Raw genomic sequence first — 56,134 nt, forward strand, 5'->3', positions numbered from 1 at the left:
ACCCTCGTCGACGCCGCTGAACGCTTCGGACCGACGGGGAAAGGGGGCGCGAACACGCCTTTTTCCGCACCCTGTTAAAGCGCCTTTACGGTTGATCTTTTTCGTCCCCTGCCGCCCGGCGGCAGCCCCCCGGCTATAACCAAGGCCGAATCCATTCCCAAACCGCTTGACCGGTTTGCTCGGGCCAGCGTTCCAAGGCGAATTTCAGCGCAAAGCTCCAGATGGTGAAAATCATCAGCGCCGTCAGCATCTGCCGGCAATGGCGGAGCGTGCGCGCCCGCGAGCGGAACTGAACTAGCGACCCGGCCGACGCCTTGTTCAGCCCGTCGATTTCTTTCAATACGGAATCATATGGTTCGCGAAGACGGCGCGCAGCCATGAAAAACGCAATTGTCGTCGCCATACAGGCGACGATCAACCCGCTGCGCACACTGACAGCCGGCGGCGCCAAGCTTTTCAGCAAGAGAATCAAATCCTTATGCGCACCGAAAATGGCTTCCGGCAGATTCAGAAAGCCCAATCCGGCCAAGACAATCAGAAGAAAAAATCCAAATCCATACCAAGACGGGGCATGCGCCCATTCGGCCGTCTCGACCCGCATATCCTCGTCTCGTTCCCAAATTGCCGGCCGTAACATCAGCGCAACCGGCCCCCACAACCACCAACTCGCCTTAATGTTCCAGCGATAGACCAAAGCGGATAAGTAGATGATTGCGGCAAGGAGGAATTTAAAGGACCACTCGCCCTTGCATGGCCAATCCCGGAAATGAACCAACGAAAAAGTCATTAAGACATCGCCGGCGCGGGGCAGCAATTCCGGTAAATGGATAGGGTCCATGACCACGACGGTCGTCCGCCAATTGTCGGGAAGAGCCGCAAGGCCAGCGTGCAGATGGGTCAAGCTAGAGCGCAGGCGAATGACGACAGCACGCCCAAAGACCCCCAGAATAATGCTGGGCGCGAGAAGCAATAGCGTTGAAAAATTCTTTTTTGCGTTCAGCAAGAAAGCCATTAGTATCAGCAACGGTACAGCCACTATCAATCCGAGACTCATCAGAACAGAGCCGGTCAGTCCGCCGAAGACAACAGATCCAACGCTGAGGGCTGCAACCCCGCCCAAAAGCACGGTCTCGAAATTAGGAGAAATTGCGAAGCTTATCGAGATTCCTATAATCAGCACAGTCCAGCCTAGCACCGCGATATAGGCCGATCCGAATTCCCAAGCGGTTTGATAGGGAAGGATTGCATCAAACCCCAGGACGATTGCCGCGCCGAGCAAAGCAGCAGCCAAGGCGCCCCCCAGCAAGGGACCACGTTTGCCGAGAGAAAGAACGCTCTTCTCTTGCTCAAACCGCTCCCAATAATCCCACAGCATCTCCACCCCCATCTCCACCGAAGTCTCCGAGCGCAACAGCAGGATTGGAGCGGCCATCAGGCCGATCAAACTGGTCCAGGGCCAGGGGTTGTGCTGCGCCAACCAGCCGAAGAGCAGAGTGGCGAAGGGAATTTCGGCCAAGGCGAACAGTGAAATGCACCCCTCGGCATTTTCCGAACGGCTCCACCATACCCATTTGCGGCGGGGAGCATGTTGGATCGGCGAGGCGGCGATTTCGGTCATGCGGACGGGTGCTTTCGGGGAAATACTCCCGCCATGGTAGCGCGGTGAAGTCCAATGGGAAAGCGTGACCAACCTAAGAATCGGCCATTTCCCTTGCACGGCGGCGGCGCCCGCGCTACAGACCGGGTTCCGTATCCCACAGAAGGCAGCCATGGCCCGTAAACGCAAAGGCATCGCCATCAATGGGTGGCTGGCCATCGACAAGCCATTGGCCATGGGGTCGACCCAGGTGGTGGCGACGGTGCGCCGCACCTTGAATGCGGCGAAGGTCGGTCATGGCGGCACCCTTGATCCCTTGGCCAGCGGCATTTTACCCATCGCCCTGGGTGAAGCGACCAAGACCGTGCAATGGGTGATGGATGGGGCCAAGACCTATCGCTGCATCATCTGTTTCGGCGAGGCTCGCTCCACCGATGACCGCGAAGGCGCGGTGATCGCCACCTCGGATGTGCGGCCCAGCGCCGCGCAGATCATTGCCATGCTGCCGCGCTTTACCGGCGAAATCGAACAGGTTCCGCCGATTTTTTCCGCCATCAAGGTGGCGGGAGAGCGCGCCTATGATCTGGCCCGTGCCGGCGAACAGGTGGAATTGAAATCCCGCATCGTTCGCATCGACCGCCTGACCTTGCTGGGGATGGCCGATGCCGATCATGCCGAATTAGAGGTTCGTTGCGGCAAGGGAACCTATATCCGCTCCCTCGCCCGCGACCTGTCGGCGGCTTTGGGCACGGTGGGCCATATCGCTCAATTGCGGCGCACCGCCTGTGGGCCGTTCAACCAGGAAAACGCGATTCCCCTGGACAAATTTCTCGAGCTCGGGCACCTTTCCGCCCTTCGGGCTCATCTGCTGCCGATCGAGACCGCGCTGGACGACATCCCGGCGCTGGCCCTGACGACGGCGGAGGCTCGGCGCCTCCACAGTGGTCAAATCCTGTCGATAAGTCGATTGGCTGACCGCGACGCGCTGCCCGCCAGTGTCAGTGACCTTACGGTCCGGGCCATGGACGGAAACAGGCTGGTGGCGTTGGCGCGCTGTGACGGCGATGAAGTGCGGTCGTTGCGCGTTATCAATCTCCACCCATCATCATTAGGAGAAGACGATGTCGATTACGCCTGAGCGTACCCAGGAACTGATCAAGGAATTCGGCACCAAGCCGGGCGATTCCGGCTCGCCGGAAGTCCAGGTTGCCATTCTGTCCGAGCGCATTCGCAATCTGACCGAGCACATGAAGGCCCATAAGAAGGACTTCCACTCGCGTCGTGGTTTGTTGATCATGGTCGGCCAGCGCCGTCGCATGCTCGACTATGTCAAGAGCGTGAATGTCGGCCGTTACGAGCAGCTGATCGCCCGTCTGGGCCTGCGCAAGTAATCTGGTCTGTTTCGATCGGCGCCGGAGCCCTGGTCAGTCGCTGTTGACGGCCAGGGTTCCCGTCGATTTTTTTATATTTGGGTCAAAGTTCTTCACTGAGGCTTCAGTGTCCTTTGATCCGACATAAATTTGCGTGGTGATGCCAAAGGGCATTGGGGGCACTTAACGGTGCCCTTCGGTCTCACCACGCGAGGGTGTCACGTCGGCCAAGGGGGTCGATACGGACGCCGCATCCAGGGCAATCCGGCCCGATGCGCATGGAATAAGGAATGACCGTATGAGCATGTTCAAAGTCACCCGCAAGGAAATCATGTGGGGTGGACGCAAGCTGGTTTTGGAAACCGGCAAGGTTGCCCGTCAGGCTGACGGCGCCGTCATGGCCACTTATGGCGACACCACCGTGCTGTGCACCGTGGTCGGCGCCAAGGCCCCCAAGCCCGGCATCGATTTTTTCCCGCTGACCGTGAACTATCAGGAAAAGGCGTTCGCCGCCGGTAAGATTCCGGGTGGTTTCTTCAAGCGCGAAGGCCGTCCGTCGGAAAAGGAAACCCTGGTTTCCCGCCTGATCGACCGCCCGATCCGCCCGCTGTTCGTCGGCGGCTATCGCAACGAGACCCAGGTGGTCTGCACCGTGTTGTCGCACGATCTGGAAAATGATCCCGATATCGTCGCCATGGTTGGCGCCTCGGCCGCTTTGACCATTTCCGGTCTGCCGTTCATGGGGCCGATCGCCGCCGCCCGCGTCGCCTTCATCAATGGCGAATACGTGCTGAACCCGACCACCGCCCAGGTCAAGGAATCGGCGCTCGATCTGGTTGTCGCCGGCACCGTCGAAGGCGTGCTGATGGTGGAATCGGAAGCCAAGGAACTGTCCGAGGACGTCATGCTGGGCGCCGTCATGTACGGCCATCGCGAGTTCCAGGCGGTCATCAACGCCATTATCGAAATGGCCGAATCCTGCGCCAAGGACCCCTGGGACGTGCCGGCCCCGCCGGCCGAGGTCGCATTGGTCGAGGGCAAGTTCGCCGAAGCCGGCATTCCGGCCGAACTGGGCGAAGCCTATAAGATCGTCAAGAAGCAGGACCGCTACGCCGCCGTTGCCGCCGTCAAGGTCAAGGCTTTGGCCTTGCTGAGCGAAGCGGCCGAAATCGCCGTCGCCGGCCCGATCTTCAAGCACATGGAAGCCGACGTCGTGCGCGGCAACATCTTGAAGACCGGCATCCGCATCGACGGCCGCGACACCAAGACCGTGCGCGCCATCGAAAGCCAGGTCGGCGTGCTGCCGCGCGCCCATGGTTCGGCGGTGTTCACCCGTGGTGAAACCCAGGCCCTGGTGGTCGCCACCCTGGGCACCGGCCAAGATGAGCAGATCATCGACGCGCTGGATGGCGAATACCGCGAAAACTTCATGCTGCACTACAACTTCCCCCCCTATTCGGTGGGTGAAGCGGGGCGCATGGGCTCGCCCGGCCGTCGCGAAATCGGTCATGGCAAGCTGGCCTGGCGCGCCATTCGTCCGTGCCTGCCGACCAAGGAAGCTTTCCCCTACACCATTCGCGTGGTGTCGGAGATCACCGAATCCAACGGTTCGTCCTCCATGGCCACCGTTTGCGGCTCGTCGCTCGCCATGATGGACGCCGGTGTGCCGTTGCCGCGCCCCGTCGCCGGCATCGCCATGGGCCTGATCAAGGAAGATACCGGCTTTGCCGTGCTGTCCGATATCCTGGGTGACGAAGATCACCTGGGCGACATGGACTTCAAGGTGGCCGGCACCGCCGATGGCGTCACCGCCCTGCAAATGGACATCAAGATCACCTCGATCACCGAAGAGATCATGAAGATTGCCCTGGGGCAGGCCAAGGACGGTCGTATCCACATCCTGGGCGAAATGTCCAAGGGTCTGGAAGGCGCTCGTTCGGAAGTCTCGGGCAATGCCCCGCGCATTGTCACCTTCAATATCCCCAAGGAAAAGATCCGCGAAGTCATCGGCACCGGCGGTAAGGTCATTCGCGAAATCTGCGAAAACACCGGCGCCAAGATCGACATCGACGACGACGGCACCATCAAGGTGGCTTCGGTCGATTCCGAGGCTGGCCAGCGCGCTATCGACTGGATCCGCGGCATCGTCGCCGAACCGGAACTGGGCGTGGTTTACACCGGCAAGGTGGTCAAGGTCGTCGATTTCGGCGCCTTCGTGAACTTCCTGGGCTCGCGTGACGGTCTGGTCCACATCTCGGAAATCAGCCGCGACCGCGTCGCCAAGACCGCCGATGTCCTTAAGCAGGGCGATTCGGTCAAGGTCAAGGTCCTGGGCTTCGATGATCGCGGCAAGGTCAAGCTGTCGATGAAGTGCGTCGATCAGGAAACCGGTGAAGACATCACCGCCCAGATCGAAGCCGAACGGGCTGATCGCGCGAAGGATCGCAAGAAGCACGATTCCGAAGACTGAGTCTTCGCATCGCGTTGAAATGACGAAACGCGGGTCGCGCAAGCGGCCCGCGTTTTTGTTTGGCCGAAATGCTGTTGTTTGATCGCGCAGATGGTCAGCCGGTGGCGCTGCCGTCATCAAAAAGGTGCGTGCGTTGTTTGTTTTGTCGTGTGGAGGTATAAAAGATTCGAGGCCGGCGCCCTTGCGGACCCGGCCTCTCATCACTGACTAGGGAGGACCGCACATTAGGCGGGCAATTCCCTAGCTCACGATACACAACGTATCATTTAACGTAGGTTTTGTCAAAGTGTACCATCAAAGAGAGTCACTGCCATTCTCGCCGTTGCCATCGACATTAGAGGCGTTGAAAGCATATCTCTCGCCGGCGCGGCTCGGATCATACATGAACGAAGCGAAGCAGGATGCGAACTTGGCATTGCGACTGCATCGTTGGAATGCTCAGCTTTGCGAAACATTGTATGTGCCATCGCAAATGGTCGAAATCGGCTTTCGTAATCACCTGCATAGGGTGATGTCCAATCGATTTTCAGTCTGCTGGCCGTTATTGTTTAATTCGTCGGCTTTGCGGGCGTTGCCGGTCGGTGCGCGCGATCAAGTCAGAAAAGCGGCGCAGAAGATCAACGGCAAACCGCATACGATAGATGGAATCGTCGCCAATCTCACTTTCGGCTTTTGGTGCCGAATGTTGGACGATGATTACGACAGCGTGTTGTGGCGGCAGGGTATCCACCACAGCTTCCCCTTGTTGCCGCCAGACATGGATCGGGCGGGTTTGCGTAAGCACATGATGGCCATTCGTGATTTTCGCAATCGCGTCGCCCATCACGAACCGGTCTTCAGCAAAGGGCCGCAGAGGCACTTCGGCATGATGATTCAGGCCATCGCTTGGATGAGCCCCGAGGCCCATGACTACATCAAGCTGCAAGCCGGTGATTTCTATAAAGTCCATGCTGCTCGGCCGTATTAGATGATGTCGCCCCTTCCCCCCGTCATCGGCCATCGCGGCGCCGCCGGTCTGGCGCCCGAGAACACCTTGGCGTCGTTTGCTCTGGCTGCCGATTTGGGCTGTGCCATGGTCGAATTCGACGTCCGCTTGTCGGCCGATCGGGTGCCGGTGGTGTTTCATGACGACATTCTTGACCGCTGCACCGACGGCTTCGGCCCGGTGGCGGCGCTGACTTTGGCGCAGTTAAAGCGATTGGATGCCGGCGGCGGCCAGTCCATCCCCACCCTGGCCGAGGTGTTGACGCTGTGTTTGGAGCGCCACCTCGCCGTGAACATCGAGATCAAGCCGGATGGCGGGCGGGAACGGGAAACGACCGACATCGCTCTCAGCGCCGCCGGGGCGCTGTGGCCGTCGGATCGGCCGCTGCCCTTGGTTTCCAGCTTTTCCGGCAAGGCCCTGGAATGGGCGCGGCAGGTGGCGCCGCATTGGCCGCGCGGCCTGTTGGCGGAACGTCTTCCCCCGGCGTGGCGGCGGCTTGCGGATGTTTATGGCTGCGCGACAATCAACCTCCGCCACTCATGGTTGACAGCCGCGCGAGTGGCGGAAATCAAGGCCAGTGGGCTTGAAGTTCTAGCCTATACGGTCAATCGCAAGGGGCGGGCGGAAAAGCTTTGGTTTCGCGGGGTTTCAGCGGTATTTTCCGACCGCCCCGATTTTTTGCTAGGGGCAAACATTCGGATGTCATGAATTTTTCACGTCTAAGGTAGAAATACGTGGAAAGGCTGGCTAGAAATAGGGGCCGCCGCGATCCCGCTGAATCGGGACCGTCATTCGCCAGGGAGTTTTCGTCACCTTGTTCAAGCTAGACCCCATCGTCATTTCCGGTCGTGAAGTCCTGCCGCTGGTCGAAGGCGGCAAGGGGATCAATGTTTCCAACGGCGAAAGCTCGGGCGCGTGGGCGGCGGCGGGGGGCGTTGCCACCTTCTCCGGCGTCAATGCCGACAATTACGATGAGAATGGCGATCTCATCCCCATGATCTATCACACCAAGACCCGCAGCGAACGCCATGGCGAGTTGATCGCCTTTGGCATCAAGGGCGCCATCGCCCAGGCCCGCATTGCCCACGACATCTCTGGCGGCAATGGCCGTCTGCACATGAATGTGCTGTGGGAGATGGGCGGCGCCGAGGAAATTTTGGAAGGGGCGCTGCAAGGGGCCAAGGGGTTGATTCACGGCGTCACCTGCGGTGCCGGCATGCCCTATCGCGTCGCCGAGATCGCCGCCAAGTATGGCGTCTATTACTATCCCATCGTTTCCTCGGCCCGTGCTTTCCGCGCCCTGTGGAAGCGCGCCTATAACAAATACGGCCAGCTGCTGGGCGGCGTCGTCTATGAAGATCCCTGGCTGGCCGGTGGCCATAACGGCTTGTCCAATTCGGAAAACCCGGAAAAGCCGGAACCGCCCTATGCCCGTGTGCGCGATCTGCGCGCCACCATGCGCGAATGCGGCGTTGCCGATGCGGTGCCGATTTTCATGGCCGGCGGCGTTTGGGCGCTGAAGGAATGGTCGGATTGGATCGGCAACCCGGAATTGGGGGCCATCGCCTTTCAGTTCGGCACCCGGCCGCTGCTGACTCAGGAAAGCCCGATTTCCGCCGCCTGGAAGCATCGCTTGCTGACGCTTGAGCCCGGTGACGTGCTGTTACATCGCTTCAGCCCCACCGGTTTTTATTCGTCGGCGGTGAAAAACGATTTCATCATTGAGCTGGTCGACCGTTCGCACCGCCAGATCGCTTTTTCCTCGGAAGCCATGGGTGACCATGTGGCCGAGCTGCCCATCGGTGCCCGCAAGCGCATCGTTTGGGTGACGCCGCATGACAAGGAACAGGCGTTGGCCTGGGTCGCCGCCGGTTTCACCGAGGCCTTGCGCACCCCCGAAAACACCCTGGTGTTCGTCGACGCGGAAAAGGCCGAGGAAATCCGCAAGGATCAGGTCGATTGCATGGGCTGTCTGTCGCAATGCGCCTTTTCCAACTGGGCGCAGAACGAAGCCGGCACCACTGGCAAAAAGGCCGATCCGCGCAGCTTCTGTATTCAGAAGACGCTGCAAAATATCGGTCATGGCGGCGATGTGGAAAATGAATTGATGTTCGCCGGACACAATGCCTATCGCTTCGCTTCCGATCCGTTCTACGCCAACGGTTTCATTCCCACCGTGCGGCAATTGGTCGAACGCATGGCGATCGGCGAATAATTTTTTCAAATGGGCGACGATTTCGTCGCCCATTTGACCGAGGTTAAGGGGGGATGGGGACATCCCCTTTATTTTTCAATTGTCTCTGTGATACCTTCGACAGAGAACTCTTCCAAGGTGGAGGGGTTGCCCAAGCCCGGGAATGGGACGACGCGCGACATGAGCATGGTAACCGTTCGCCCTTATAGCCAAGCCCTGGACCGGTTGCGTGCGGCTGGTCTGCGTCCCACCCGCCAACGCTTGGCGCTGGCCCGCCTGTTGTTCGACGGCGAAGACCGCCATATCTCGGCCGAGCAATTGCATTCCGAGGCGCTGGGCAGCAACATCCGGGTTTCCCTGGCCACCGTTTACAACACGCTGCACCAGTTCACCGATGTGGGGCTGTTGCGGGAAATCGTTGTCGATGCCGGGCGATCCTATTTCGACACCAACACCTCGGATCACCACCATTTCTTCTACGAGAAGTCGGGCAAGCTGTGCGACATCCCTGCGGAAATGGTAGGGCTGACCCGCGTTCCTGACGCCCCTGAGGGCTTTCACATCACCCGGGTTGAAGTTATAGTCAGGGTCGATGGTTGAGAGTGACTCCTCTTCCGAACGAACAGGACAGGGCGCCCCTTGGGGCGCCCTTCTCCTTTTCAGGGTCGGCATGCCGACGCTAAGACGGCCGATCCCTAAAATTTTAAATCAATACGCTGGAAATAATGGCTGATGCACGTGTGCGCGCGTTGATATATCGGTGTACGGCCTAAGGCTTCTTGCTTTATACTGCAGCGCAATAAATATTGATTCAGCCAATACTGCATTACGCACAGAAATTGTGCTATAGTGACGCTAATGACTATCCTCGGGGGAGGCTCCCATGTTCGGATTTTGTCATCAGGCGTCGGATAGCCGGCGTGAAGCCGAGCTTCAGGCGATCGAGCAAGCCAAGACGACGTGCAAGCTTGAGCTGGCGAAAATGCACGAAGCCTCGCCGGACGAGGCCGAGAGATTGGGCAAATGGCTCAAGGAACGCTGCGGTCAGGACAAAACCCTGCCGTTTGATTTCAAGCGCAGAGTGCTGGAACGCGCCCGTTTTCATGAATGCAACGCCAACATGCGGGCGACCAATCAAATGCTGCATGCCGCGCTGCGTCTTGCCGCCGAGGAACATATGGTCGAGCGAGGGCGAAAGCTCAGCGAAGGCCGGCGCTATTTCGCCAAGGCCTGTGCCTTGGGGGCGGATGAAGACTTCCGAAAAGCGGTCCAGCGCTTGATCGATAATGTCATGATGACCGGCGGCGTCCAGCACAAGGGGCCGACCCGCGCCAAGCCGGCCGACATTGCCCCACGGGCGCCCAATCGGGCCAAGGGCTGACGCCGTGCCCTGGGTTATTCCGCCATCACGGCGGTGATGGTGGCCAGGGCTTCATCCCCGGTCCAGCCATAGATGCCCGATCCGGTCCAGGCGACGCGGCCTTGTTTGTCCAACAAGATCGAGGTGGGGAGCAAGGCATTGGGGAAGTCAGCCGGGTTGGCGGTGTGGACGGCCAGATTGCGAATACCGGCCCGGTCGAACCAGCGCTCGACGATGGCCTTGCCGCCACGATCCAACGAGACCGCCACCACCTGAAAAGCGGGGCCGCCCAAGCGCGCCTGCAGGGCGTCGAGATCGGGCATTTCGGCGACGCAGGGCGGGCACCAGGTCGCCCACAGATTGACCAGCACCACCCGGCCTTTGAGCCCGCTCAGACTTTGGCCGGCGCCGTCGGCGTCGGTAAAGGCGAAGTCCTGGGGAAGGCGACGGTGTTCGGGCGACGTCGCCGCCAAAGCCCGGCCCGAGACGCTTGGGTTAGGGAACGGTTCGGTGTAGCTTAGGCGCCCACCGGACCCCAGCATGGCGGTGATAACCCCGGCTGCCGCCGCCAGGATCAGCAAGGCGGCCACCAGGATCATGCGGCGGGTGCGGGTCGTCTGTTTCATTCTTGCCGCTCCAGGACGTCCATGACCGATCAATCCAAATCCGCTTCCGCCCCGGCCTCTTCCATGTGGGGGGGGCGTTTCGCCGGTGGGCCTGCCGCCATCATGCAGCGGATCAATGCGTCCATCGACTTTGATAAGCGTCTTTACGCCCAAGACATCCGGGGCAGCAAGGCCCATTGCCGCATGCTGGTCAAACAAGGCATTCTAACCGCCGCGGATGGCGACGCCATTTTGACCGGTCTGGATAAGGTTCTGGCCGAGATCGAGGCCGGGTCCTTCCCCTTTAGCATGGCGCTGGAAGATATCCACATGAATGTGGAATCGCGGCTGGCCGAATTGATCGGCGAGGCCGCCGGCCGTCTGCACACGGCGCGATCGCGCAACGATCAGGTGGCCACCGATTTTCGTCTGTGGGTGCGCGATGCCGTTGATGGCATGGAAAGCGCCCTAAAGGGCCTGCAACAGGCGCTGATCGACCGCGCTGATGAACATGCCGGTACCGTCATGCCCGGCTTCACCCATTTGCAGGCGGCGCAGCCGGTGACCATGGGCCATCACTTGATGGCCTATGTGGAAATGATCGGCCGCGACCGTGGCCGGTTGACCGATGCGCGGGCCCGGCTGAACGAAAGCCCGTTGGGCTCGGCGGCCTTGGCCGGCACCTCGTTTCCCATTGACCGTCATTACACTGCCGCCCAATTGGGTTTCGACCGGCCGATGAACAATTCCCTCGATGGCGTTTCCGATCGCGATTTCGCCCTGGAATTCATGGCCGCCGCCGCCATTTGCGCCGTGCATCTGTCGCGTCTGGCGGAAGAATTGGTGATTTGGACCAGCGCTCAGTTCCGCTTTGTCCGTCTTTCCGACGCATTCACCACCGGTTCGTCGATCATGCCGCAAAAGCGCAACCCCGACGCCGCCGAGTTGATCCGGGCCAAGACCGGCCGGGTCATCGGCGATTTGAACGCCTTGCTGATCGTCATGAAGGGGTTGCCGCTGGCCTATTCCAAGGACATGCAGGACGACAAGGAACCGGTGTTCGAAGTGGCCGACACCATGGAGCTGGCCATTGCCGCCATGACCGGCATGATCGCCGACATGAGCGTCAATACCGAGGTGCTGGCCAATGCCGCCGGGGCTGGCTTCACCACCGCCACCGATATTGCCGATTGGTGCGTGCGCGCCTTGAAGATGCCGTTCCGCCGCGCCCACCATGTGGCCGGTTCGCTGGTCAAACTGGCCGAGGACAAGGGCTGTGACCTGCAAGATCTGTCGCTGGCGGAAATGCAGGCCATCGAGCCCGGCATCACCGAACAGGCCCAGGCGGTGCTGGCGGTGGATTCGTCGGTGGCCAGCCGGGTCAGCTTTGGCGGCACCGCGCCGGACAACGTGCGCCAGCAGGTGGCGGCGGCGCGGAGCCGGTGGCTGTGACAAAGGGGGATCAGATGAAGCGCAGGATGTTGTTGCTGGCCATGATGACGGCGCCGCTGGCCGCGTGCGGGCGCAAAAGCCGGCCGCTTCCGCCAGAGGGGGCGACCTATCCGCGCCAGTATCCCAATGTCGATTTCCCCGAGGACAAGAACGCCGGCAAGCCCAAGTCGGAGACGGAGAACCCATGAACCATTTCGATTACGTGGACGGTCAGTTGCGGGCCGAGCAAGTGCCGGTGGCCGAGATCGCCGCCCGCGTCGGCACGCCGTTCTATTGCTATTCCACCGCGACCTTGGAACGCCATTATACCGTGTTCACCCAGGCGTTGGCCGATGCCGGTCTGGATGCCCAGGTGTGCTTTGCCCTGAAGGCCAATTCCAACATCGCGGTGATCCGCACCTTCGCCCGTTTGGGCGCCGGCGCCGACGTGGTGTCGGAAGGCGAATTGCGCCGGGCCTTGGCCGCCGGCGTGCCGGCCGACCGCATCGTCTTTTCCGGTGTCGGCAAGACCACGGCCGAGTTGGAATTGGCGGTGGCCAAGGGCATCATGCAGATCAACGTGGAATCCGAGCCGGAATTGGAGGCGTTGTCGCGGATCGCCTCGGCTCGGGGGGTGCGCATGCCGATCGCCTTGCGCGTCAATCCGGACGTTGACGCCGGCACCCATGCCAAGATCACCACCGGCAAAAAGGAAAACAAGTTCGGCATCGAATGGACCCGCGCGCACGAGGTCTATACCAAGGCCCGCGCACTGCCCGGCGTCGAGGTGGTGGGGATCGCCTGTCACATCGGCTCGCAATTGACCGAGGTCGAGCCGTTCCGCCAAGCCTTTTTGCGGGTGCGCGATCTGGTGGCCCTGTTGCGCGCCGATGGCTTCACGATTCGCCGTCTGGATTTGGGCGGCGGTTTGGGCATCCCTTACGAAAGCGAAGAGCCGCCGCACCCCGAAACCTATGCCCGGGCGATCAAGGAGAATTTGGGCGATCTCGGCTGCAAAATCGTGCTGGAACCCGGCCGTCTGCTGGTCGGCAATGCCGGCATTTTGGTGTCGCGGGTGGTCTATGTGAAGGAAGGGGCGACACGCACCTTCATTATTGCCGATGCCGCGATGAACGATCTGATGCGCCCGGCTTTGTACGACGCCTATCATACCATCGAGCCGGTAATCGCGCCGGCCGCCGACGCGCCGCGCCATCTGGTCGATGTGGTCGGTCCGGTGTGCGAAACCGGTGACACCTTCGCCAAGCAACGGTCGCTGCCGCCGCTTCGGGCCGATGATCTGATCGTCTTTCGCACCGCCGGCGCCTATGGCGCCGCCATGGCGTCAACCTACAACACGCGGCCGCTGGTGCCGGAAGTGTTGGTCAAGGGGGATACGTTCGCAGTGGTGCGGGCACGACCCAGCTTCGACGAAATGTTGGCGCTGGAATCGGTTCCCGACTGGCTGGAATAATGACCGGGCCAACCTCTCTTGTCGCCGCCTTGCCTGATGACCGGGCACGGCGGCGATTGCGGTTGGCTTATCTGGTGCTGCGCCTGGAAGCCCTGTGGCCGGCCGTGGTCGGTCTGGCCAGCATGGCGGCGCTGTTCGTCGCCCTTGCCTTGTTCGATCTGTTGCCGCGGCTGCCAGGCTGGCTGCATGGCTTGGTCTTGCTGGGTTTTGCCGGCGCGTTGGTTTTTTTGCTGCGGCTTATGCTGCGCAGCAAAGGCGGGGATTGGCTGAGTGCGGCGCGGCGGCTGGAAGCCGATGGCGGCTTGACCCATCGTCCGTTTCAAGTGCTGCTGGACCAACCGGTGGGCGGTGATCAGAGCCTGTGGGAAGGCCATCGCCGTCGCGCCGTGGCGGAAATCGCCAGGGCGCGGCTGTCATGGCCGCGTTCCAACATGGCGGCGCAAGACCCCTTGGGTCTGCGGGCCGGGGCGTTGCTGCTGTTGGCGGTGGCTTTGGCCGGGGGAGGCCATGATTGGACGGGGCGGATGGCGCGGGCGCTGGTTCCGGCGCTCATTCTGCCGGGATTGGGGCCGGATACGCTGGAAGTGTGGGTCACGCCGCCGGCTTATACCGGCTTGCCCCCCCTTCTGCTGCGCCAGCACGAACCGGCGGACGACGTGGTGGTGCCCAGCGGCAGCACGGTCTTGGCGGTGCTATCGGGGGGATGGGGCCGGGCGTCGCTGGTTGTGGATGGCCACAAAACCGGCTTTACCGTGGCGGATGACGGCGGTCAGCGGGTGGAAAGCCAGATCCAGGGCGGCAAAACCTTGGCTATCCGGCAATTGGGGCGCGATGTCGCGTCCTGGCCGTTGCGGGTGGTTGCCGATCTCTCCCCGGCCATTGATTTCACGTCGGCCCCCGAACCGGCGGAACGTGGGCGTTTGCACATGGCCGTGGCCGCGTCCGATGATCATGGCCTGAGCCGGCTGTGGGTGGAAATCCGCCGTCTCGGCGCGCCGTTCCAAGATCCGCCGGTGCGGGTGGAACTGCCTTTGCCGGCGGGACGGCCCAAACAGGCGGGATCGTCCAGTTGGCATGATTTGACCGCGCATCCGTGGGCCGGCTTGCCGGTGGTGATGCAGCCCATGGCCGAGGATGCGCTGGGACAGCGCGGTGCCGGCGAAGTGGTCAGCCTAAGCCTGCCGGAACGCAGCTTCCTTAACCCCAATGCCCAGGCGGTGATCGAACAGCGTCGCCAGATTACCCAAGATCGCCGCAACGCCCCCGGCGCCATGGGGGTTTTGGATCGTCTGGCGGTGGAGCCGGCGCGGTTCAACGACGATTCGCTCACCTTTCTGGCGCTCCGCACCGCCCGTCACGCCCTGGCGTCAGCGGAATTTTCCCTGCCCGAGGTGCAAGACCTGTTGTGGAATGCGGCCTTGCGCATCGAAGACGGCGATCTGGCGGCAGCCGAGCAGCGATTGGAAGATGCCCGCCGCGCCCTGGAACAGGCGATCGAGGATGATCTGAGCGGCGAGGGGCTGAACCGCTTGCTCGACCAATTCCAAGCGGCGCTGCACCGTTATCTGGCTGCCTTGGATGAGCGCATGGGGCAACCTGCCGATGACCTGTCTGCTGAGGCGACAGAAGGCGGCGCCACGATCAGCGAGCAGGAATTGCAAGACATGCTGCAATCCATGCGGGACATGGCCGCCATCGGTGCCCGCGACGGATTGAAGAAGATGCTGCGCGAGATGTCGGGCATCCTCGACGCCTTGCAAACTCGGACACCGCAAGCGCCGTCAAGCGCGGCCAGCCAAGCGATTCGCGGCTTGCGCGATTTGGCCCAGCGCCAGCAGCGCCTGCTCGAACAAAGTCACCGCAATGCGCAAGAAAGCGCGTCCTCGGCCCACAATGCCCAGCGCCAGCAAGATGAAATCCGGCAATCCCTGGGAAGTCTCCGGCAAAAGCTGCGGGAAGGATTAGGCCAGGAGCCGGTCACCCTGGAAGATGCCGAACAGGCCATGGCCGAGGCGATGACGGCTTTGCAGCATGGGGATTGGAATGGCGCGGTCCCGGCGCAGACCCAGGCGCTGGACAATCTGTCCCAGGCGATCCGCCAAGCGCTTGAGACCATGGCCGCCGGCAGCATGACCACGCCCGGCGGTCTGCCGCGTGACCCCTTGGGCCGTCCCGCCGGCAATGGTTCGGGCGGCGGCGATGATGGCGCCACGCGGGTGCCGGATCAGACGGAAATGCGCAAGGCCCGGGCCATTCTTGACGAATTGCGGCGCAGGGCGGGGGAACTCACCCGGCCTCAGGCCGAACGCGACTATTTGCAGCGCCTGCTGCGCCAATTCTAAAGGGATAGCAATGACGCTCAAGGAAGAAGGACCATCCGGGTTCCAGCAATTGCTCGGCTACGAACTCAGCGAATGGGCCGAGGGCCAAGCGGTGTTGGAACTGATGGTCGAGCATAAGCACACCAACCGCGCCGGGGTGCTGCACGGCGGCGTTCTCGCCACCTTGATCGATACGGCCTGCGGCTTTTCCGCCACCTATTGCCCGTTTCCCGGTCGGGTTCGCCGGGTGGTGACGCTGTCGCTGACCACCAATTTCACCGGTCAAGTCCGGCATGGCCGCTTGCGGGCAGTGGCGCGCAAGACCGCCGGCGGCTCACGGATCGTCTTTTGCCATGCCGATGTGCTGGATGAGGGCGGCAAATTGGTTGCCAGCGGTGAAGGCACCTTTCGTTATCGCAGCGGCAGCGAACATTCCGAGGGTGTGGCGCTGTAACAAGCGGCGGAATGGACCTGATGATCGGTTCTGATCCGCGGGATATGGCATGGGGCCATGAGGCACATTCAAGGCGTCGCGGTCTCGGTGCACCAGGGCTGTTTGGTGCGGCCGCCATATGCGCGGGCCAGGCCATTGCTCAGCAGCAAATCCCCCAGGTCTTCGCCGTGGGCGGTAACGATGCGGGCGACGACCCGCTTGCCAAATTTATCGGCGATGACGTCGTGCAAGGTGATGGCGTCATCGGTCAGTTTCGCGACGGTAAAGCTTTCGGCCTTTTCCGCCGCTTGGCGTTCGCTGTCACATTTTCCTCGTTTTTCCGGCGTATCGATACCCAGCAGGCGGACACGGGTCTCCACCTCCTGGCCCAACCAGATGCGGGCGCGGACCAAGACGGTGTCGCCGTCAATGACCCGCATGACCCGAGCGGGAATAGGGCCGGGGAGGCGCTCTTCTTCTGCCGCGGTCGGAACGGAAGGAAGAGAAAGCAGACCCAGGGCGAATGCGAGGAAAAGGCGGCTTATGTTCACATTAAATCTTCATAAAGTTGCATTTTGCGAAATCCTGTCCCTGGCTTTGGGACGGATATGCAATCTTTACGAAAACAAAGGAAACATTGCAAGAACATTTGCCGCAAGCAGCCTTGCCGAGGCGCAGCTTTATTGCGTCCCGGTTTCTCCACCGCTCAAGGAGGAAACGTCCTCGCGACTGTAATTGGGCGCAGCCCCTGCCCCGCGATTGACCAACACCCCCCAAGCCGCGCGAACAAATCCGCGCTCACCCAGAACGTCTTGAGCCATCAACCGGCGACCCATTCCGCAGCCTAGAACACCTGGGCGCCCTTGCGGCGGAGAACGCGGCCGTCCAAGGTCACGGTTTCCTCCGGTGTGTCGCCGACCACGGTGCAGATCTTGACGTCGGGCAGCGCCTGGGCCATGCGGCAGGCGAAGTCAAAACGTTCCTGCATGGATAAGCTTTCCAGCGGAGGATAGATGTTGCCGGTGTTGAGTTGAATTGTTCCCATGATTCCCGCCACCATCGTCATTTAAAACAGATCAATGCCGTCATCGACCAAATCCTCGCCCCTGAACACCACTTCGTCGCCGAGTTGCGAGCCCAAATGGGCATGGACTTCGGCATCGGGGATGGTGCGGGCAATGAATGAGGCGAATTCGTACAGATACTGCGACGTGTCCACCGTCAGCGGCTGATACCGGCTATCGCGGTTGGCTTCCACCCTGACCATGAACATAACAGCCTCCTGTGCGTTGACACGATCATAGGCGCATCGGACGCACAAAGGGCATGCGAATCACGGCGTCCTTGCCATGCTTGGAACTCATGGGCAAACGCGTAAAATTGAAAGGAATTCAGCGTGTGGTCATGGCGGTGAATTGCTGGGTGAATTCAGCCCGGAGCGAAGCCTCGATCTCGGCCCATAGCGTCGGGGCAATGGTGCCGGCGCTTTGTCCGCCCATACCGGACAGGCCTTGGGCGCAGACCCAGTCGGGACTGATGGTGTGGGCGAACAGATCGGGACGGGCCAGGGCGCGCAAGCCGGCCTGGCCGAATTCATGCGCATGCTGATGACCGTAACGGGCGACCATTGCCGCTTGTCGGGCCAGGCCCGAGACGGCGCGGCGGGCGGATGAATCGCGACAGCGCCCGGAATCGTATTGGCCGCGGATCAAGGCGATGGCGTACCATTCCAAGGAATCGCTGGTCTTTTCCGTCGCCAGCAGGCGGCGCGACAGATCAAACAAATAGCCCGATGACAGCGCCAATTGGTGGGTTTGGATCCAGGCGATCACCTGGGCATCGTCGGACGACGCCAAGGTGACGACCCGGCCGAAGAGGTCGGCTTGGGCCATCCAATCAGCCGGTGGCGGATTGGGCAGGTCGGCGGCCTGGGTGGGGAAAGTCAGAAATAGAGCAGCCGCCAGGGCTGCCGCATGCACGAAACGCGACATTTATGTCCCTTTCACCTGTCCCGGCGCCACTGTAGCGGCGGCTTAGCAGCCCGACAAGTGCAGGACGACACGGCGGCGCTGGGCCGAGGTCCGATGTTCGAAGACGTAAAGGCCCTGCCACCTGCCCAGGCCCAGGCCTCCATTCATTACCGGCACCGCCAGTTGGCTGGCGGTAAGGGCGGCGCGGATATGGGCGGGCATGTCGTCGGCCCCTTCCAGGGTATGGCGGTATAGGCGCGGATCATCGGGGACCAGCCGGGAAAAAAAGCGATCAAGATCGGCGCAGACGTCGGGATCGGCATTTTCCTGAATAAGCAGGCTGGCGGAGGTGTGCTGGATGAAGACGTTCAACACTCCCTGGGTCATGCCGGAGCGGGCGACAAAGTTAGCGGCTTGGTCGGTGAATTCGACCAAGCCGCGTCCCGGTGTCGCCACATTCAGGACGGCTTGCGCCTGTCTCACCGATGTTCTTCCAAAAATCCGTGGACGGCTTGGAACAATTGGTGACGGTTCTTTTCCAGCAACAGCAGATGGGTGCCTTCGCCGATCAAGACATAGCGTCGGGCCGAGGTGCCGGTAAGATGCGCGAACAGCGACAGGCCCATGGCCGGCGGCGTATCGACATCCCATTCGCCTTGAATAACCAGGGTCGGGGCGGAAATGCGTTCCGGCTTCCATGCCGGTGTGCCGGCGCCCCAGGTCCTGAGCGCATCGGCGACGGCGCCATTGGGAACCTTCAAGCTCTGCTCGCCCTCGACGCCGCCGGACAGGGCGGCCAGCCAAGCCTTCTTCGCGTCATCGGCGATCAGTTCCTTGCGTTCCTTGTCCGGCAGATTTTGGCCCCAACGCCGCGAAATCTGGAACAAGGGCACCGCTCGCCACGCCCCCAATTCCTTGATGGCCTCGGGCGGGGCGGGCTCGTCGGACAGCCATGGCGGCGCATACAAGACCAGCTTGTTGATCTTGTTCGAGGCGTTGGTGGCATAAGTCCCGGCCAAGGTGGCGCCCCAGGACCAACCGACAATGGTCAGCTTATCCAGGCCGCGCCGCGACAAAATGTATTCCACCGTCTTGGAGACATCGCGCAAGGCGGCCTCGGAATCGACCAGGGGCGGTTTGCCTTCGGCGGGCTGGTTCATTTCCGCCGGCTTGCCCGAAGCGCCATAGCCGCGGATGTCCAGGGCATAGACGTCATAGCCACGGCGAGCCAAATAATCCATCCAGCTGACGCCGTTGATGGGCAGGTCGAAGGTCGAGATGCCGGGAAAAGTGGCGCCGTGCAGGAACAGCACGGTGGTTTCGGCCTTGGCGCCGTAATATTCGTCAGGATGCTTGTTGCGCAGGTGCAGACGGATGCCGTCGTCGCGGGCGTCGAATTCCAAATTCTCGGTGACAATGGCCGAGGGCGGCAGCACCTTTTGCGCCCAAGCCGGAGCGGTCACCAAGAAAGCGAATAGAAAAATCACCAAGCGCAGCATGACATCTCCCCAAAACGTCAGGCGGGCATGATGGCGGTGTGATCAGATCAAGTCAAATATCACGGGCATAAGGGGCCGGATCGTGTAATCCGGCCTCGGCGAAGCCCTTCAGCCGCAGCTGGCAGGCATCGCAACGGCCGCAAGCATGGCCGTGGGGATCGGGATCGTAACAGCTTGAGGTCAGCCCGTAATCGACCCCCAGGCGGCGGCCCTGGGCGATGATTTGCGCCTTGCTCAGATTGATCAGCGGGGCGTGGATGGTCAGGCGGTGACCTTCGATCCCGGCTTTGGTCGCCAGATTGGCCATGGTTTCAAAGGCCTTGATATATTCCGGCCGGCAATCGGGATAGCCGGAATAATCCACCGCGTTGACGCCGACAAAGATATCGGCGGAGCCCAGCACCTCGGCGAAGGCCAGGGCGAAGGCCAGCATGATGGTGTTGCGCGCCGGCACATAGGTGATGGGGATTTCCGCGTCCATCTGCGCTTCGTTGCGGTCCTTGGGCACGTCGATGTCGGCGGTCAGGGCCGAGCCGCCAAAGGTGCGCAGGTCGATATCGACGATGCGATGATCGGTGACGCCGGCCGCCACGGCCACCTTGGCGGCGCATTCCAGCTCGACCTGATGGCGCTGGCCATAGCGGAACGACAAGGCGGCGCAGTCAAAGCCCTGCTCGGCGGCAAGGGCGAGGACGGTGGCGGAATCCAGTCCGCCGGACAGCAAGATGACGGCTTTGGAGCGCATGGTCCTACAACGAAAAATGGGAGGCGACGAAGGTGTCGATATCGGTTTCCGACCAGCCCTTGGCCGACAATTCGGCCCGAATGGCGGCGACATTGACGTTGGGCCAAGTGTGGCAACTCTCCACCGTGTGCTTGTCAGCGTCCATGATGCGGAAATCATAGGGCCGCTGTTCGCTTTGGAAGACGTCGTAATAAAGCACCTGATCGATCTGATTGTCGGGCAGGAAGGTCAGGATGCGCGGCTTGAGCGTATAAAGCTCCTCGGGGCCCTTGATGTAATCGGCCGAGGCGATGATCACTTCGTCGCCAAGCTGGCAGGTGCGGGCGGCGGCGCCGTTGAGGATGCAGCAGCGCGAGCCGGGCTGGCCGAAGATGACATAGGTCGAGATGCGGGCCCCGGAATTCTTGTTCCAGATTTCCACGAATTCCATGGGATAAATGCCGGCCAGGGCGCATTGCTCGGGATCAAGGGTGATCGAGCCGTGATAGTTCAAATCGGCGCTGGTGACGCGGATGCCGTGAAACTTTGCGCGGATGACCTTCATCATGGGGGCACCGGAGGTTGGGGCGGAACGTTCGCGGGACATAGACTAGAAATACCAGCTATGGCAATGAATTCTTGAGCGGAAAGGACATGATCAATGATCGCTTCCTTGGATCATCTGGTGCTGACAGTGGCCGATATCGAGGCCAGCATCGGTTTTTACAGCACCGTTCTGGGCATGGAACGGGTCAGTTTCGCCGGTGGCCGTACCGCCTTGGCCTTTGGCCAGCAAAAAATCAATCTGCATCTCAAGGGGCATGAATTCGAGCCCAAGGCCAAAGTGCCGCAACCCGGTTCCGCCGATCTGTGCTTTGTCGCCGCGGTGCCATTGACGGCGGTCCAGGCGCGCTTGGCCGCCCATGCCATTGCCATCGAAGCAGGGCCGGTGGCTCGTACCGGGGCGGTGGGGCCGATCATGTCGGTCTATGTGCGCGATCCCGATGATAATTTGATCGAGATTTCCTCCTATGCATTAGAAAGCGATTGATTTCACGACTCGGGCGAATCAGTATTTCGCGGTTAAGGCTTCCCCTGACCACGAGATATCGCCCATGGACGCGCAAAAGCTTGCCAAGGTCTTGGCCATGGCCGCCTCGGACAATGAAACCGAGGCTCTGCACGCTTTGCGCACCGCCCGGCGGCTGCTGGAGGGCCAGGGCAGCGATTTCGTCGAACTGGCCGAGCGTCTGGCCAGTCGGGACGGCAAGGCCGAGGCGCTGGAAGACGCGGTTTTCGATCTGCGCAACGAAATCCGTCAGCTGCGGGCCGAGAACGAGCGGCTGCGCCAAGGCCGTCCGGCGGTCAGCCCGACGGCGGAACCGCCCCGTTTGCCCGATGCCGCCCGCACCGCCGCCGAGATGATTCGCTTGCAAGCGGAACTGGATGGCGTCCGCGCTGAAATGCTGCGGGTTCAGGCGCATGAAGCGACAGTGCAGGAACAATTCCGCCAAGCCTTGGCCGCGGCGGGGGATTTGGGCCTGCGCCTGTCCGAGGCGGACAGCCGGCGCATGCGTCTGGAAGCGGAGAACCGCCGTCTCAGCCATGCCAATCATGGCTTGAAGGTGGAACTGGCGGAAGCCCAGGCCCTGCGGTCAATGCCGGTTCCCTTGGCTGCCCAAGGCGTAAAGCCGGCGCATAATCCGGGGAAAAAGGCGGGTATATCCGCCAAAGGGCGAGGGCAATACGCTCTTTTTTAAGCCGTATTAATCCCAAAGTGCATCCTACATGCCGGTTTATTTCTGCTAATTTCACCGCGTTATGAAGCGTCATTGAGCCGAATGGGTTTCGGCTTTGGCCGCAGGATGCATGTGGAGGATAGGATGGCTTTGTTGACCTGGAGCGGCGAGCTCAGTGTCGGCGTTTCCGCTTTGGATGACGACCATCGTCATCTGGTCGATCTGATCAACGAGATGAGCGCGGCCATCGACAACCGGCGTGGGGCCCAAGTGGTCGGCTCGGTGCTCGGGCGGCTCGGCCAGCATGTGGCGGATCATTTCGCCCGCGAGGAAAGCCTGCTGCACGCCAGCCACTATCCCGAAGCCGATGATCATGCCCAGCAACATGCCGCGACCATCACCCGCCTGCGTGAATTACAAGCGCTGGCCGCCGAGGATGACACCAAGGCCGCCCATGCGGTGTTGGACTTCCTGAAGGCTTGGTTCATCAATCACGTGGTCGGCAATGACCTGAAATTGCGCGATTTTTTCCGCGAAAAGGGGGTTGCCGACATCGGTGGCGGCGCGCGGCCGGGGGTGCTGGCGCGGTTGGCGGCCCGCACCGATTTTCTGTCGCTCAAGACGCGTATCATGATCGTGGCCGGGGCGCCGCTGGTGGTTATCGCCATCTTGGTGCTGATCAATCTGGTCGGGGCGCTGGACAAGGTCGGGCGGCAGAAAAACATCATCAACCTCGCCCAGTTCAGCACCGTCAGTTCGGCGCTGATCCACGAAATGCAAAAGGAACGCGGCGCCTCGGCCTTATTTTTGGGCAGCAAGGGAACGCAGTTCGGGACCGAACTGGCGGCGCAGCGGCAAACCACCGATGGCCGTTTGGCGGTATTCCGCGATGCTGCCCGCACCATGGTGACGATGCTGTCGGGCGTCGAGGCCGAACGCTTGGCGCGCGCGGTCGCCGATCTCGATAAATTGGCCGACATGCGCAAGGGCACCGATGGTCAAACCCTGCCGGTGCCGCAGGTGTTGGGCTATTACACCGGGGCCATCGGCAATCAGCTTGGGGTGGTTGAAGCCATGAGCCATCTGGCCAATGACGCCGAAATGGCCATGACCCTGAACGCCTATACGGCGATCTTGAACGCCAAGGAACGCGCCGGGCAGGAGCGGGCCACCGGTTCCGCCGGTTTCGCCGCCGGCACGTTCTCGCCGCCCTTGCATCGGCGGCTGAATGAATTGGGAGCCGAGCAAACGGCCTTCTTGCATGTGTTTCGCACGACAGCCGGGGCCGCCGCCCTCGCCGCCTTGGACCGCGCCCAGGCCGACGAATCGGAAAAAAAGGTGGGCGAATGGCGCCGTGTCGCCAGTGACAGCCCGTTCACCGGCACGCTGAATGACATCAAGGCCCCGGATTGGTTCAAGCTGACCACCCGGCGCATCGACCAGATGAAATTGGTCGAAGACGCCGTCGCCGGTGAATTGATGGATCATGCCCGTCTTACCTTGGGGCGGCTGGTGTCGTCGGCGTGGTGGCAGGCGGGGGTGCTGGTGGCCTTGGTCGGTCTGTCGGCGCTGATGAGCACGCTGATCGTCGCCGGTCTGGTGCCGCCGCTGCTGGCGGCGCGTCAAGCCACCGCCCGCCTGGCCGAAGGCGACCGCACGGTCGAGATTCCCGGTCAGCACTTGCGGGACGAATTGGGCGAATTGGCCCGCGCCATCCAATTCTTCAAGGAACGCCTGATCAGTGCCGAATTGATGAGCGCCAGCAGCAATGTCGACAGTCAAACCCGCATCGAGGCCATGCTGCGCAAAGAGCAGGCGGTGTCTCAATTTGACGAGCGCATGGCCAAATTCGTGGAAGAGGTGGGGGAAAGCGCTCAATCCCTGATGGTTTCCGCCGGCACCATGACGGAAGTGGCGTCGGAAACCGCGGCGCGCAGCGACGATGTGGCCCATGCCGCCACGGACACCTCGCAGCGGGTGCAATCCACCGCCGCCGCCACCGAGGAACTGGCCGCCTCCATCCGCGAGATCGCCCGTCAGGTCCAGACCCAGGCCAATGCCACGCGGGAAGCGGTGGACCAGGCCAAGGCCAGCAATGCCCAGGTGGATGGTTTGCGCCATTCGGCCGAACGCATCGGCGAAGTGGTGCAGTTGATCCAGACCATCGCCAGCCAGACCAATCTGCTGGCGCTGAACGCGACGATCGAGGCGGCACGGGCCGGAGATGCCGGCAAAGGCTTCGCCGTGGTCGCCAATGAGGTGAAATCCCTGGCCAACCAGACCGCCAAGGCCACCGACGAAATCATCGACCAAGTAGGCGCCATCCAAGCGGCGACCCGCACTTCGGTCGAGGCCATTCGCGCCATCACCGAGCGCATCACCGGAATCGACGAAATTTCCGCCGCCGTCGCCGCCGCTGTCGAGGAACAAGAAGCCGCCACGGCCGAGATCAGCCGCAATGTGCAGGAGACCTCGCTGTCCACCGATCAGGTCAGCGCCAATATCGGCGAGGTTCTGCACGCCACGCAACGGGCGGAAGCGGCGGCGAAAGAGGTGTCGGCGGCGGCCGAAACGCTTGGGGGGCACACCGAGATGTTGCGCGGCGAAGTGCGCAAGTTCCTGGCCGAGGTCCGCTCTTGAAGACGGGCGGGGCTGGACTCGTCCCGCTCCGCCCCCATATAACCGGATCATGACTGACATCAACGGCCTCCCCTTTTTGAAGATGCATGGCTTGGGCAACGATTTCGTTGTTCTGGACGTGCGCGATTCGGGCTTTGCCCTGACCTCGGACAGGGCGCGGGCCATCGCCGACCGCCGCACCGGCATCGGCTGCGATCAGGTGGTGGTGATTGAGCCGGCGCGCTCCAATCTGTCCGACGCCTGGATGAGTTTGTGGAACGCCGACGGCTCGGAAACCGCGGCCTGCGGCAACGCCACACGCTGCGTCGCCTGGTTGCTGATGCAGGCGGCCGGCATCGACCGGGTGGTCATCGAAACCAAGGCGGGATTGCTGGATGCCGAAAGCCGGGGCGGGCGCATGGTCGCCGTCGACATGGGGCCGGCGCGGCTGGATTGGCGCGAATTGCCGCTGGCCAAGGCGGTGGATACGCTGAATCTGGGCATTGGCCTGGGGGCGCTGCAAAATCCGGTGGGGGTCAGCATGGGCAACCCTCATGCGGTGTTCTTCGTCGATGACGTCGCCGCCATCGACCTGGCGGTGCTGGGGCCGGTGCTGGAACATCACGACATCTTCCCCGAACGCGCCAACATCGAAGCGGCGCAAGTGCTTGGCCCTGATCGCATCCGCATGCGGGTGTGGGAACGCGGCACCGGCATCACCAGCGCCTGTGGCACCGGCGCGTGCGCCACCCTGGTGGCGGCGGCGCGGCGCGGACTGACCGGGCGCAAGGCCGATGTGGTGCTGGATGGCGGGGCGCTGACCATCGAATGGCTGCCCGACGATCATGTGTTGATGACCGGCCCGGTGGCGCTGGTGGCCGAGGGACGGCTGGATTCCAGTTTGCTGTCATGACCGCGCCGCCCAAGATCGTCACCTTCGGCTGTCGCCTCAACGCCTATGAATCCGAGGTCATGCGCGAACACGCCAAGGCCATCGAAGGCGGCGTCGAGACGGTGATCGTCAACACCTGCGCCGTCACCGCCGAGGCCGAGCGTCAGGCCCGGCAGACCATCCGCAAACTGCGCCGCGACCACCCTAACGCCCGCATCGTCGTCACCGGCTGTGCCGCCCAGGTCGCCCCCGACAAGTTCGCCGCCATGGCCGAGGTCGATCAGGTGCTGGGCAATGCCGAGAAGATGCGGCCGACCATCTTCACCGCCCCGCCTGAAGATCGCATCGTCGTCGCCGACATCATGACGGTGCGCGAAACCGCCGCGCATCTGGTCTCTGGCTTTGATGGCCGGGCACGGGCGTTTGTCGAGGTGCAGACCGGCTGCGATCATCGCTGCACCTTCTGCATCATCCCGTTCGGGCGCGGCAACAACCGCTCGGTCCCCATGGGCCGCATCGTCGATCAGGTGCGGGCGCTGGTCGGCCAAGGCTTCGCCGAAGTGGTGTTCACCGGCGTCGACATCACCGCCTATGGCGGCGATCTGCCCGGTACGCCCAGCCTGGGGCAGATGGCCCGGCGATTGCTGGCGCAAGTGCCCGATTTGCCGCGCCTGCGGCTGTCGTCGCTGGACCCGGTGGAAGTGGATGACGATCTGTTGCGGCTGGTGGCGGAAGAACCCCGGCTGATGCCGCATTTTCATCTGTCGGCCCAGGCCGGCGACGACATGGTGTTGAAACGCATGAAGCGCCGCCATGGGCGCGCCGACGTCATTGCCTTGGCCGCCCGTCTGCGCGATCTGCGCCCGGACATCGCCTTGGGGGCCGACATCATCACCGGCTTTCCCACCGAGGATGAAGCGATGTTCCAGCGCTCGCTCGATCTGGTCGACGAGGCGGGGCTGACCCATCTGCACGTCTTCCCCTATAGTTCGCGTCCCGGCACCCCGGCGGCGCGGATGCCGAAAGTTCCCGGCGACGTGGTCAAGGAACGCGCCGCCCGCTTGCGGACCAAGGGGCAGGCGGCCATGGACGCTTTCGTCGATTCGCGTCTGGGCAAGACCGCCAGCGTGCTGGTGGAAAAGGACGGCCAGGGCTTTTGCCAGCATTATCTGCCGGTCCGTCTCACCGCCGCCGCCGCCGAAGGCGCCGTCATGCCGGTGCGGATCAGCGGCCGCGATGGCGCCGTGCTGGTGGGGTCGCCGATTTAATCGGCGGAACCGTGCCGCTGTCGTGCGCCGCTGCCGGGCTTGACCCGATGCTCTTCGCGGTGCCACAAGGGACGGCGTTCACATAAGATTTGCAAAAAGGACCAGGGCATGAGCGGCAAGGGATTGTTCGGCAGATTGTTCGGCGGCAAATCGGACCCGGTGGCGAATGAAGCCGATGCCGTGGCGGTGCCGCCTGTCGATGCCCCGGAAGACGTGGTCATCGCCGACGATCCCCGTCCGGCTGAAATCGTCGCCGAGGCGCCGCAATCCTGGTTGAGCCGCCTCAAGGGCGGTCTCAGCAAATCCTCCTCCAAGCTGACCACCGGGCTGGGCGACCTGTTCACCAAGCGCAAGCTTGACGACGCGGCCTTGGAGGATCTGGAGGATTTGCTGATCACCACCGATCTGGGGGTCGGGGCGGCATCGCGCGTCACCAAGCGTCTGGCCAAAAGCCGGTTTGGTCAAGACGTCGGCGCCGAGGAGATCAAACAGGTGCTGGCCGAGGAAGTGGCGCAGATCCTGGCCCCGGTCGCCAAGCCGCTGGAACCGGCCTGTGTCGCCCGCCCGCATGTGGTGCTGGTGGTCGGCGTCAATGGTTCGGGCAAGACCACCACCATCGGCAAGATGGCCAAGCATTTCAAGGATCAGGGCAAGCAGGTGGCCTTGGCCGCCGGCGATACCTTCCGCGCCGCCGCCGTCGAGCAATTGAAGGTGTGGGGCGAACGGACCAATTGTCCGGTTTTCGCCCGCGACACCGGCGCCGACGCCGCCGGCCTGGTGTTTGACGCCATGGCCGAATCGGCGGGGCGCGGCGACGATCTTTTGTTCATCGACACCGCCGGCCGCCTGCAGAACAAGGCCGATCTGATGGAAGAGCTGCGCAAGGTGGTGCGGGTGATCAAAAAGCAAGACGAGACCGCCCCCCATGACGTGCTGCTGGTCCTGGACGCGACGGTGGGCCAGAACGCCCATTCCCAGGTCGAGGTGTTCAAGGACATGGTCGACGTCACCGGCTTGATCTTGACCAAATTGGATGGCACGGCGCGGGGCGGCGTGCTGGTCGCCTTGGCGGAAAAATTCGCCCTGCCGGTTCATGCCATCGGAATCGGCGAAAAGGTCGAGGATTTGCGTCCCTTCGACGCCACCGCCTTCGCCCGCTCCCTGGTTGGGTTGGATTAAGGGTTTTACCGGGTAAAAGAGGGGGGTGAAATGGTCCGGCGATCAACACCCCACCCGAGCCGATCCACCCCTATGGGTGGGGTAAAACCTGTCCCGGGTAGGTTAATCTCGAATGAGTCCAAGGGTTTAGCTGAGAATGGTCACTTGCTGCACTGCAACCCGCGAGAAAATCGGCAATATTAAAAAAATCTAATATACCGGATGGGTGCGGCAATTGGCTTGCTCTTGGCGTGGAATCGGGTTACCTAAGCCCCCCATGGCGCATGCTGCGATGCGTCGCGGCCCACCCGTTCGTCCAGAACATCGATCACGTTCGAGGGAACTTTATCCATGGCACGCAAGAAGATTGCTCTCGTTGGCTCCGGTAACATTGGCGGCACGCTCGCCCACCTCATTGGCCTGAAGGAGCTGGGCGATGTGGTGATGTTCGACATTGCCGAGGGCATCCCCCAGGGCAAGGGTCTGGACATCGCCGAATCGACTCCGGTCGAGGGTGTGAATGCCCGCTATTCCGGCGCCAATGACTATTCCGCCATCAAGGACGCCGACGTGGTCATCGTCACCGCCGGCGTTCCGCGCAAGCCCGGCATGAGCCGCGATGACCTGATCGGTATCAACACCAAGGTCATGCAATCCGTCGGTCTGGGCATCAAGGAAAATGCCCCCAACGCCTTTGTCATCGTCATCACCAACCCGTTGGATGTGATGGTGTGGGTGTTGCAGCAGGCCTCGGGTCTGCCGGCGGAAAAGGTCGTCGGCATGGCCGGCGTGCTCGACTCGGCCCGCTTCCGCCACTTCCTGGCCGAAGAATTCAACGTTTCTCCCGAAGACGTCACCGCCTTCGTGCTGGGCGGCCACGGCGACACCATGGTGCCGCTGACCCGTTACTCCACCGTTGCCGGCATTCCGCTGCCGGATCTGGTGAAGATGGGCTGGACCACCCAGGAAAAGCTCGACCAGATCGTGCAGCGCACCCGTGACGGCGGCGCCGAGATCGTTGGCTTGCTCAAGACCGGTTCGGCTTTCTATGCCCCGGCCGCCTCGGGCGTCGCCATGGCCGAAGCCTATCTGAAGGACAAGAAGCGCGTCATGCCGGTTGCCGCCTTGGTCAAGGCCGGCCAGTTCGGCCAGAAAGACGACATCTATGTCGGCGTCCCGGTGGTGATCGGCGAAGGCGGCGTAGAGCGTCTGGTCGAAATCGAGCTGAGCGCCGAAGAACAAGTCGCTTTCGACAAGTCGGCCGACGCCGTCCGCAGCCTGGTGGCTGTGGCCAAGGGTCTGCTGTAAGTCTGGTGCCTGCCCGTGAAATCCAGTCCCTGGGTTTCACGGGCAGGGGTGCCGATTGATCGAATTGCGCGGTGAACTGAAATCTCGTCCATGCGGCGAAATCTCAAAACGTCACGCTAGGGGAGCGTAAATCCATGAATATTCATGAGTATCAGGGCAAGCAGGTGCTGTCCAAGTACGGCGTCGCCGTGCTCAAGGGCGGTGTCGCTTATACCCCCGACGAAGCCATTCAGGTGGCCAAGGAATTGGGCGGCCCGGTGTGGGTCGTCAAGTCGCAGATCCATGCCGGTGGCCGCGGCAAGGGCACCTTCAAGGGTGACGCTTCCGGCAAGGGCGGCGTTCGCGTCGTCAAGTCGGTCGAAGATGTCGCCGCCGCCGCCGACGCCATGTTGGGCAAGGTGCTGGTCACCGCCCAGACCGGCGAGCAGGGCAAGGAAGTCAAGCGCGTCTATGTGGAACAGGGCTGCGATATCCGTCGCGAACTGTATCTGGGCATGCTGATCGACCGCGCCACGTCGTGCGTCACCATCATGGCGTCCACCGAGGGCGGCATGGAGATCGAAGAAGTCGCCCACAAGTCGCCGGAAAAGATCTTGAAGGCCGCCATCGATCCGGTGCAGGGCTTCCAGCAGTATCACGGCCGCCAGTTGGCTTTCGGCTTGGGTCTGACCGGCAAGCAGGTCGGCGCCGCCGTCAAGTTCATGGCCGCCATGTACAAGGCGTTCATGGATCTGGATTGTTCGATTGTCGAAATCAACCCGCTGGTGGTCACCGGTGACGATCAGCTGATCGCGCTCGACGCCAAGGTGAACTTCGACGACAACGCCCTGTTCCGTCACAAGGACATCGAAGAGATGCGTGACGAATCGGAAGAAGATCCGGCGGAACTGGAAGCGGCCCGTCACAGCCTGAACTACATCAAGCTCGACGGCTCCATCGGCTGCATGGTCAACGGTGCCGGTCTGGCCATGGCCACCATGGACATCATCAAGCTGTACGGCGCCGAGCCGGCCAACTTCCTTGATGTCGGCGGCGGCGCCACCAAGGAACGCGTCACCACCGCGTTCAAGCTGATCTTGTCGGACCCGAACGTCGAAGGCATTCTGGTCAACATCTTCGGCGGCATCATGCGTTGCGACGTCATCGCCGAAGGCGTTGTCGCCGCTGCCCGCGAAGTCAGCCTGAACGTTCCGCTGGTCGTCCGTCTCGAAGGCACCAACGTCGATCTGGGCAAGAAGATCATGGCGCAGAGCGGCCTGCCGATCATCGCCGCCGACAACCTCGCCGATGCCGCCGAAAAGGTGGTCAAGGCCGTCAAGGAGGCCGCATAACATGGCCGTTCTCGTTAATGCCAACACCAAGGTGATCTGCCAGGGCTTCACCGGCGCTCAGGGCACCTTCCACTCCGAACAGGCCATCGCTTACGGCACCAAGATGGTTGGCGGCGTGACCCCCGGTAAGGGCGGCACCAAGCACCTGGACCTGCCGGTGTTCGACACCGTCGCCGAAGCCAAGGCCCGCACCGGCTGCAACGCCAGCGTCATCTATGTGCCGCCGCCCTTCGCCGCCGATGCCATCTTGGAAGCCATCGACGCCGAAATCGAACTGGCCGTCTGCATCACCGAAGGTATTCCGGTGGCTGACATGCTGGTGGTCAAGCGCGCCCTTCGCGGCTCCAAGACCCGTCTGATCGGCCCGAACTGCCCGGGTGTCATCACCCCCGGCGAATGCAAGATCGGCATCATGCCCGGTCACATTCACCAGCGCGGCAAGATCGGCATCGTCTCGCGTTCCGGCACCTTGACCTATGAAGCGGTGGCGCAGACCACCGCCGCCGGTCTGGGCCAGACCACCTGTATCGGTATTGGCGGTGATCCGATCAACGGCACCAACTTCATCGATAGCCTGGAAATGTTCCTGGACGATCCGGAAACCGAAGCGATCATCATGATCGGTGAAATCGGCGGCGACGCCGAAGTTCAGGGCGCCGAGCTGTTGCGTGCGTCCAAGATCAAGAAGCCGACCGTTGGCTTCATCGCCGGTCGTACCGCTCCTCCGGGCCGCCGCATGGGCCATGCCGGCGCGGTGATCTCGGGCGGCAACGACACCGCCGACTTCAAGATCGACGCCATGCGTTCCGCCGGAATCGCTGTCGCTGACAGCCCGGCCTCGCTCGGTTCGACCATGCTCAAGGTCCTCAAGGGCTAAGAGGTTAAGCGGCCCGATGCACCCGCCGGAGCATCGGGCCGTATCCTTGTCTTGGTTTTAGCGCCGTGACGGATCGGCGCCCGGCGGCGCCGCACCGTCCCGACTTGGCAGAAAGGGATGCGGTATCCCCCGCGTCAGCCCAATATGACGAACCAGTTCGACGAAACGTCCTTCCTGACCGGCGGCAACGCCGTGTTCATTGCCGAGCTTTACGCCCGCTATGTCGAGGATCCGTCCTCGGTGGACGCCTCGTGGGTGCAGTTCTTCACCGAATTGCGGGACGAGGGCGCGGCGATCGCGCAAGACTTCAAGGGCACCGCGGGCGCCAAGCGTGACCTTAAGATCATTGGAGCGATCGACCCGGAAGCCGCCGCCGCTGCCGCCGCCGCTGCCGCCAAAAAGGGCGGTAAGGACGCCAAGCCCGCTCCGGCCGCTGATCCGGCAATCCAACGCCAAGCGGTGCTCGATTCGATCCGTGCCCTGATGATGATCCGCACCTACCGGGTGCGCGGTCACTTGGAGGCCGATCTCGATCCGCTGCACCTGTCCAAGCGCGTGCCCCATCCCGAACTGGATTACCGCACCTATGGCTTCGTCGAAGCCGATCTGGACCGCGAAATTTTCATCGACAACGTGCTGGGGCTGGAAAGCGCCACCCTGCGCCAGATCATCAATGTTGTCCGCGCCACCTATTGCGGCAAGATCGGCGTCGAGTTCATGCACATTCAGGACCCGGACCAAAAGGCCTGGATCCAAAAGCGCATCGAAAGCGTGCGCAACCACACCGATTTCACCCCGCGCGGCAAGCGCGCCATCTTGGAGCGTCTGGTCGAGGCCGAAGGCTTCGAGCGCTTCTTGCAGCTGAAATACACCGGCACCAAGCGCTTTGGTCTGGAAGGCGGCGAATCGGTGATTCCGGCCTTGGAACAGATCGTCAAGCGCGGCGGCCAGTTGGGCGTCGAGGAAGTGGTCATCGGCATGGCCCACCGTGGCCGTCTGAACGTCTTGGCCAATTTCATGAAGAAGCCCTATCAGGTCATCTTCTCGGAATTCCAGGGCGGCACCGCCAACCCGTCGGACGTGCAGGGCTCGGGCGACGTCAAGTATCACCTGGGCACCTCAAGCGACCGTGATTTCGACGGCAATGTCGTCCATCTGAGCTTGCAGCCCAACCCGTCGCATCTGGAAGTGGCCAACCCGGTGGTCATCGGCCGCGTCCGCGCCAAGCAGCAGCAAAAGAACGACGACGACCGCAAGAAGGTGGTCGGCATCCTGCTGCACGGCGACGCCGCTTTCGCCGGCCAAGGCGTGGTGCCGGAAACCATGTTGCTGTCGCAGCTTGAAGGCTACCGCACCGGCGGCACCATCCACATCATCATCAACAACCAGATCGGCTTCACCACCGCGCCGGAATATTCGCGCTCGGGTCCGTATTCGTCCGACGTCGCCAAGGGCTTCCAATGCCCGGTGCTGCACGTCAATGGCGACGACCCGGAAGCGGTGGTGCATGTGGCCCGCATCGCCACCGAATACCGTCAGGAATTCGGCGCCGACGTGGTTATCGACATGATCTGCTATCGCCGTCACGGCCATAACGAATCGGACGAGCCGGCCTTCACCCAGCCGCTGATGTACCGCAAGATCGCCAGCCATCCGACCACCCGGGCCGTCTATGCCCAGCAGCTGGTGGCCGAGGGCTCGATGAGCCAGGAAGAAGCCGACGGCGTGGTCACCTCGTTCCAGGAAATGCTGGAACGTGAATTCGACGCCGCCAAGAGCTTTAGGCCCAACAAGGCCGATTGGCTGGAAGGCAAGTGGCAGGGCTTGGTGCAACTGGCCGACGAAGAAGAATTCCGTGAGGAAAAGACCGGCTGCGATATCGAGTTGCTGAAGGAAGTGGGGATGAAGCTGGCCCAGGTGCCGGCTGATTTCAACGTCAACCGCAAGATCTTGCGTCAGATGCAGGCCAAGGCGGAAATGATGCAGACGGGCCAGGGCATCGACTGGGCCACCGGCGAAGCCTTGGCGTTCGGCACCTTGCTGGTCGAAGGTCAAGGGGTGCGGCTGTCGGGCCAAGATTGCGGTCGCGGCACCTTCTCGCAGCGTCACTGCCGTCTGACCGATCAGGAAAACGAATCGCGCTACGAGCCCCTGAACCATATCCGCCAGGGCAATCAGGCTCATTTCGAAGTCATTGACAGCCCGCTGTCGGAAGAAGCGGTGCTGGGCTTTGAATACGGCTATTCGCTGGCCGAACCCAAGACCCTGACCCTGTGGGAAGGCCAGTTCGGCGATTTCGCCAACGGCGCCCAGGTGATCATCGACCAGTTCATCAATTCGGGCGAGTCCAAGTGGCTGCGCATGTCCGGTCTGGTGATGCTGCTGCCGCATGGTTATGAAGGCCAGGGGCCGGAACATTCGTCGGCGCGCTGGGAACGGTATCTCCAACTGTCGGCCGAAGATAATTGGCAGGTGTGCAACCTGACCACGCCGGGCAATTATTTCCATGCCCTGCGTCGCCAGTTGCAGCGCAATTTCCGCAAGCCGCTGATCATCATGACGCCGAAAAGCCTGTTGCGTCACAAGGGATGCGTCAGCAGCCTGGAAGACATGGCGCTGGGGTCGCGCTTCCGCCGCGTGTTGCCGGAAAGCGAGAACCTGGTGGCCGATGCCAAGATCCGCCGCGTCGTCGTCTGCTCGGGCAAGGTTTATTACGACCTGCTGGACGAGCGGACCAAGCGCGACATCAAGGACGTCGCCATCATCCGCATCGAGCAATTGTATCCGTGGCCCAAGGACACCTTGAAGGCCCAGCTCGCCCGCTATCCCAACGCCGATCTGGTGTGGGCGCAGGAAGAGCCGGCCAATATGGGGCCGTGGACCTTTGTCGATCGCCGCCTCGAATTCATCTGCGAGGAATTGCCCGACAATGTCGCCAAGCAGGCGCATTACGTCGGCCGCAAGGCCGCCGCTTCGCCGGCGACCGGCCTTTACAAGACCCATAACGCCGAACAGGCGTGGATCTGCGAGACCGCGCTGACCGGCAAGCCTGCCGATATGCCGGTGCCGTTCCGCCGCGCCACGGCTCTTTCGCGTCTCAACGCCTAGGTTCGAATAGGGAAACCAGAAGATGACCACTCAGATCACGGTGCCCACCCTGGGCGAATCCGTTACCGAAGCCACCATTGCCAAGTGGTTCAAGAATGTTGGCGATGCGGTTAAGGCCGACGAACCGATCGTCGAATTGGAAACCGACAAGGTGACGGTTGAAGTGCCGGCTCCTGCCGCCGGTGTGCTGACCGAAATCATGGCCGCCGCCGGTTCCACCGTCGAAGTCGGCGCGGTGCTGGGGTCCATCGGCGCCGGTTCCGGCGTCGTCGCCGCCCCGGCGGCCAAGCCGGCCGCTGCCGCCCCGGCCGCGGCTCCGGTTGCCGCTCCGGCTCCGGCCGCCGCCGCTCCGGCCGCCGCCACCTTCCCGGCCGCCGCTAAACTGGCCGCCGATATGGGCGTCAATTCCATCGCCATCGCCGGTTCCGGCAAGGGCGGTCGGGTGACCAAGGGCGACGTCCTCGCCGCCGCCGCCGCTCCGGCTGCCGCCCCCAAGGCGGCCGCGCCGTCGGGCCCGCGCGCCAAGGCCGATCTGGAAGACCGCGTCGCCATGACCCGCTTGCGGCGGACCATCGCCGGCCGCTTGAAGGAAGCGCAGAACACGGCGGCCATGCTGACCACCTTCAACGAAGTGGACATGACCGCGCTGTTTGCCGTGCGCAACCAGTACAAGGACCAGTTCGAAAAGCGTCACGGCACCAAGCTGGGCTTCATGTCCTTCTTCGTGAAGGCGTGTATCTCGGGGCTGAAGGATTGGCCGGCGGTCAACGCCGAGATCGACGGTACCGATCTGGTCTACAAGAAGTATTACGATATCGGCGTCGCCGTCGGCACCCCCCAGGGTCTGGTGGTTCCGGTGGTTCGCAATGCCGACCAATTGTCCTTCGCCGGGGTCGAGCAGACCATCGCCGGCCTGGGCAAGAAGGCCCGTGACGGCAAGCTGTCCATGGAAGACCTGACCGGCGGCACCTTCACCATCTCCAACGGCGGCGTCTATGGCTCGCTGATGAGCACGCCGATCCTCAATACCCCGCAATCGGGTATCTTGGGCATGCACAAGGTGCAGCAGCGTCCGATGGTCATGCCTGACGGTTCGATCCAGGCGCGGCCGATGATGTATCTGGCCCTGTCCTATGATCACCGCATCATCGACGGCCGCGAGGCGGTGTCGTTCCTGGTCCGGGTCAAGGAATGCATCGAAGACCCGCAGCGTATCCTGCTGGACATGTAATAGCAGGGGGCCTCGCGCAAGCGGGGCCTCTTTGTTCTGAATAGCTTTCGGGGAAACTGATCCATGAGCGAAAACAGCTTCGACGTCGTCATCATCGGTGGCGGACCCGGCGGTTATGTCGCCGCCATTCGTGCCGCCCAACTGGGCTTGAAGACCGCCTGCATCGAAAAGCGCGGCGCGCTGGGCGGCACCTGCCTGAACGTCGGCTGCATTCCGTCCAAGGCATTGTTGGCGGCATCGCACGCCTATGAAGCCGCCAGCCACGATTACGCCGCCTTTGGCGTGAAGATCGGCAAGGTGGAAATGGACGTGGCCGGCATGCAGTCCCACAAGGACAAGGTGGTTGCCGACAACACCAAGGGCATCGAATTCCTGTTCAAGAAAAACAAGGTGACCTATCTGATCGGCGCCGGCGAAATCACCGGGGCCGGGACTGTCAAGGTCACCGGCAAGGACGGCGAGCAGGTGGTGACGGCCAAGGCCATCATCATCGCCACCGGTTCCGACGTCACGCCCTTGCCGGGTGTGGAGATCGACGAAGAGGTGATCGTTTCCTCGACCGGCGCGCTTAAGCTGAACAAGATTCCGAAGACCATGGTGGTGATCGGTGGCGGCGTCATCGGTCTGGAACTGGGCACCGTGTGGCGCCGCTTGGGCACCAAGGTCACGGTGGTGGAATTCCTCGACAAGATCTTGCCGACCAATGACGGCGAAGTGTCCAAGACCATGCAAAAGCTGCTGGCCAAGCAAGGGATGGAGTTCAAGCTTGGCACCAAGGTGACCAAGGCGGTGAAGAAGGGCGGCCACGCCACCTTGACGGTCGAGCCCGCTGCCGGCGGCGCCTCCGAAGAGATCAAGGCCGACGTGGTGTTGGTGGCCATCGGCCGCAAGCCCTACACCGACGGCCTGGGTCTGGAAAATGTCGGCATCGAAAAGGATGTGCGCGGCTTCATCAAGGTCGATCATTACTTCCGCACCAACGTCGCTGGCGTTTTCGCCATTGGTGACGTCATCGGCGGCGCCATGCTGGCCCACAAGGCGGAAGAAGAAGGCGTCGCCTTGGCCGAATTGCTGGCCGGTGAACATGGTCACGTCAATTACGACGCCATCCCCGGCGTCGTCTACACCTGGCCGGAAGTCGCCGCTGTCGGTAAGACCGAAGAGCAGTTGAAGGCCGAAGGCATCGCCTACAATGTCGGCAAGTTCCCGTTCTCGGCCAATGGCCGGGCGCGGTCGATGAACGAGACCGAAGGCTTCGTCAAGGTGCTAGCCGATGCCGCCACCGACCGCGTGCTCGGTGCCCACATCGTCGGCCCCAATGCCGGCGATCTGTTGGCGGAAATGGTCATGGCCATGGAATTCGGCGCTTCGTCCGAAGATGTGGCGCGGACCTGCCATTCGCATCCCGGCTTGGCCGAAGCGGTCAAGGAAGCCTGTCTGGCCGCCAATAAGCGCGCCATCCATACCTAAAGTTCAGGGCCGTCCAAGAAAAACAAAGCCGTCCGGCGGCAACGCCGGACGGCTTTTTCGTGACGCGGCGGCAATGCTTGCGGCCAAGTCTTGATCCGATCCGCTGGCCGGGATCAGTGCCCCAGATGGGGCCAGTGCTGCCGCGCTTCCGCCGCCAGCGCGGCGCTGGCGGTTTCGATGCGGGTTTGCAATTCGACCATGAAGGCCTTGCGCTCCATGCCGGCGGGGATGGGGTCAAGGAATTGGATAATTGCGGTTCCCGCTTGCTTGTTAAAGCGTCCCCGTCCCCAGAACAGGCCGGTATTGACGGCAACCGGGACGCAGTCCAGGCCCAGGCCGGAATACAGCATGGCGACGCCGGTATGATAATCAGGGGCGGCGCCGACTTCCACGCGGTGGCCTTCGGGGAAGATCAGCACCGGGCGGTTTTCGGCGATGGCCGCTTGCGAGCCCTTGACCATTTCCTTCAACGCCTTGGTGCCGGCGGCGCGGTCGATGGCGATGACCCCGGTCTTGGCCAGGTACCAGCCGAAGAACGGGATCTTCAGCAATTCCTGTTTCAAGATCACCGCCGGCTCCGCCAGGATCAGAAAGAAGGCGAAGGTTTCCAGTGTCGATTGGTGCTTGGCGGCGACCAGGGCGGCCCCTTGGGGCACCGTGCCGCGCACTTCCCAAGACAAGCCGCAGGTCAGACGCAGCAAGACGAAGGTTCCCCTGACCCAAAAGCGGGCGGCAGCGGCGACCAGCGTCGGCGATGCGCCCAACAGCGGCAGATACAGCGTGCCCAGAACCAGCGTCCAGACCTGGAGGAGAGCGAAGAACAAGACGGAGCGAAAAGGGGTCACGGCTGAGCCTTTCTCGGCAGGAACCAATGGCGGATGATGGCAGCCAAATACTTCGAATACTCGGTGGCAAGCAAGGCCGCAGTTCCGGGCCAGCGCCACCATTCGCGGCTTTTCACCGCATCGGGAAACACCGGGTGGGCAATCAGGGTGATGCCGGGCAAGGCGTGGCGGAATTCCAGCAGCGAGCGCGGCATGTGATAGGCCCCGGTGACCAGACGCAGAGAGCGTAAATTTTGCTCTTTCGCCCAATCGGCGGTTTCGATGGCGTTGCCGACCGTGTCGTCGGCGGCATAGCCCAGCACCACGGCCTGTTTCAGGCTGTCATGGCCGCGCCCCAACTGGATGATCTCGGCCAGGTCGACGCCCTTATAGACGCCGGAAATAAACAGGCGCTGTGATAATCCCGCTTCCAGCAGATCCAGGCCGGTGGTCAGGCGGTCGCGCCCCCCCGTCAAGACGACGATGGCGTCGGTATGGGTGCTGTCGTCTTCGACCCGTTGCGGCACTTCGTCGACGAACCACAAAAAGCCACCGCACCACAGCGCCGCCATCGCCACCACGGCCGCGCCCAGCCGGTCCACGCGCCGGCTGCGAACATGACGCGACCTCATGGCATGCGGGCCAAGGTGGCATGGACGGCCAGTCGGGCCGTCAGCATGGCCAGGGCGGCGGCGATCACCGGCAGCATGGCGATCATCACCCAGCCGGTGACCGGCAAACTGAGCGAGGGCAGGAAGCCGCCCTCGATACGGCGGGCGGCCCAGCCGATGGCGGTCAGCGACGGCACCGCCAGGGCCAGCCCGATCAGCCCGCCGGAAAAGCCCAGCGCGAACGAGCGGTCGGCGAATTGGCGGGCGATGTAATCGTCATGGGCGCCGATCAGGTGCAGCACTTCGATGACGCTGCGATTAACCGCCATGGAGGTGCGGGTGGCATAGATGACAGTGGCCGAGGTGACGCAGCCGATCAGCACCAAAATGGCGATGGCCACCCATTCGGTGGTGCGCGACAAGTTGATCAGCCGCGACAGCCAGATGCGGTGGTCGTCCAGCGTTGCTCCGGGGACGGAGCGGGCCAACCGGTCGGCCAGTTCCAGCAATTCCATGGAGATATCGGGATCGACGGTGACGTCGATCAGGCGCGGCAGCGGCAGATCCTTGACCACGTCGGTGTTGCCCAGCCAGGGCTCCAGCAGGGCGAGGATCTGTTTCTTGTCCAGCGGGCGCGCCGCCAGCACGCCGGGCGTGCGCCGCATCAGTTCCACCGCCTGACGCACCCGTTCGTCGGTCAAAGCCTCGCCGGCTTCGCCCGGCACCGGCTGCACCTGTACCGTCAGGGTGCCGCTGACATCGTGATCCCACGACCGCACCAGCCCATTCAAGACAAAGACGCCGGCCAGGGAAACCGCCGACAGATAGACCATCAGCGCCACCAGCCAAGGCAGGAAGCGGCTGGTGGCGTCACCCTTGAGCGGCAGGTCGGAGTGACGGCCAAACATCTATTCCCCCTCCACCACCGTGCCGCGGTCGATATGCAGACGCGGGTATTGGGTGAAGCGGTCGACCAGGAATTGATTATGAGTGGCGATCACCACCGTGGTGCCCAGGCGGTTCAGTTCCTCGAACAGATGCAGCAGACGCATGGCGATGTGATCATCGACATTGCCGGTCGGTTCGTCGGCCAGCAACAGGTCCGGGCGGCCGATGACGGCGCGGGCAATGGCGACGCGTTGCTTTTGTCCCCCCGACAGGGTCGGCGGCTTGGCGTTGATCTGTTCCGACAGGCCGACCCAGTTCAGCAATTCAGGCACGTGCTTGCGCACTTCCGATTCCTTGACGCCCCGCACGCGCAGCGGCAAGGCGACGTTGTCCATGGCCGACAGGTGGTCGAGCAGGCGGAAATCTTGAAAGACGACGCCGATGCGGCGGCGCAGCGCCGGCAATTCATAGCGCCGGGTCATGGCGATGTCCTTGTCGAACAGCACCACCCGGCCGCGCGTGGGGCGCAGCCCCAGATACATCAGTCGCATCAGCGATGACTTGCCGGCGCCCGACGATCCGGTGAGAAAATGAAAAGACCCCGACGGCAAGGCGAAGCTGATATCCCGCAAGACCTCAGGCCCCAGGCCATAGCGCAGCCCGACGCTGTCAAAGCGGATAATGTGTTCACCACGGCGATTGTTTCGCACTTTTGCCTTCTCCAGACGCGCCGAAGGATGACACGGCCCGTCCTTGTTCGTCCAGCGCGCTTGTGTTGCCGCTGTCTTATGCCTATAACCGAGAAACGCTTCCGAAGGCTTGCACATTCCATGCTCATCGGCTGTCCTGCTTGTTCAACGAACTTTTCGGTCCCTGATAAGGCTTTGCAGCCCAAGGGCCGGATGCTGAAGTGCGCCAAATGCGGCCATAAATGGTTTCAGGCGCTGCCGGAAGACGATTACGCTCCGCCGAGCCCCAGCTTCTCCTATGAACCCGAGCCTGAGCCCGCGCCTCGGGCCAATTTCGGCTTTAACCCGGTCCGCAACCCCGATCCCGCTCTGGAATTCGAAGCGCCGCCCCGGCCGATGGAATCATCCATGGCCTCGGCCCGCGCCAACGCCGATCTTGATTTCGATCTGGGCGATGCGCCTGACGTTCCCACCATTCGCGTGCGTTCCGACGGTGAAGGGCGGCCGATGGATTTGGACTTGGATGGGCTCGAGCCGCAGCCGATCCCCGAGATGTTCGCCACCAAGGACGGCAAGAAAAAAGGAACCGGCGGCCTTTGGCTGCTGCTGATCGTGCTGTTGCTGGGCGGTTTGGGCGGCGCCGCTTACGTGTTCCAGGACCGCTTGGTCGGCTATGTGCCCATGGCCCACGAACTTCTCAGCCAAATCGGCCTGCGGCGGGAAAAGCCCGGCGCCGGGCTGGAATTGCGCAATGCCGGAACGCCGGAACGCTTTGTTCATAACGACACCGAAGTGCTGATCGTGCGCGGCATCATCGCCAATATCTCGGATCGGTCGCGGCCGGTGCCGACCATGAAGCTGGTGCTGCTGGACAAGGGCAAGGCCCAGGTGCAGGAAAAGCTGGCGCAGCCGCCGGTGACCCAATTGGACCCCGGCGGCACCTCGAGCTTTCGCATCATCTTGGAACGTCCCGATCCGAACGCGGTGGAAGTCAACGTCTTGTTCGTCGATCCGGTGGAAGACGGCGGCAAGTAAGCAAAAGCCACATGGGGCCGTCAGGGCCGGACGTGATCCGGCCCGACCATGACGGAAAGTGTGTGGAAAGTTGTGCCGAACCAATAGGGGCGGGATGCATTGGCATCCCGCCCTTTTCCTTTATTCGGCCGCCACTTCCACCGGTTTGGTGGTGGGGTGTTCAAGGCGGTTGATCATTTCCTTGGGCACGATCTGCTTGAACTTGGGCAATTGGCGATCCCAGTCGGCCAGGATGCTTTCGGCCCAGGCCGATTGGGTTTCAGCCACGTGTTCCTTGATCAGCCCCTTCAGCACGCCCTGCCAATACGCGGTCTGGACGCTTTGGGCGATGATGCTTTCCGGGTTGATGCTGTGGGCGAAGCCGCCGTCGGAATCGTAGATGAAGGCCATGCCGCCGGTCATGCCGGCACCGAAATTGGCGCCGACCGGGCCAAGGATGATGACGGTGCCGCCGGTCATGTATTCGCAGCCGTTGGAGCCGCAGCCTTCGATGACCGCGCTGGCGCCGGAATTGCGCACGGCGAAGCGTTCGCCGGCTTGGCCGGCGGCGAATAATTTGCCGGCGGTGGCGCCGTACAGCACGGTGTTGCCGATGATGGTGTTTTCGTTCGACTTCAACGGGCTGGACACCGGCGGACGCACCACGATGGTGCCGCCCGACAGGCCTTTGCCGACGTAATCGTTGGAATCGCCGAACACTTCCAGCTTGAGCCCCTGGACGGCGAAAGCGCCCAAGGATTGCCCGCACGAGCCGCGCAGACGCACGGTGATATGGCCGGGTTGCAAGCCGGTCATGCCGTATTTCTTGACGATCTTGTGGCTAAGCTTGGTGCCGATGGCGCGCTGGACGTTGCGGACGTTATAGGCGAGCTGCATCTTCTCGCCTTCCTCCAACAGCGGCTTGGCGTCCTCGATGATCTGGGCGTCGAGCGTCTCGGGCACTTCGTTGCGTTCGGTCTGGGTGCAATAGCGGGCGTGACCGCCGGCATCGGCCTGGGCCAGCAACGGGTTCAAGTCCAGATCGTCCAGATGGGCGGCGCCGCGGCTGACCTGGGACAAAAGATCGGTGCGGCCGATGATTTCGTTGAGCGAACGCACCCCCAAGGATGCCAGGATCTCGCGCACCTCTTCGGCGATGAAGCTGAACAGGTTGACCACCTTTTCCGGGGAACCGGTGAACTTGGCGCGCAGCGCCGGGTCTTGGGTGCAGACGCCGACCGGACAGGTGTTGGAATGGCACTGCCGCACCATGATGCAGCCCAGGGCGATCAAGGACGTGGTGCCGATGCCGAATTCCTCGGCGCCGAGCATGGCGGCGATGACGATGTCGCGGCCGGTCTTCAGGCCGCCATCGGTCCGCAGCTTCACCCGGTGGCGCAGGCGGTTCAACGTCAGCACCTGATGGGCTTCGGACAGGCCCAATTCCCACGGCAGGCCGGCGAATTTGATGCTGGTCTGGGGCGAGGCGCCGGTGCCGCCGACATTGCCGGAAATCAAGATGATGTCGGCCTTGGCCTTGGCGACGCCGGCGGCGATGGTGCCGATGCCGGAGCGCGACACCAGCTTGACCGTCACCTTGGCGATGGGGTTGATCTGCTTGAGGTCATAGATCAGCTGGGCCAGATCCTCGATGGAATAGATATCGTGGTGCGGCGGCGGGCTGATCAGCATGACGCCGGGGGTGGAATGGCGCAATTTGGCGATTTCCACCGTCACCTTGAAGCCGGGCAACTGGCCGCCCTCACCGGGCTTGGCGCCCTGGGCGACCTTGATCTCGATCTCGCGGCAATTGTTCAGGTATTCGGCGGTGACGCCGAAACGGCCGCTGGCGATTTGCTTGATGGCGGAATTGGCGTTGTCGCCGTTGGGACGCGGGCGATAGCGTTCCGGGTCCTCGCCGCCCTCGCCCGACACTGATTTGGCGCCGATGCGGTTCATGGCGATGTTCAAGGTGCCGTGCGCTTCCGCCGACAGCGCCCCCAGGCTCATGCCGGGGGTGAGAAAACGCTTGCGGATTTCGGTGATGCTTTCCACCTCGTCCACATTGACCGCCGCCGCCGATGGGCGGAAATCCAGCAGGTCGCGGATGGAGATGGGGGCCAGCTTGCGCAGGCCGTCGGAATATTTCTTGTAGGTGGCATAGGAATCGGTGGCCACCGCGCTTTGCAGCAGGTGAATCAAGCTGCCGTCGAAGGAATGGGCTTCTTGCCCACGGCGGACGCGGTAAAAGCCGCCCACCGGCAGCACGGCGGTGGCGGCGGTGAAGCCGGCGGCGTGCTGTTCGATGGTTTTCTTGGCGACGCCGGTCAGGCCCAGGCCGGAAATACGGCTGGTCATGCCGGGGAAGAACTCGGCGACCATGGCGCGCGACAGGCCGACGGCTTCGAAGTTGCAGCCGCCGCGATAGCTGGAAATCACCGAAATGCCCATCTTCGACATGATCTTCAACAGACCCTGGTCGATGGCTTTCTTGTAATTGCGCACGCATTCTTCCAGCGTCTGGCCGGGGAACAGGCCGCGCCGCCAGCGATCGGCGATGGCTTCCTGGGCCAGATAGGCATTGACGGTGGTGGCGCCGACGCCGACCAGGACGGCGAAGTAATGGACGTCCAAGGCCTCGGCCGAGCGGATGTTGAGGCTGGTCCAGGTGCGCAGCTTTTCCCGCACCAGATGGGAATGCACGCCGGCGGCGGCCAGGATCATCGGCACCGAGGCGCGGCACGCATCCATGGATTTGTCGGACAAGATCAGATGGGTGCAGCCGGCGCGGACCGCTTCTTCCGCTTCGCGGCGGATGCGGGCCAAGGCGTCGCGCAGGGCGTTTTCCCCCGCCGACGGGTCAAAGGTGCAATCAACCTCGGCGGCGGCGATGCCCATATAGCGGCGCATGGCCTCGAACTCGGCGGTGGACAGCACCGGGCTGTTCAGGGCCAGCACATCGCACTGGCTTTCGTGTTCGTCCAAAATGTTGCCGAGATTGCCCAGGCGGGTGCGCAAGCTCATCACCCGTGATTCGCGCAAGCTGTCGATGGGCGGGTTGGTGACTTGGCTGAAATCCTGCTTAAAGAAGTGGTGCAGGCCGCGATAATGGTCGGACAGCACCGCCAGCGGCGCGTCATCGCCCATGGAGCCGATGGCTTCCTTGGCATCCTCGACCATGGGCTGCAAGATCAGCTCCATGTCTTCCATGGTGATGCCGCAGGCGACTTGCCGGCGCTTCAATTCGTCGGCGGACAGTTCGGCCGGTTCCGGCGCCCCGGTCTTGACCAGGGAATCCAGTTCGGTGATGCGGCCGGTCCACTTGTCATAGGGGGCGCGGCCCGACAGCATGTCCTTCAATTCGCGGTCGCGATAAAGCTTGCCCGCTTCCAGATCGACGGCGATGGTCTGCCCCGGTCCGACCCGGCTTTTTTCGATCACGTCGGTATCGGCGACTTTGACCATGCCGGTTTCAGAACCGACGATCAGCAGGCCATCCTTGGTGATGGAAACCCGCATGGGGCGCAGACCGTTGCGGTCCATGCCGGCGATAACCCAGCGGCCATCGGTGGCGCAAATAGCCGCCGGGCCGTCCCAGGCCTCCATCACCGCGTTGCAATAGCTAAAGAAAGCGCGGTGTGCTTCCGGCATCAGGCTGTTGGAGCCGATGGATTCGGGCACCAGCATCTGCTTGACCATGGGGGCGGGGCGGCCGGCGCGGACCATGACCTCGAAGACGTTGTCAAGCGCGGCCGAATCCGAGCCGCCGGCCTGGATGATCGGCTTGATGTCCTCGATGGCGGTGCCAAAGGCGGCATGGGCCATGCGCGGTTCGTGCGCCTTCATCCAGTTGACGTTGCCGGCCAGGGTGTTGATCTCGCCGTTATGGGCGAGCATGCGGAACGGCTGGGCCAGACGCCAAGTGGGGAAGGTGTTGGTGGAATAGCGCTGGTGATAGATGGCGAAGCGCGAGATAAAGCGCTCGTCCAGCAGATCGGGATAAAAGCTGGTCAATTGTTCGGCCAGGAACATCCCCTTGTAGATGATCGAGCGGCACGACAACGAGCAGATGTAGAAATCGGTGATGTGTTCGGCCAGAACCTGCTTTTCAATGCGGCGGCGCAGGATGTACAGGTCGGTCTCGAAGCGATCTTCCGGCGTGCCTTGGGTATTGGCGACCATGATCTGTTCGATTTCGGGCCGGGTGGCATTGGCCTTTTCGCCGATGATCGAAACGTCCACCGGCACCTGCCGCCAGCCATAGATGGCATAGCCCATGTTCAAGATGGCGGTCTCGACGATCGAGCGGCAGCGTTCCTGCGCCCCCAGATCGGTCTTGGGCAGGAAGATCATGCCGACGGCCAGCCGGCCGGGCACCGGCTCGTGGCCGGAATGGCGGATGTGTTCCTTGAAGAAATCCTGCGGCAATTCCACATGAATGCCGGCGCCGTCGCCGGTCTTGCCGTCGGCATCGACGGCGCCGCGATGGAACAGCACCCGCAGCGCCTCGATGCCGGCGACGACGACGTCGCGGCGCGGACGGCCATCGAGACTGGCCACCAGACCGACGCCGCAGGCGTCGTGGGGCTTTGTGTCGATGCCGGCTTCTTCCAGCTTGGCCGCGTTTTCCAGATACTCGGCAACGAAGGTTTCGCCGTTGTTCCGGATCATGGTGCTCTCCATCAGATGCGGGCCAGCGGCCCGATAAAGTTCAAATCGTGTGGCGAAGGGGTCAGGCGTCGAAACCCCAATCGGGCGTCACATGCGCCGGCAGGGCCTCGACCCGCTTTCTCCAAGCGACCACCGACGGATAGGCGGCGGTGTCGATCCCTGCCTCCTCGGCCACGCTGGCATAGGCGTAAACGACGATGTCGGCGACGGTGAAGCGGTCGAGCGCGGCCCAGGCATGGATGCCGAAATGGCGTTCCAACGCCGCCAGGGCGTCCTGGGCCGCCTCGATGCGCTGGGCATAGACGTCGGGACGCTGGGCGTCGCTGCCGGTGATCTTCAGCATGCGGGCCAGCCCGATATTGGGCAAAATCTGGCTTTGCTCGAAGAACATCCAGCGCAGGACCTGGGTGCGGTCCAGCGGCGCGGTCGGCAACAGGGGGCTGCCTTCGGCCATGTACAGCACGATGGCGTTGGATTCCGGCAGGCAGGTGCCGTCCTCCAGTTCGAGCACCGGCACCTTGCCGGCGGCGTTCTTGGCCAGGAAATCCGGCTGACGGGATGCGCCCGCCTTCAGATCCTTGGTCACCACATTCAGGGGCAGGCCAAGATGACTGGCCAGCAGCCGGACCTTGTAGCCATTGCGCGACCGGGGGTTGTCATAGAGTGTCGGCATGATGATTACTCCGCCGCGACGCGGCTTTTGGCCTTGATGTAGCGATCCATGGATTCAGCCGCGTCGCGGCCGTCCTTGATCGCCCACACCACCAGACTGGCCCCGCGCACGATGTCGCCGGCGGCGAAAACACCGTCCAGCGTGGTCATGTGGGTGCGCTCGTCCAGCACCAAGGTGCCCCAGCGGGTGACGTCAAGGCGCTTTTCCCCGAACAAAGCGGGCATGTCCTCGGGATCGAAGCCCAAGGCCTTGATCACCATGTCGGCGGCGATGGTGAAATCCGAGCCGTCGATGGGCATGGGGGTTTGCCTGCCCGAGGCGTCGGCGATGCCCATATGCATGCGCATGGCCTTGACCCCGGTGACCTTGTCCTTGCCGGTGATCTCGGTGGGGGCGGCCATCCAGACGAAATCGACACCTTCTTCCTCGGCATGGGCGACTTCGCGCTGGGAGCCGGGCATGTTGGCGCGGTCGCGGCGATACAGGCATTTCACCGATTTGGCGCCCTGGCGGATGGCGGTGCGGACGCAATCCATGGCGGTGTCGCCGCCACCGATGACCACCACGTTCTTGCCCTTGGCGTTAAGCGTGCCGTCGGCATAAGCCGGCACGGCATCGCCCAAGCCAGTCTTGTTCTGGGTGATCAGGTAATCCAGCGCCGCATGGATGCCGGCCAGTTTATCGCCCTTGATCGCCAATTCGCGCCCCTTATAGACGCCGGTGGCGATCAACAGGGCGTCATGGCGGTCGCGCAGGTCCTGAAAGGGGAGGTTGACGCCGACATGAATGCCGGTTTCCAGCTTGATTCCGGCTTGGGCCAGCAATTGAGTGCGGCGCTCGACCACCGACTTTTCCAGCTTGAAGCCGGGAATGCCATAGATCAACAAGCCGCCCATGCGGTCGTGGCGATCGTAAACGGTGACCTGATAGCCCTTCTTGCGCAAGGCTTCCGCCGCCGCCAGGCCGCCGGGGCCGCCGCCGATGATGCCGACCGATTGGGCCAGTTCCTTGTGTGGGCGCGGCGGCGTGACCCAGCCCTGGGTAAAGGCGAATTCGGTGACATGCTTTTCGATGGCGCCGATGGTCACCGCCTCGTGGGTGGATTGCTCAAGCACGCATTTGCCTTCGCACAGGCGATCTTGCGGGCAGATGCGGCCGCAGATTTCCGGGAAGGTATTGGTGGCCGCGGCCATGGCATAGGCTTCTTCCATTCGCCCTTGCGCGTTCAGCATCAGCCAGTCGGGGATGTTGTTTCCCAGCGGGCAGCCGATCTGACAAAACGGAATGCCGCATTGTTCGCAGCGCGACGATTGATCGCCGGCGCGGTCCAGATCAAGAGGCAGGCTGATCTCGGCGAAATCGGCCTTGCGCGCGGGGGCGGGGCGCTTGTCGGGCTGCTTTTGATCAAGCCGGGTGAACTGAAGCATTTTGCGGGTCATGGCCGGGCCTTTTTTTCGGGCATGGGACGGGCTGCCTAATTAGACGGCAAAATATACGGCGGAAGAATTCTCGATTCCACTAAATTCGAACCACAAGGTCAGTGTCACTGACGTTATTTAAAAAATCACGCGCACCGTGGGATGTGCATCATGGGGCGAACAGCGTGTCCCATGAAAAATAGTACCGATTTGAGACTAATCAGGATATTCCTGAGAACGACCGCCAATGCTATATAGACGGCCTCAGGCGGGAATAAGTGGCGATGACCTATCTGGATATTGTGCTGATTGCGGTGATCCAAGGATTGGCCGGCGTTTTACCCCTGTCGGCGACGGGGCATTTTGCCTTGTTTTCCGGCTTGGCCGCCAACCCGCAAGGGTTTGCCGCCGTCTCGGTCGCTGCCCATCTGGGGGCGGCGGCGGGGGTGGCGCTGTGGCTGTGGCGCGACTGTCTGTCCATGCTGTTGGGCGTCGCCAAGCTGGTCAAGGGCAAGTCCGACCCCGGTGGCCGCCTGTTGCTGTTGCTGTTGGCCGGATCGCTGCCGGTCGGGGGGATCGCCGCGTGGTTGCTGAGTGAGGTCGTTCCGCCGCACGGGCAAGTATTGGCGGCGGTTTGTTTGCTGGTCTTCGGGATTTTGCTGGCCTTGGCCGATCGCTGGGGGGTGACGGTCAGTCGGATCGAGCATCAGGGCTATGGTTCGGTCGCCATCATCGGCCTATTGCAGATTCTGGCCATGCTGCCCGGGGCGTCGCGGACCGGCATCGCGGTGACGGCGGCGCGGCTGATGGGGTTCGAGCGGCGCGAGGCGGCGCGATTGTCGCTGTTGCTGGGCATTCCGGCCTTGCTGGGCTTTGGCCTGTTTCGATTGTGGCAGATGGCCCATTCGACACCGCTTTTGCTGTCGGCGGATCTGGTGTTGACGGCGGCGGTGGCGGCGGTGGCGGCCTGGATCGCCGCCGGCGGCATGCTGACATGGCTGGGGCGCCATACCTTCCTGCCGTTTTGTCTGTGGCGGATCATGTTGGGCGTTGGGGTTATCGCCTTGTATTTCCTTTCTGCATGAAGAATGCCGTGCAGCCTCATGATCTGGTTGGTTTTTTCGTGACTTGATGGGGCGGTATTGGCTAAAATCCGGTGTTTTCCTGCGCCGGGGGTGTTGTCATGCTGCGTCGTCTTGCCTTGTTGGTCGTGGTGGCGGGCTTGGCCGCCTGCGCCCAGCCGCCGGCCCGGATCGTGGCCCAAGCCCCGCCGCCTTTGCTTGATCCGGATAGCGTTTGTTTGGCGTCCTTGCAGGCCATGCGGGTGCAATTCCAGCCGGTGGCCGAATTCGGCGACACGGAGCAAGGCTGCGGCATCGATAATCCGGTCAAGGTCAGTGCAACCGGCGGCGCCTGGAGCCGTCCGGGGGTGGTTTCGTGCCCGATGGCGCAAACCATCAGCCGTTACGAGTCGGATGTGTTGCAGCCGGCGGCGCGGGCGCGGTTCGGCCAGGGCATCAAGCGCATTCATCATGCCGGCACCTATGATTGCCGCGTGCGGCGGACCTCGACCAAGGTGGCGGCATCCCTGGGCGGCAGTCGGGGCGGACGCCTGTCCGAACATTCCAAGGGCCGCGCCATCGATATCATGGCGTTCGAGCTGGATGACGGCACGATGGTTTCGGTGAAAAAGGATTGGCGCGGCCAGGGGGCGAAATCGGCCTTTCTGCAAGAGGTGGCGCGGGCCTCATGCTCGGTCTTTAACGTCGCGCTGACCCCTAATCACGACCGTTTGCACAGCGATCATCTGCACCTGGATATCGGCCCCTACACCCTCTGCGGTTATTGACGGGCAAGCGGTCATTTCTTGATCCTGGTCAAGTTCCGCCCCTGTGCGTGGGTGTAGATTGGCCTGATGATCAGCAATCCGCCCTCGCCCACATTGCCGTCCGTCGCACGGGTTTGTGCTGTCTCGGTTAACTGCCGTGCGTGTCCGGTGGTGGGGGAATCGGTTTGGGCCGGAGCCGCCAGCGCCGACAGCGATGCCTTCATCCAGGCGCGGGTCCCGCTCAAGATCGGTCGCGGCAAGACGCTGTTTCGCGAAGGCGATGCGGTTGACGCCCTCTATGTGGTGATTTCGGGCGCGGTGGTGCTGTACCGGCCCGGATCGCGTGGGCGGCCCATCGCCATCCATCTGGTCGCACCCGGCCATACGGTCGGGTTTCGCGCCTTGGCCGAGGGTGGGGGGCACCGGGCGACGGCCCGCTGCCCACAGGATTCGGTCCTGTGCTCTATCCCGGTTCATGCGGCGGAAATCGCCTTTGCCGCTCACCGGCCGTTGGAGCGGGTTTTCTTGCGGGACCTGACCTTGGAATTGCGGGGGATGCGCGAAAGGTTGCTGCAAATCAGCTGCCTGGGGGTGCGGGACCGCTTGGTGCTGATGCTGGGGCGGTTGATCCGCCCCTATGCGACCGAGGTGGGGGAAGGCTGGCTGATCGCCAACCCGCTTGCGCGTACCGATATGGCGGCGCTGGCGGGGATGACCCCAGAGACGATATCGCGGTGCATCAAGCAACTAGAACAAGAAAATATGGCGCATTTCAGTCGCCGCAGCATACTTATTCCGTCGCGCCAAAGAATGTCTGTGGAAATAGAGAGATTAGAGCAGTAAACATGGGTGGGTAATTAGTGATTGCGAGTGCGGAACTGTCTGATGAAAGCATCAAATAATGCTAAAATTGTCAGTGCATCATTTGACCATGGTGTTCTTTCCCGTGAGGATCTGCTGTCATTAACGTGCGGGTCATGTGGGATTATTCATCCCGATGATTGGTGCGGGGCTTCGGCCGAGACCGTTGCTGTGCTCAATCGCCGCAAGTGCATTCGCCAACTGGCGCGCGGGGAAGTGTTGTTCCACCAAGGCGATGTGGTCAGCTCGTTGTATCGGTTATTGGACGGCATCGTGCTGATGCGCCAGGTCGATAGTGGTGGAACGGTGGTGACGCCGCACATGGCCTGCGCTGGCGCGACCATCGGGTTTCGGGCGTTCGTCGATGGCGGCGTGCATGGGGTTTCCGCCGTTTGCGCCACCGATGTGGTGCTGTGCCGTATTCCGGCTGATGTTGCGGCACAGGCCTTTTCCGGCTCGCACCCGTTGGAGCGGGCTTTTGCGCGTCATGTGGCGGCGGAATTGTCGGAGACCGAGGATTTTGTCCTGGCGATGACGTCACGGCCGGTGCGGGATCGCTTGCTCTTGGTGTTCGCCCGGCTGTATCGGCAATTCGGCTGTCATGGCGAAAACGGCGTGTGTCGGTTGCCTTTGCCGCTGCTGCGCTCCGATATCGCCGGCTTGGCCGGAATCGCGCGGGAAACCTTTTCCCGGGCCATGCATGCGCTGGAAGAGGAAGGTCTGGTCCGCCTCGAGGGCGATTGCGCCGTCTTTCCCGATATCGTCAGCTTTCGCCGCCAGGCCGAACTTATTCAGCCGGGGGCTTGGGCGTCTTGATCCCGATGCCGGCAGCAGCCGGCGTCGAGGGATTTGTCGCGGTGGCGGATGGGCGCGGGCTGGCTGATTGCAGCATGCGGACCAAGCTCGAAAAATCCAGGTTGCGCCATAGCATCATGATCAAGCCACATCATTAAGGGTGTCTGGGGGCGGCGTTGCGCTAACGGGTGCAGCCACGGCAGCGTTTGTGTGTGCTTGCCGGTTCGGTGTCGCTGACATGACGGCGTTCGCCGCTCATCGCATTGTCCCCCATCAGCGACCGCATGGTGGCGACGCAGCGGCCGCAACGCATTTGGGTGCCGAAATGGCGGAACACCTCGTCGGCGACAATGGCGCCGCCAGCCATGGCGGCGTGGACTTCGCGGTCGGTGATGGCATTGCAGACACACACATACATGGGCTGACCTCATGCTTCGACGGCGCCACTTTAACCGCTCCGCAATTGCGAAGCAATCGCAAAAAAGAGGATAACCCATAGTTTCAATATCAGTAAAGCATTGTTTAGTAGTTTAGAAAAAATTTGCATTTCATTGGCGTTCAGGTCTGGAAGACGTTGTTGCAAGTAACCACTTAGTTCAAACTACAAAAAACTAGCCAGCAACAAAGGAGCCTACCATGCAGGGCAGCCAGAAAGTGATAAGCATTCTCAACAAGCTATTGACTGGCGAGTTGACTGCCGCCGATCAATATTTCGTGCACGCCCGGATGCTGGAGAATTGGGGCTTCAAAGTCCTTCATGCCCGCATCGAGCACGAACGCCATGACGAGCTTGAACATGCTGGTCTTTTGATCAACCGCATCTTATTCCTGGAAGGTACGCCCGATGTGGCCAGCCGAAGCGCTTTGCGCATTGGCGCCGATGTGCCGAAGATGTTGGCCAATGATTTGGCCTATGAACTGGAAGTGGTCGAAGAACTGAAATCAGCCATCGCCGTGTGCGAGTCCGAGCGGGATTACGATACCCGCCGCATCCTGGTGCACCTGCTGGAAGAGACCGAGCAGGATCACGTGCGCTGGCTCGAAGTTCAGGTCGGCCTGATCGAAAAGCTGGGCCTGAAGAACTACCTGCAAAGCGCCGCCGGCGAACTTGCCTCCTCCGCTTCGTAAGGGAACGCGACCATGAAAGCCAACCGCACCGTCCTGGCCGGCCTCAATGATGTTCTGCGCAATCAGTTGACCGCCATTAATCAGTATTTCCTGCATGCCCGCATGATGAAGAACTGGGGCTTCAACGCCCTGGGCAAGCACGAATACAAGGAATCCATCGAGCAGATGAAGGAAGCTGACGCGCTGATCGAGCGTATCTTGCTGCTGGAAGGGCTGCCGAACCTGCAAGACCTGGGGAAATTGCTGATTGGCGAGACTGTTCCCGAAATCGTGAAAAACGATTTCGCCATGGAAAAGGACGCGCATTCCTGCCTGGTCAAGACCATTGCTCTTTGCGAAAAGCAGGCGGATTACGTCAGCCGCGACCTGTTGTCCGCGTTCTTGGAGGAATGTGAGGAGCGGGTTGATTTCTATGAGACCCAGCTTGAGCTGATCAAGAAGATGGGTGAGCAGAATTATCTGCAATCCGCCGTGGGGGCGTTGAACGACTGACGCCGAGCCGGCGCGGGAAAATGATGCAGGCCAGACCGTGATGCACGTTTAGGGCGTCACGGTCCAGGCGTGCGTCATGAATTGGCGGGGCCGCCAAGCCGTAACATCGACATGCGCACGTTATGGCGGAATTGGCGGATACGTTCTTCGGCGTCATTGCCGCCGGCCTGGGCCAGTCCGGCCTTGCGTTCGGCATTAAGGGTCTTGGGGTCGCAATCCTCGAACAAGGCTTCGAATAGGCGCAGCATGTGCAGTTCGGTGAATTGCGGCAGGCTGCGGTCTTCGGGCGCTTTGGCGACAAAGGCGTTCGAGGCCAGCGATACGCTGTTATGAGCCTGATTCATCACCAGTAAGAACCAGTCCTTGCGCGCTTCGAAGCGGCTGAAGCTTTTGGCGACATAAAGTCGGACCCGGTCCAGAATAAGGATTGCCCGGCGGTCGGCGTGAAAGGATTCCCAGGTGATGGCGCCGCCCTCACCGCGATGGGTTTCAGCGATCAGCTTGGCCCGGCTGCGCATATCGGCGTAAGCCTCGTCTCCCAGGATCATCTTCACGGCGATAAAGAATTGCGGCAGGTGACGCCGCTCAAGCCCATGATTGCCTTGCAGGAACATGGGGGCGAAGGGACGGGCGATCAGGCGGCCGAAATGGTCCTGACGCTTGCGTTCCAAATCGGCCTCGGCGAAGCCGTCCCGGCAGGAATTTTCCGAGCGGGCGAAAAGCTCGGCCATCGGGCCTTCGGCCTTGAGAAAAGCCGCGGCCAGCCGTTGAACCTGGTCCATGCTGATGCTGCCGTTGCTCGACGCCCGTTCCAGCACGGTGAGGAAACTGCGCAAAGCCGGCTCCCAATTGGCGCGGCAGCGGTCCCCGGTCTTGGTTCGGCCCGGAGAGGCGGCAACCGCAACCGCGGCCTCGGCTGGAACCTTATTCGGCGATGTCTTGTGCATCAGCCCGCACCCCATTGCGTCGAATGTTTCGACAGCCTCAGCTTCGCACATTCGAAGGGTGGGAATCCTTATGGCCTAGGTATGGATGCGCACAGCATGCGGACGGATATTGGGCTTGATATGCGGACTGAATAGGCGCACTATAATGCCCGTAAATAGGCCGCATACAGGGGCCGTGAGCCAGAGAGGGCGTCATGCAGTTCCGTGAGCGCAGCAAGGTCATCCAGTTGATCCGGACCATCTATGACCCCGCCATCAAGCGTGGCCGGGCGGAAGTGGTCGGCAAGATGGACAAGGACGATCCGCGCATCGACGGTCAATTGCGGCAAGCCTGCTCGCCGGCGGAATTAGCCGAAGTCGAGGACTATTTAGCCCAACGGGCACAGGCGCTTTCGCACGGGGCGGTGCGCCAGGCGGCCCAGGATTTGCCGGCGCAGATGCGCATGGCCGAACGCTATTTCCGGATGGGCGGCGATGCCGTCGCCGGATCAGCGGCGGCGGAAATCTTCGCCGCCTGGGATGATCTGAAAAAAGCCCTGCACAAGGGCGGATTCCGCAAGGAAAAGCGGGACGATTGACCGGGAGGGAAAAGCAATGACGACCGAACAATTGATGGAAGCCGGACGACAATTGAGCCGCGCCTTTGCTTTGTTGGAGCGAGCCAACGATCACATCTTGCCGATCGAAGCGGCGCTGATCAGCAAGCGCGGCCTGCTGGATGAAGCTCGCCGTGCCGTCACTGCCGCCAAGGAAGCCCTGATCCAGTAATCAATATTTCACCTTCACCACAATGGTCCGGCCTTCGGCGGGAATGTCGAACGCGCATTCGTCGAAGGCCGGCGGTCCCGAAATTTCGGGATTGTTGGAGAGGGCATAGCCCTCGGTCGGGATCATCCCCAAAAACCGGTCCAAGCGGCCGTTGCCGTCCTCGTCGTGATAGGCCATGACGGCGTAGCGGCCGGCGGGGATGTCGGCGAAGGTGACGCTGATTTGGCCAGGAAGGGCCGGGCCGTCCTGGCGGGCGAAGGCGCGATCTTCCTGGCGGAAGGTTTCCCTGCGGTCATACAGGCCGACACGGATGCCGCCCTTATCGTGGGCGATGCCGGTCAAGGTGACGGTCAGGTCGCCGGCCCAGGTCGGCGCGGCAAAACCCGACAAACCGATCAAGCCAATCAAACCGATCAAGCCAATCATCTGGGCGCGTCCGCGGGTTTTCTCCTTCAACGCATGTCCACCGTTTTGGTTTCGGCCAGATAGGCTTCCTCGACCTCGGACAGCTCCACCTTGTCATATCCGGTGATCATGGTCTTGACGTAATGCAGCGGCGTTTTGCCGGTGGTGGTCATGTAGATGTGGATGATGACGAAGGTCCCCATGGCGAAGGCGGCCACGGTATGCAGCACGGCGACCATCCACAGGGCATCGCCCGACCAAGCGAAACCGCTCCACTCGTTATAGAACAGATAGATGATCCCGGTCAGCCACAGGGCCGGGCCGATGATGACCATGAAGGTCATGTAGGCCAGGGCTTGCAGGGCATTTTGCTTGCGCTGCAACGATTTCTTATAGGGGTGCGGCTCACCCACCAAAATGCCGTAGGCATAAAAGCGGATGACCTTGAGGATGCCCTTTTGGAACAGGTATTGCCGCCATTGTCCGGTGGTGAAGTTCCAGAACGTGGTGAAGACCCACAGCGCCATCAGGGCATAGGCGGCATAGGTATGGATGGTCACCGCCTGACCGAATTTCAAGATGGAATGGGTGCCGTGAATACGCAGGCCGGTGAAGAACAGGGCGAAGATCAGCAGTGCCTGCGACCAGTGCCAGAAACGTTCATAGCGGCCGTAGATCATGACGTCGC

At 62.2% G+C, this 56,134-nt stretch carries 55 protein-coding genes (1 of these 55 cut by a window edge); 34 read left to right on the forward strand and 21 right to left on the reverse strand.

The features are described from left to right. Positions 1-133: 133 nt before the first annotated feature. A complete protein-coding gene (locus KEC16_RS11300; protein WP_211548917.1) occupies positions 134-1,618 on the reverse strand; it encodes a hypothetical protein in 1,485 nt (494 codons plus the stop codon). Between the two features lie 151 nt (positions 1,619-1,769). Between KEC16_RS11300 and truB the strand changes: the two genes are divergently transcribed. The 8 genes from truB to KEC16_RS11340 all read left to right on the forward strand — a co-directional run bounded on the left by truB (position 1,770) and on the right by KEC16_RS11340 (position 9,997). Further along, positions 1,770-2,735 carry a tRNA pseudouridine(55) synthase TruB gene (gene truB / locus KEC16_RS11305; protein ID WP_211548919.1) on the forward strand — a complete coding sequence of 322 codons (966 nt, stop codon included), beginning with the start codon at positions 1,770-1,772 and terminating at the stop codon, positions 2,733-2,735. Then, positions 2,719-2,988: a 30S ribosomal protein S15 gene (gene rpsO, locus KEC16_RS11310; protein WP_211548921.1), complete on the forward strand. Its 270-nt coding sequence runs from the start codon at positions 2,719-2,721 to the stop codon at positions 2,986-2,988. The genes truB and rpsO overlap by 17 nt, the downstream gene beginning before the upstream one ends. 277 nt (positions 2,989-3,265) lie before the next feature. Beyond that, entirely contained in the window at positions 3,266-5,437 is a 2,172-nt protein-coding gene (gene pnp, locus KEC16_RS11315; RefSeq protein WP_211548923.1) for a polyribonucleotide nucleotidyltransferase, read from the forward strand. A gap of 382 nt (positions 5,438-5,819) precedes the next feature. Then, entirely contained in the window at positions 5,820-6,404 is a 585-nt protein-coding gene (locus KEC16_RS11320) for a hypothetical protein (protein WP_211548925.1), read from the forward strand. Continuing rightward, positions 6,405-7,130, forward strand: a complete 726-nt coding sequence (locus KEC16_RS11325; RefSeq protein WP_211548927.1) for a glycerophosphodiester phosphodiesterase family protein — start codon at positions 6,405-6,407, stop codon at positions 7,128-7,130. Between the two features lie 106 nt (positions 7,131-7,236). Continuing rightward, on the forward strand, positions 7,237-8,637 hold the full coding sequence (locus tag KEC16_RS11330; RefSeq protein WP_211548929.1) for an NAD(P)H-dependent flavin oxidoreductase: 1,401 nt from the start codon (positions 7,237-7,239) through the stop codon (positions 8,635-8,637). A gap of 159 nt (positions 8,638-8,796) precedes the next feature. Then, complete coding sequence (gene irrA / locus KEC16_RS11335) at positions 8,797-9,216, forward strand: iron response transcriptional regulator IrrA (protein WP_211548931.1); 420 nt, start codon at positions 8,797-8,799, stop codon at positions 9,214-9,216. A 283-nt stretch (positions 9,217-9,499) separates the two neighbouring features. Continuing rightward, the gene (locus KEC16_RS11340; protein WP_211548933.1) at positions 9,500-9,997 is read left to right on the forward strand and encodes a hypothetical protein; all 498 of its coding nucleotides are present in this window, start codon (positions 9,500-9,502) and stop codon (positions 9,995-9,997) included. 14 nt (positions 9,998-10,011) lie between these two features. Here KEC16_RS11340 and KEC16_RS11345 read toward each other — a convergent pair whose 3' ends face one another. Next, positions 10,012-10,602 carry a TlpA disulfide reductase family protein gene (locus KEC16_RS11345; RefSeq protein WP_249209132.1) on the reverse strand — a complete coding sequence of 197 codons (591 nt, stop codon included), beginning with the start codon at positions 10,600-10,602 and terminating at the stop codon, positions 10,012-10,014. Positions 10,603-10,623: 21 nt separating this feature from the next. On the opposite strand from KEC16_RS11345, the gene argH reads away from it, so the two are divergent. From argH to KEC16_RS11370, 5 genes are read left to right on the forward strand one after another with little or no spacing between them, the layout of a single operon-like run. After that, positions 10,624-12,033, forward strand: coding sequence for an argininosuccinate lyase (argH, locus tag KEC16_RS11350; RefSeq protein ID WP_211548935.1), 1,410 nt, complete (start codon positions 10,624-10,626; stop codon positions 12,031-12,033). A gap of 14 nt (positions 12,034-12,047) precedes the next feature. Next, complete coding sequence (locus KEC16_RS11355; protein ID WP_211548937.1) at positions 12,048-12,221, forward strand: hypothetical protein; 174 nt, start codon at positions 12,048-12,050, stop codon at positions 12,219-12,221. Next, positions 12,218-13,486 (forward strand): diaminopimelate decarboxylase, encoded by a 1,269-nt coding sequence (gene lysA / locus KEC16_RS11360; protein ID WP_211548939.1) that lies wholly within the window; start codon positions 12,218-12,220, stop codon positions 13,484-13,486. The genes KEC16_RS11355 and lysA overlap by 4 nt, the downstream gene beginning before the upstream one ends. Further along, positions 13,486-15,828 (forward strand): DUF4175 domain-containing protein, encoded by a 2,343-nt coding sequence (locus KEC16_RS11365; RefSeq protein ID WP_211548941.1) that lies wholly within the window; start codon positions 13,486-13,488, stop codon positions 15,826-15,828. The genes lysA and KEC16_RS11365 overlap by 1 nt, the downstream gene beginning before the upstream one ends. 10 nt (positions 15,829-15,838) lie before the next feature. Continuing rightward, positions 15,839-16,261, forward strand: a complete 423-nt coding sequence (locus KEC16_RS11370) for a PaaI family thioesterase (protein WP_211548943.1) — start codon at positions 15,839-15,841, stop codon at positions 16,259-16,261. Positions 16,262-16,329: 68 nt separating this feature from the next. On the opposite strand, the gene KEC16_RS11375 is transcribed toward KEC16_RS11370, so the two are convergent. The 8 genes from KEC16_RS11375 to KEC16_RS11410 all read right to left on the reverse strand — a co-directional run bounded on the left by KEC16_RS11375 (position 16,330) and on the right by KEC16_RS11410 (position 21,001). Next, a complete protein-coding gene (locus KEC16_RS11375) occupies positions 16,330-16,680 on the reverse strand; it encodes a thermonuclease family protein (protein WP_211548945.1) in 351 nt (116 codons plus the stop codon). A gap of 404 nt (positions 16,681-17,084) precedes the next feature. After that, positions 17,085-17,285, reverse strand: coding sequence for a hypothetical protein (locus KEC16_RS11380; protein WP_211548947.1), 201 nt, complete (start codon positions 17,283-17,285; stop codon positions 17,085-17,087). 21 nt (positions 17,286-17,306) lie between these two features. Continuing rightward, complete coding sequence (locus KEC16_RS11385) at positions 17,307-17,513, reverse strand: hypothetical protein (RefSeq protein ID WP_211548949.1); 207 nt, start codon at positions 17,511-17,513, stop codon at positions 17,307-17,309. Between the two features lie 118 nt (positions 17,514-17,631). Then, positions 17,632-18,231: a hypothetical protein gene (locus tag KEC16_RS11390; protein ID WP_211548951.1), complete on the reverse strand. Its 600-nt coding sequence runs from the start codon at positions 18,229-18,231 to the stop codon at positions 17,632-17,634. Positions 18,232-18,273: 42 nt separating this feature from the next. Then, positions 18,274-18,693 (reverse strand): secondary thiamine-phosphate synthase enzyme YjbQ, encoded by a 420-nt coding sequence (locus tag KEC16_RS11395; protein WP_211548953.1) that lies wholly within the window; start codon positions 18,691-18,693, stop codon positions 18,274-18,276. Then, entirely contained in the window at positions 18,690-19,709 is a 1,020-nt protein-coding gene (locus tag KEC16_RS11400; protein WP_211548955.1) for an alpha/beta hydrolase, read from the reverse strand. The genes KEC16_RS11395 and KEC16_RS11400 overlap by 4 nt, the downstream gene beginning before the upstream one ends. Positions 19,710-19,761: 52 nt before the next feature. Further along, the gene (gene queC, locus KEC16_RS11405) at positions 19,762-20,454 is read right to left on the reverse strand and encodes a 7-cyano-7-deazaguanine synthase QueC (RefSeq protein ID WP_211548958.1); all 693 of its coding nucleotides are present in this window, start codon (positions 20,452-20,454) and stop codon (positions 19,762-19,764) included. A gap of 4 nt (positions 20,455-20,458) precedes the next feature. Then, the gene (locus KEC16_RS11410; RefSeq protein ID WP_211548960.1) at positions 20,459-21,001 is read right to left on the reverse strand and encodes an aspartate 1-decarboxylase; all 543 of its coding nucleotides are present in this window, start codon (positions 20,999-21,001) and stop codon (positions 20,459-20,461) included. Between the two features lie 93 nt (positions 21,002-21,094). On the opposite strand from KEC16_RS11410, the gene KEC16_RS11415 reads away from it, so the two are divergent. The 12 genes from KEC16_RS11415 (at position 21,095) to lpdA (ending at position 37,434) form a co-directional block, all read left to right on the forward strand. Further along, positions 21,095-21,484 carry a VOC family protein gene (locus KEC16_RS11415; RefSeq protein WP_211548962.1) on the forward strand — a complete coding sequence of 130 codons (390 nt, stop codon included), beginning with the start codon at positions 21,095-21,097 and terminating at the stop codon, positions 21,482-21,484. Positions 21,485-21,548: 64 nt separating this feature from the next. Further along, positions 21,549-22,193, forward strand: coding sequence for a metalloendopeptidase (locus KEC16_RS11420; RefSeq protein WP_211548964.1), 645 nt, complete (start codon positions 21,549-21,551; stop codon positions 22,191-22,193). Between the two features lie 123 nt (positions 22,194-22,316). Then, positions 22,317-24,812: a bacteriohemerythrin gene (locus KEC16_RS11425; RefSeq protein WP_211548966.1), complete on the forward strand. Its 2,496-nt coding sequence runs from the start codon at positions 22,317-22,319 to the stop codon at positions 24,810-24,812. Between the two features lie 49 nt (positions 24,813-24,861). Continuing rightward, entirely contained in the window at positions 24,862-25,704 is an 843-nt protein-coding gene (dapF, locus tag KEC16_RS11430) for a diaminopimelate epimerase (RefSeq protein ID WP_211548968.1), read from the forward strand. Beyond that, positions 25,701-26,951: a tRNA (N(6)-L-threonylcarbamoyladenosine(37)-C(2))-methylthiotransferase MtaB gene (gene mtaB / locus KEC16_RS11435; protein ID WP_211548970.1), complete on the forward strand. Its 1,251-nt coding sequence runs from the start codon at positions 25,701-25,703 to the stop codon at positions 26,949-26,951. The genes dapF and mtaB overlap by 4 nt, the downstream gene beginning before the upstream one ends. Positions 26,952-27,059: 108 nt before the next feature. Beyond that, complete coding sequence (gene ftsY, locus KEC16_RS11440) at positions 27,060-28,130, forward strand: signal recognition particle-docking protein FtsY (protein WP_211548972.1); 1,071 nt, start codon at positions 27,060-27,062, stop codon at positions 28,128-28,130. Between the two features lie 330 nt (positions 28,131-28,460). Continuing rightward, positions 28,461-29,417 (forward strand): malate dehydrogenase, encoded by a 957-nt coding sequence (mdh, locus tag KEC16_RS11445; RefSeq protein WP_211548974.1) that lies wholly within the window; start codon positions 28,461-28,463, stop codon positions 29,415-29,417. Between the two features lie 134 nt (positions 29,418-29,551). Then, positions 29,552-30,748, forward strand: a complete 1,197-nt coding sequence (sucC, locus tag KEC16_RS11450; protein WP_211548976.1) for an ADP-forming succinate--CoA ligase subunit beta — start codon at positions 29,552-29,554, stop codon at positions 30,746-30,748. Position 30,749: 1 nt separating this feature from the next. Continuing rightward, positions 30,750-31,625 (forward strand): succinate--CoA ligase subunit alpha, encoded by an 876-nt coding sequence (gene sucD / locus KEC16_RS11455; protein WP_211548978.1) that lies wholly within the window; start codon positions 30,750-30,752, stop codon positions 31,623-31,625. Between the two features lie 144 nt (positions 31,626-31,769). Further along, positions 31,770-34,733, forward strand: a complete 2,964-nt coding sequence (locus tag KEC16_RS11460) for a 2-oxoglutarate dehydrogenase E1 component (RefSeq protein WP_211549166.1) — start codon at positions 31,770-31,772, stop codon at positions 34,731-34,733. Between the two features lie 22 nt (positions 34,734-34,755). Next, a complete protein-coding gene (gene odhB / locus KEC16_RS11465) occupies positions 34,756-35,964 on the forward strand; it encodes a 2-oxoglutarate dehydrogenase complex dihydrolipoyllysine-residue succinyltransferase (RefSeq protein ID WP_211548980.1) in 1,209 nt (402 codons plus the stop codon). A gap of 63 nt (positions 35,965-36,027) precedes the next feature. Beyond that, positions 36,028-37,434, forward strand: coding sequence for a dihydrolipoyl dehydrogenase (gene lpdA / locus KEC16_RS11470; protein WP_211548982.1), 1,407 nt, complete (start codon positions 36,028-36,030; stop codon positions 37,432-37,434). A 113-nt stretch (positions 37,435-37,547) separates the two neighbouring features. Here lpdA and KEC16_RS11475 read toward each other — a convergent pair whose 3' ends face one another. From KEC16_RS11475 to ftsE, 4 genes are read right to left on the reverse strand one after another with little or no spacing between them, the layout of a single operon-like run. Then, positions 37,548-38,279 carry a lysophospholipid acyltransferase family protein gene (locus KEC16_RS11475; protein WP_211548984.1) on the reverse strand — a complete coding sequence of 244 codons (732 nt, stop codon included), beginning with the start codon at positions 38,277-38,279 and terminating at the stop codon, positions 37,548-37,550. Beyond that, positions 38,276-38,860 (reverse strand): YdcF family protein, encoded by a 585-nt coding sequence (locus tag KEC16_RS11480; protein ID WP_346344069.1) that lies wholly within the window; start codon positions 38,858-38,860, stop codon positions 38,276-38,278. The genes KEC16_RS11475 and KEC16_RS11480 overlap by 4 nt, the downstream gene beginning before the upstream one ends. A gap of 26 nt (positions 38,861-38,886) precedes the next feature. Then, positions 38,887-39,777, reverse strand: a complete 891-nt coding sequence (locus tag KEC16_RS11485) for a cell division protein FtsX (protein ID WP_211548988.1) — start codon at positions 39,775-39,777, stop codon at positions 38,887-38,889. Further along, positions 39,778-40,467 carry a cell division ATP-binding protein FtsE gene (gene ftsE / locus KEC16_RS11490; protein ID WP_346344070.1) on the reverse strand — a complete coding sequence of 230 codons (690 nt, stop codon included), beginning with the start codon at positions 40,465-40,467 and terminating at the stop codon, positions 39,778-39,780. Between the two features lie 120 nt (positions 40,468-40,587). On the opposite strand from ftsE, the gene KEC16_RS11495 reads away from it, so the two are divergent. Further along, complete coding sequence (locus KEC16_RS11495; RefSeq protein WP_211548992.1) at positions 40,588-41,481, forward strand: zinc-ribbon domain-containing protein; 894 nt, start codon at positions 40,588-40,590, stop codon at positions 41,479-41,481. A 120-nt stretch (positions 41,482-41,601) separates the two neighbouring features. Here the strand turns inward: KEC16_RS11495 and gltB are convergent, their stop codons facing one another. From gltB to KEC16_RS11510, 3 genes are all read right to left on the reverse strand, one after another. Beyond that, positions 41,602-46,131 carry a glutamate synthase large subunit gene (gene gltB / locus KEC16_RS11500; RefSeq protein ID WP_249209133.1) on the reverse strand — a complete coding sequence of 1,510 codons (4,530 nt, stop codon included), beginning with the start codon at positions 46,129-46,131 and terminating at the stop codon, positions 41,602-41,604. 61 nt (positions 46,132-46,192) lie between these two features. Further along, a complete protein-coding gene (locus KEC16_RS11505; RefSeq protein WP_211548996.1) occupies positions 46,193-46,804 on the reverse strand; it encodes a glutathione S-transferase family protein in 612 nt (203 codons plus the stop codon). A gap of 5 nt (positions 46,805-46,809) precedes the next feature. Beyond that, a complete protein-coding gene (locus KEC16_RS11510; protein ID WP_211548998.1) occupies positions 46,810-48,243 on the reverse strand; it encodes an NAD(P)-dependent oxidoreductase in 1,434 nt (477 codons plus the stop codon). Positions 48,244-48,506: 263 nt separating this feature from the next. Between KEC16_RS11510 and KEC16_RS11515 the strand changes: the two genes are divergently transcribed. From KEC16_RS11515 to KEC16_RS11530, 4 genes are all read left to right on the forward strand, one after another. Then, a complete protein-coding gene (locus KEC16_RS11515; protein ID WP_211549000.1) occupies positions 48,507-49,307 on the forward strand; it encodes an undecaprenyl-diphosphate phosphatase in 801 nt (266 codons plus the stop codon). Positions 49,308-49,405: 98 nt separating this feature from the next. Beyond that, entirely contained in the window at positions 49,406-50,071 is a 666-nt protein-coding gene (locus KEC16_RS11520; RefSeq protein WP_211549002.1) for an extensin-like domain-containing protein, read from the forward strand. 66 nt (positions 50,072-50,137) lie between these two features. Next, positions 50,138-50,893, forward strand: a complete 756-nt coding sequence (locus KEC16_RS11525; RefSeq protein ID WP_211549003.1) for a Crp/Fnr family transcriptional regulator — start codon at positions 50,138-50,140, stop codon at positions 50,891-50,893. Positions 50,894-51,082: 189 nt separating this feature from the next. Continuing rightward, positions 51,083-51,727, forward strand: a complete 645-nt coding sequence (locus tag KEC16_RS11530; protein WP_211549005.1) for a Crp/Fnr family transcriptional regulator — start codon at positions 51,083-51,085, stop codon at positions 51,725-51,727. 160 nt (positions 51,728-51,887) lie between these two features. On the opposite strand, the gene KEC16_RS11535 is transcribed toward KEC16_RS11530, so the two are convergent. Continuing rightward, on the reverse strand, positions 51,888-52,124 hold the full coding sequence (locus tag KEC16_RS11535) for a (2Fe-2S)-binding protein (RefSeq protein WP_211549007.1): 237 nt from the start codon (positions 52,122-52,124) through the stop codon (positions 51,888-51,890). 218 nt (positions 52,125-52,342) lie between these two features. Here KEC16_RS11535 and bfr (KEC16_RS11540) point away from each other — a divergent pair, with 218 nt between their 5' ends. Beyond that, complete coding sequence (bfr, locus tag KEC16_RS11540; RefSeq protein WP_211549009.1) at positions 52,343-52,834, forward strand: bacterioferritin; 492 nt, start codon at positions 52,343-52,345, stop codon at positions 52,832-52,834. Positions 52,835-52,846: 12 nt separating this feature from the next. Then, complete coding sequence (gene bfr / locus KEC16_RS11545) at positions 52,847-53,326, forward strand: bacterioferritin (protein WP_211549011.1); 480 nt, start codon at positions 52,847-52,849, stop codon at positions 53,324-53,326. 74 nt (positions 53,327-53,400) lie between these two features. Here the strand turns inward: bfr (KEC16_RS11545) and KEC16_RS11550 are convergent, their stop codons facing one another. Further along, a complete protein-coding gene (locus tag KEC16_RS11550; protein ID WP_211549013.1) occupies positions 53,401-54,273 on the reverse strand; it encodes a hypothetical protein in 873 nt (290 codons plus the stop codon). Positions 54,274-54,467: 194 nt separating this feature from the next. Between KEC16_RS11550 and KEC16_RS11555 the strand changes: the two genes are divergently transcribed. Further along, positions 54,468-54,851: a hypothetical protein gene (locus tag KEC16_RS11555; protein ID WP_211549015.1), complete on the forward strand. Its 384-nt coding sequence runs from the start codon at positions 54,468-54,470 to the stop codon at positions 54,849-54,851. 16 nt (positions 54,852-54,867) lie between these two features. Further along, positions 54,868-55,041 carry a hypothetical protein gene (locus tag KEC16_RS11560; protein ID WP_211549017.1) on the forward strand — a complete coding sequence of 58 codons (174 nt, stop codon included), beginning with the start codon at positions 54,868-54,870 and terminating at the stop codon, positions 55,039-55,041. Here the strand turns inward: KEC16_RS11560 and KEC16_RS11565 are convergent, their stop codons facing one another. Together KEC16_RS11565 and KEC16_RS11570 are read right to left on the reverse strand one after the other, a co-directional pair. After that, positions 55,042-55,467 carry a DUF2141 domain-containing protein gene (locus KEC16_RS11565; RefSeq protein ID WP_211549019.1) on the reverse strand — a complete coding sequence of 142 codons (426 nt, stop codon included), beginning with the start codon at positions 55,465-55,467 and terminating at the stop codon, positions 55,042-55,044. A gap of 26 nt (positions 55,468-55,493) precedes the next feature. Beyond that, on the reverse strand, positions 55,494-56,134 hold the 3' portion of the coding sequence (locus tag KEC16_RS11570; protein ID WP_211549021.1) for a cytochrome b/b6 domain-containing protein. 10 nt of this gene lie beyond the right edge of the window; the window shows 641 of its 651 coding nt (coding positions 11-651); its start codon lies off the right edge, out of view; its stop codon occupies positions 55,494-55,496.

Source organism: Magnetospirillum sulfuroxidans, assembly GCF_018224925.1.
Taxonomy (GTDB): Bacteria; Pseudomonadota; Alphaproteobacteria; order Rhodospirillales; family Magnetospirillaceae; genus Magnetospirillum; species Magnetospirillum sulfuroxidans.

What these genes read in the sequence shown, in the direction of transcription:
- KEC16_RS11410 (WP_211548960.1), bottom strand. Translation starts at nt 21,001, where the DNA reads ATGATGAAGGTCATCCGCGCAAAGTTTCACGGCATCCGCGTCACCAGC.
- lpdA (WP_211548982.1), top strand. Translation starts at nt 36,028, where the DNA reads ATGAGCGAAAACAGCTTCGACGTCGTCATCATCGGTGGCGGACCCGGC.
- KEC16_RS11555 (WP_211549015.1), top strand. Translation starts at nt 54,468, where the DNA reads ATGCAGTTCCGTGAGCGCAGCAAGGTCATCCAGTTGATCCGGACCATC.
- bfr (WP_211549011.1), top strand. Translation starts at nt 52,847, where the DNA reads ATGAAAGCCAACCGCACCGTCCTGGCCGGCCTCAATGATGTTCTGCGC.
- irrA (WP_211548931.1), top strand. Translation starts at nt 8,797, where the DNA reads ATGAGCATGGTAACCGTTCGCCCTTATAGCCAAGCCCTGGACCGGTTG.
- KEC16_RS11385 (WP_211548949.1), bottom strand. Translation starts at nt 17,513, where the DNA reads ATGTTCATGGTCAGGGTGGAAGCCAACCGCGATAGCCGGTATCAGCCG.
- KEC16_RS11505 (WP_211548996.1), bottom strand. Translation starts at nt 46,804, where the DNA reads ATGCCGACACTCTATGACAACCCCCGGTCGCGCAATGGCTACAAGGTC.
- KEC16_RS11415 (WP_211548962.1), top strand. Translation starts at nt 21,095, where the DNA reads ATGATCGCTTCCTTGGATCATCTGGTGCTGACAGTGGCCGATATCGAG.
- KEC16_RS11535 (WP_211549007.1), bottom strand. Translation starts at nt 52,124, where the DNA reads ATGTATGTGTGTGTCTGCAATGCCATCACCGACCGCGAAGTCCACGCC.
- argH (WP_211548935.1), top strand. Translation starts at nt 10,624, where the DNA reads ATGACCGATCAATCCAAATCCGCTTCCGCCCCGGCCTCTTCCATGTGG.
- KEC16_RS11495 (WP_211548992.1), top strand. Translation starts at nt 40,588, where the DNA reads ATGCTCATCGGCTGTCCTGCTTGTTCAACGAACTTTTCGGTCCCTGAT.
- KEC16_RS11550 (WP_211549013.1), bottom strand. Translation starts at nt 54,273, where the DNA reads ATGCACAAGACATCGCCGAATAAGGTTCCAGCCGAGGCCGCGGTTGCG.
- KEC16_RS11365 (WP_211548941.1), top strand. Translation starts at nt 13,486, where the DNA reads ATGACCGGGCCAACCTCTCTTGTCGCCGCCTTGCCTGATGACCGGGCA.
- mdh (WP_211548974.1), top strand. Translation starts at nt 28,461, where the DNA reads ATGGCACGCAAGAAGATTGCTCTCGTTGGCTCCGGTAACATTGGCGGC.
- KEC16_RS11400 (WP_211548955.1), bottom strand. Translation starts at nt 19,709, where the DNA reads ATGCTGCGCTTGGTGATTTTTCTATTCGCTTTCTTGGTGACCGCTCCG.
- KEC16_RS11515 (WP_211549000.1), top strand. Translation starts at nt 48,507, where the DNA reads ATGACCTATCTGGATATTGTGCTGATTGCGGTGATCCAAGGATTGGCC.
- bfr (WP_211549009.1), top strand. Translation starts at nt 52,343, where the DNA reads ATGCAGGGCAGCCAGAAAGTGATAAGCATTCTCAACAAGCTATTGACT.
- gltB (WP_249209133.1), bottom strand. Translation starts at nt 46,131, where the DNA reads ATGATCCGGAACAACGGCGAAACCTTCGTTGCCGAGTATCTGGAAAAC.
- KEC16_RS11380 (WP_211548947.1), bottom strand. Translation starts at nt 17,285, where the DNA reads ATGGGAACAATTCAACTCAACACCGGCAACATCTATCCTCCGCTGGAA.
- KEC16_RS11320 (WP_211548925.1), top strand. Translation starts at nt 5,820, where the DNA reads ATGAACGAAGCGAAGCAGGATGCGAACTTGGCATTGCGACTGCATCGT.
- truB (WP_211548919.1), top strand. Translation starts at nt 1,770, where the DNA reads ATGGCCCGTAAACGCAAAGGCATCGCCATCAATGGGTGGCTGGCCATC.
- KEC16_RS11560 (WP_211549017.1), top strand. Translation starts at nt 54,868, where the DNA reads ATGACGACCGAACAATTGATGGAAGCCGGACGACAATTGAGCCGCGCC.
- KEC16_RS11520 (WP_211549002.1), top strand. Translation starts at nt 49,406, where the DNA reads ATGCTGCGTCGTCTTGCCTTGTTGGTCGTGGTGGCGGGCTTGGCCGCC.
- KEC16_RS11375 (WP_211548945.1), bottom strand. Translation starts at nt 16,680, where the DNA reads ATGCGGGTCATTGACGGCGACACCGTCTTGGTCCGCGCCCGCATCTGG.
- KEC16_RS11355 (WP_211548937.1), top strand. Translation starts at nt 12,048, where the DNA reads ATGAAGCGCAGGATGTTGTTGCTGGCCATGATGACGGCGCCGCTGGCC.
- sucD (WP_211548978.1), top strand. Translation starts at nt 30,750, where the DNA reads ATGGCCGTTCTCGTTAATGCCAACACCAAGGTGATCTGCCAGGGCTTC.
- KEC16_RS11345 (WP_249209132.1), bottom strand. Translation starts at nt 10,602, where the DNA reads ATGAAACAGACGACCCGCACCCGCCGCATGATCCTGGTGGCCGCCTTG.
- KEC16_RS11300 (WP_211548917.1), bottom strand. Translation starts at nt 1,618, where the DNA reads ATGACCGAAATCGCCGCCTCGCCGATCCAACATGCTCCCCGCCGCAAA.
- sucC (WP_211548976.1), top strand. Translation starts at nt 29,552, where the DNA reads ATGAATATTCATGAGTATCAGGGCAAGCAGGTGCTGTCCAAGTACGGC.
- KEC16_RS11460 (WP_211549166.1), top strand. Translation starts at nt 31,770, where the DNA reads ATGACGAACCAGTTCGACGAAACGTCCTTCCTGACCGGCGGCAACGCC.
- mtaB (WP_211548970.1), top strand. Translation starts at nt 25,701, where the DNA reads ATGACCGCGCCGCCCAAGATCGTCACCTTCGGCTGTCGCCTCAACGCC.
- KEC16_RS11565 (WP_211549019.1), bottom strand. Translation starts at nt 55,467, where the DNA reads ATGATTGGCTTGATCGGTTTGATTGGCTTGATCGGTTTGTCGGGTTTT.
- ftsY (WP_211548972.1), top strand. Translation starts at nt 27,060, where the DNA reads ATGAGCGGCAAGGGATTGTTCGGCAGATTGTTCGGCGGCAAATCGGAC.
- KEC16_RS11425 (WP_211548966.1), top strand. Translation starts at nt 22,317, where the DNA reads ATGGCTTTGTTGACCTGGAGCGGCGAGCTCAGTGTCGGCGTTTCCGCT.
- dapF (WP_211548968.1), top strand. Translation starts at nt 24,862, where the DNA reads ATGACTGACATCAACGGCCTCCCCTTTTTGAAGATGCATGGCTTGGGC.
- rpsO (WP_211548921.1), top strand. Translation starts at nt 2,719, where the DNA reads ATGTCGATTACGCCTGAGCGTACCCAGGAACTGATCAAGGAATTCGGC.
- KEC16_RS11325 (WP_211548927.1), top strand. Translation starts at nt 6,405, where the DNA reads ATGATGTCGCCCCTTCCCCCCGTCATCGGCCATCGCGGCGCCGCCGGT.
- lysA (WP_211548939.1), top strand. Translation starts at nt 12,218, where the DNA reads ATGAACCATTTCGATTACGTGGACGGTCAGTTGCGGGCCGAGCAAGTG.
- KEC16_RS11525 (WP_211549003.1), top strand. Translation starts at nt 50,138, where the DNA reads ATGATCAGCAATCCGCCCTCGCCCACATTGCCGTCCGTCGCACGGGTT.
- odhB (WP_211548980.1), top strand. Translation starts at nt 34,756, where the DNA reads ATGACCACTCAGATCACGGTGCCCACCCTGGGCGAATCCGTTACCGAA.
- queC (WP_211548958.1), bottom strand. Translation starts at nt 20,454, where the DNA reads ATGCGCTCCAAAGCCGTCATCTTGCTGTCCGGCGGACTGGATTCCGCC.
- KEC16_RS11390 (WP_211548951.1), bottom strand. Translation starts at nt 18,231, where the DNA reads ATGTCGCGTTTCGTGCATGCGGCAGCCCTGGCGGCTGCTCTATTTCTG.
- KEC16_RS11340 (WP_211548933.1), top strand. Translation starts at nt 9,500, where the DNA reads ATGTTCGGATTTTGTCATCAGGCGTCGGATAGCCGGCGTGAAGCCGAG.
- pnp (WP_211548923.1), top strand. Translation starts at nt 3,266, where the DNA reads ATGAGCATGTTCAAAGTCACCCGCAAGGAAATCATGTGGGGTGGACGC.
- KEC16_RS11370 (WP_211548943.1), top strand. Translation starts at nt 15,839, where the DNA reads ATGACGCTCAAGGAAGAAGGACCATCCGGGTTCCAGCAATTGCTCGGC.
- KEC16_RS11485 (WP_211548988.1), bottom strand. Translation starts at nt 39,777, where the DNA reads ATGTTTGGCCGTCACTCCGACCTGCCGCTCAAGGGTGACGCCACCAGC.
- KEC16_RS11510 (WP_211548998.1), bottom strand. Translation starts at nt 48,243, where the DNA reads ATGACCCGCAAAATGCTTCAGTTCACCCGGCTTGATCAAAAGCAGCCC.
- KEC16_RS11420 (WP_211548964.1), top strand. Translation starts at nt 21,549, where the DNA reads ATGGACGCGCAAAAGCTTGCCAAGGTCTTGGCCATGGCCGCCTCGGAC.